49 protein-coding genes and 1 pseudogene (1 of these 50 cut by a window edge) are annotated in these 56,700 nt (G+C 68.1%); 27 read left to right on the top strand and 23 right to left on the bottom strand.

The window, feature by feature from the left end; all coding sequences use genetic code 11:
* Positions 1-1,115, bottom strand: the 5' portion of a protein-coding gene (locus G369_RS0113445; RefSeq protein WP_019654524.1) for an alkaline phosphatase. The gene continues 370 nt to the left of window position 1, outside the view; the window shows 1,115 of its 1,485 coding nt (coding positions 1-1,115); the start codon lies at positions 1,113-1,115; its stop codon lies beyond the left edge, outside the window.
* A 259-nt stretch (positions 1,116-1,374) separates the two neighbouring features.
* Here G369_RS0113445 and queC point away from each other — a divergent pair, with 259 nt between their 5' ends.
* Positions 1,375-2,079 carry a 7-cyano-7-deazaguanine synthase QueC gene (gene queC, locus G369_RS0113440; RefSeq protein ID WP_019654523.1) on the top strand — a complete coding sequence of 235 codons (705 nt, stop codon included), beginning with the start codon at positions 1,375-1,377 and terminating at the stop codon, positions 2,077-2,079.
* Here the strand turns inward: queC and G369_RS0113435 are convergent.
* Together G369_RS0113435 and G369_RS0113430 are read right to left on the bottom strand one after the other, a co-directional pair.
* Positions 2,061-3,851, bottom strand: a complete 1,791-nt coding sequence (locus G369_RS0113435) for an ABC transporter ATP-binding protein/permease (RefSeq protein WP_019654522.1) — start codon at positions 3,849-3,851, stop codon at positions 2,061-2,063. The two genes, queC and G369_RS0113435, sit on opposite strands and share 19 nt — an antisense overlap.
* 144 nt (positions 3,852-3,995) lie before the next feature.
* Positions 3,996-4,556 carry a phosphonate degradation HD-domain oxygenase gene (locus G369_RS0113430; RefSeq protein WP_019654521.1) on the bottom strand — a complete coding sequence of 187 codons (561 nt, stop codon included), beginning with the start codon at positions 4,554-4,556 and terminating at the stop codon, positions 3,996-3,998.
* 309 nt (positions 4,557-4,865) lie between these two features.
* Between G369_RS0113430 and G369_RS0113425 the strand changes: the two genes are divergently transcribed.
* The 6 genes from G369_RS0113425 (at position 4,866) to G369_RS0113395 (ending at position 12,759) form a co-directional block, all read left to right on the top strand.
* Entirely contained in the window at positions 4,866-5,900 is a 1,035-nt protein-coding gene (locus G369_RS0113425) for a putative 2-aminoethylphosphonate ABC transporter substrate-binding protein (RefSeq protein WP_019654520.1), read from the top strand.
* A 165-nt stretch (positions 5,901-6,065) separates the two neighbouring features.
* Positions 6,066-7,139 (top strand): ABC transporter ATP-binding protein, encoded by a 1,074-nt coding sequence (locus G369_RS0113420; protein WP_019654519.1) that lies wholly within the window; start codon positions 6,066-6,068, stop codon positions 7,137-7,139.
* A 312-nt stretch (positions 7,140-7,451) separates the two neighbouring features.
* Positions 7,452-9,167, top strand: a complete 1,716-nt coding sequence (locus tag G369_RS0113415) for a putative 2-aminoethylphosphonate ABC transporter permease subunit (protein ID WP_019654518.1) — start codon at positions 7,452-7,454, stop codon at positions 9,165-9,167.
* Positions 9,168-9,178: 11 nt separating this feature from the next.
* The gene (locus tag G369_RS0113410) at positions 9,179-10,309 is read left to right on the top strand and encodes a TIGR03364 family FAD-dependent oxidoreductase (RefSeq protein ID WP_019654517.1); all 1,131 of its coding nucleotides are present in this window, start codon (positions 9,179-9,181) and stop codon (positions 10,307-10,309) included.
* A gap of 50 nt (positions 10,310-10,359) precedes the next feature.
* Positions 10,360-11,193, top strand: a complete 834-nt coding sequence (gene phnX / locus G369_RS0113405; protein ID WP_019654516.1) for a phosphonoacetaldehyde hydrolase — start codon at positions 10,360-10,362, stop codon at positions 11,191-11,193.
* Between the two features lie 297 nt (positions 11,194-11,490).
* Positions 11,491-12,759 carry an MFS transporter gene (locus G369_RS0113395; RefSeq protein ID WP_019654514.1) on the top strand — a complete coding sequence of 423 codons (1,269 nt, stop codon included), beginning with the start codon at positions 11,491-11,493 and terminating at the stop codon, positions 12,757-12,759.
* Here the strand turns inward: G369_RS0113395 and G369_RS35775 are convergent.
* Positions 12,707-13,535 (bottom strand): annotated as a pseudogene (locus tag G369_RS35775) (aminotransferase-like domain-containing protein). The gene G369_RS0113395 and the pseudogene G369_RS35775 sit on opposite strands and share 53 nt — an antisense overlap.
* On the opposite strand from G369_RS35775, the gene G369_RS39410 reads away from it, so the two are divergent.
* The 3 genes from G369_RS39410 to G369_RS0113365 are packed head-to-tail and all read left to right on the top strand — an operon-like array spanning position 13,498 to position 15,861.
* The gene (locus tag G369_RS39410; protein WP_244164314.1) at positions 13,498-13,848 is read left to right on the top strand and encodes a DUF2970 domain-containing protein; all 351 of its coding nucleotides are present in this window, start codon (positions 13,498-13,500) and stop codon (positions 13,846-13,848) included. The pseudogene G369_RS35775 and the gene G369_RS39410 overlap by 38 nt on opposite strands.
* Positions 13,845-14,564, top strand: a complete 720-nt coding sequence (locus G369_RS0113370; protein WP_019654512.1) for a c-type cytochrome — start codon at positions 13,845-13,847, stop codon at positions 14,562-14,564. The genes G369_RS39410 and G369_RS0113370 overlap by 4 nt, the downstream gene beginning before the upstream one ends.
* A gap of 13 nt (positions 14,565-14,577) precedes the next feature.
* Complete coding sequence (locus G369_RS0113365) at positions 14,578-15,861, top strand: c-type cytochrome (protein ID WP_019654511.1); 1,284 nt, start codon at positions 14,578-14,580, stop codon at positions 15,859-15,861.
* Between the two features lie 28 nt (positions 15,862-15,889).
* Here G369_RS0113365 and G369_RS0113360 read toward each other — a convergent pair whose 3' ends face one another.
* The 14 genes from G369_RS0113360 to gspG form a co-directional block, all read right to left on the bottom strand.
* Positions 15,890-17,899 carry a lipoxygenase family protein gene (locus tag G369_RS0113360; protein ID WP_019654510.1) on the bottom strand — a complete coding sequence of 670 codons (2,010 nt, stop codon included), beginning with the start codon at positions 17,897-17,899 and terminating at the stop codon, positions 15,890-15,892.
* 171 nt (positions 17,900-18,070) lie between these two features.
* Entirely contained in the window at positions 18,071-19,462 is a 1,392-nt protein-coding gene (locus tag G369_RS0113355; protein ID WP_019654509.1) for an 8-oxoguanine deaminase, read from the bottom strand.
* A gap of 55 nt (positions 19,463-19,517) precedes the next feature.
* The gene (locus G369_RS0113350) at positions 19,518-20,417 is read right to left on the bottom strand and encodes a 5'-nucleotidase (protein ID WP_019654508.1); all 900 of its coding nucleotides are present in this window, start codon (positions 20,415-20,417) and stop codon (positions 19,518-19,520) included.
* A gap of 106 nt (positions 20,418-20,523) precedes the next feature.
* Positions 20,524-21,762 carry a type II secretion system inner membrane protein GspF gene (gene gspF, locus G369_RS0113345; RefSeq protein WP_019654507.1) on the bottom strand — a complete coding sequence of 413 codons (1,239 nt, stop codon included), beginning with the start codon at positions 21,760-21,762 and terminating at the stop codon, positions 20,524-20,526.
* A gap of 18 nt (positions 21,763-21,780) precedes the next feature.
* Positions 21,781-23,178: a GspE/PulE family protein gene (locus G369_RS0113340; protein WP_019654506.1), complete on the bottom strand. Its 1,398-nt coding sequence runs from the start codon at positions 23,176-23,178 to the stop codon at positions 21,781-21,783.
* A gap of 10 nt (positions 23,179-23,188) precedes the next feature.
* Positions 23,189-25,519 carry a type II secretion system secretin GspD gene (gspD, locus tag G369_RS0113335; protein ID WP_019654505.1) on the bottom strand — a complete coding sequence of 777 codons (2,331 nt, stop codon included), beginning with the start codon at positions 25,517-25,519 and terminating at the stop codon, positions 23,189-23,191.
* A gap of 5 nt (positions 25,520-25,524) precedes the next feature.
* Complete coding sequence (gspN, locus tag G369_RS0113330; protein WP_019654504.1) at positions 25,525-26,325, bottom strand: type II secretion system protein N; 801 nt, start codon at positions 26,323-26,325, stop codon at positions 25,525-25,527.
* A gap of 16 nt (positions 26,326-26,341) precedes the next feature.
* Positions 26,342-26,890, bottom strand: a complete 549-nt coding sequence (locus G369_RS0113325) for a type II secretion system protein M (protein WP_019654503.1) — start codon at positions 26,888-26,890, stop codon at positions 26,342-26,344.
* Positions 26,887-28,098, bottom strand: coding sequence for a type II secretion system protein GspL (gene gspL / locus G369_RS0113320; RefSeq protein ID WP_019654502.1), 1,212 nt, complete (start codon positions 28,096-28,098; stop codon positions 26,887-26,889). The genes G369_RS0113325 and gspL overlap by 4 nt, the downstream gene beginning before the upstream one ends.
* 126 nt (positions 28,099-28,224) lie before the next feature.
* Positions 28,225-29,250 (bottom strand): type II secretion system minor pseudopilin GspK, encoded by a 1,026-nt coding sequence (gene gspK / locus G369_RS0113315; protein WP_019654501.1) that lies wholly within the window; start codon positions 29,248-29,250, stop codon positions 28,225-28,227.
* Positions 29,247-29,942, bottom strand: a complete 696-nt coding sequence (locus G369_RS0113310; protein ID WP_019654500.1) for a PulJ/GspJ family protein — start codon at positions 29,940-29,942, stop codon at positions 29,247-29,249. Before G369_RS0113310 ends, gspK begins: the two co-directional genes overlap by 4 nt.
* Positions 29,943-29,945: 3 nt before the next feature.
* Positions 29,946-30,338 (bottom strand): type II secretion system minor pseudopilin GspI, encoded by a 393-nt coding sequence (gene gspI / locus G369_RS0113305; protein WP_038114559.1) that lies wholly within the window; start codon positions 30,336-30,338, stop codon positions 29,946-29,948.
* Complete coding sequence (locus tag G369_RS0113300) at positions 30,335-30,853, bottom strand: prepilin-type N-terminal cleavage/methylation domain-containing protein (protein ID WP_019654498.1); 519 nt, start codon at positions 30,851-30,853, stop codon at positions 30,335-30,337. Before G369_RS0113300 ends, gspI begins: the two co-directional genes overlap by 4 nt.
* Positions 30,828-31,268: a type II secretion system major pseudopilin GspG gene (gspG, locus tag G369_RS0113295; RefSeq protein ID WP_019654497.1), complete on the bottom strand. Its 441-nt coding sequence runs from the start codon at positions 31,266-31,268 to the stop codon at positions 30,828-30,830. The genes G369_RS0113300 and gspG overlap by 26 nt, the downstream gene beginning before the upstream one ends.
* A gap of 50 nt (positions 31,269-31,318) precedes the next feature.
* Here gspG and G369_RS0113290 point away from each other — a divergent pair, with 50 nt between their 5' ends.
* Entirely contained in the window at positions 31,319-31,966 is a 648-nt protein-coding gene (locus G369_RS0113290; protein WP_019654496.1) for a type II secretion system protein N, read from the top strand.
* A gap of 60 nt (positions 31,967-32,026) precedes the next feature.
* On the opposite strand, the gene ilvA is transcribed toward G369_RS0113290, so the two are convergent.
* A complete protein-coding gene (gene ilvA / locus G369_RS0113285; protein ID WP_019654495.1) occupies positions 32,027-33,643 on the bottom strand; it encodes a threonine ammonia-lyase, biosynthetic in 1,617 nt (538 codons plus the stop codon).
* Between the two features lie 50 nt (positions 33,644-33,693).
* On the opposite strand from ilvA, the gene G369_RS0113280 reads away from it, so the two are divergent.
* Entirely contained in the window at positions 33,694-34,824 is a 1,131-nt protein-coding gene (locus G369_RS0113280) for a site-specific integrase (RefSeq protein WP_019654494.1), read from the top strand.
* Between the two features lie 124 nt (positions 34,825-34,948).
* On the opposite strand, the gene G369_RS0113275 is transcribed toward G369_RS0113280, so the two are convergent.
* Entirely contained in the window at positions 34,949-36,187 is a 1,239-nt protein-coding gene (locus G369_RS0113275) for a porin (RefSeq protein ID WP_051127573.1), read from the bottom strand.
* Positions 36,188-36,479: 292 nt separating this feature from the next.
* Between G369_RS0113275 and G369_RS0113270 the strand changes: the two genes are divergently transcribed.
* Positions 36,480-36,929: an OsmC family protein gene (locus G369_RS0113270; RefSeq protein ID WP_007834112.1), complete on the top strand. Its 450-nt coding sequence runs from the start codon at positions 36,480-36,482 to the stop codon at positions 36,927-36,929.
* A gap of 17 nt (positions 36,930-36,946) precedes the next feature.
* Here the strand turns inward: G369_RS0113270 and coq7 are convergent, their stop codons facing one another.
* A complete protein-coding gene (coq7, locus tag G369_RS0113265) occupies positions 36,947-37,576 on the bottom strand; it encodes a 2-polyprenyl-3-methyl-6-methoxy-1,4-benzoquinone monooxygenase (RefSeq protein WP_019654492.1) in 630 nt (209 codons plus the stop codon).
* A gap of 280 nt (positions 37,577-37,856) precedes the next feature.
* Between coq7 and G369_RS0113260 the strand changes: the two genes are divergently transcribed.
* The 10 genes from G369_RS0113260 (at position 37,857) to ygiD (ending at position 49,192) form a co-directional block, all read left to right on the top strand.
* Entirely contained in the window at positions 37,857-39,119 is a 1,263-nt protein-coding gene (locus G369_RS0113260) for a porin (RefSeq protein WP_026346353.1), read from the top strand.
* 184 nt (positions 39,120-39,303) lie between these two features.
* On the top strand, positions 39,304-40,284 hold the full coding sequence (locus G369_RS0113255; RefSeq protein WP_019654490.1) for an ABC transporter permease: 981 nt from the start codon (positions 39,304-39,306) through the stop codon (positions 40,282-40,284).
* A 1-nt stretch (position 40,285) separates the two neighbouring features.
* A complete protein-coding gene (locus G369_RS0113250; protein WP_019654489.1) occupies positions 40,286-41,560 on the top strand; it encodes a M20 aminoacylase family protein in 1,275 nt (424 codons plus the stop codon).
* A 31-nt stretch (positions 41,561-41,591) separates the two neighbouring features.
* Entirely contained in the window at positions 41,592-43,178 is a 1,587-nt protein-coding gene (locus tag G369_RS0113245; RefSeq protein WP_019654488.1) for an ABC transporter substrate-binding protein, read from the top strand.
* 158 nt (positions 43,179-43,336) lie between these two features.
* A complete protein-coding gene (locus tag G369_RS0113240) occupies positions 43,337-44,248 on the top strand; it encodes an ABC transporter permease (RefSeq protein ID WP_019654487.1) in 912 nt (303 codons plus the stop codon).
* Between the two features lie 13 nt (positions 44,249-44,261).
* Positions 44,262-45,332, top strand: a complete 1,071-nt coding sequence (locus tag G369_RS0113235; RefSeq protein ID WP_019654486.1) for an ABC transporter ATP-binding protein — start codon at positions 44,262-44,264, stop codon at positions 45,330-45,332.
* Complete coding sequence (locus G369_RS0113230) at positions 45,329-46,363, top strand: ABC transporter ATP-binding protein (RefSeq protein WP_019654485.1); 1,035 nt, start codon at positions 45,329-45,331, stop codon at positions 46,361-46,363. Before G369_RS0113235 ends, G369_RS0113230 begins: the two co-directional genes overlap by 4 nt.
* Before the next feature lie 161 nt (positions 46,364-46,524).
* Positions 46,525-46,704, top strand: coding sequence for a DUF3311 domain-containing protein (locus G369_RS0113225; protein WP_019654484.1), 180 nt, complete (start codon positions 46,525-46,527; stop codon positions 46,702-46,704).
* On the top strand, positions 46,704-48,209 hold the full coding sequence (gene mctP, locus G369_RS0113220) for a monocarboxylate uptake permease MctP (protein ID WP_020723063.1): 1,506 nt from the start codon (positions 46,704-46,706) through the stop codon (positions 48,207-48,209). The genes G369_RS0113225 and mctP overlap by 1 nt, the downstream gene beginning before the upstream one ends.
* Before the next feature lie 77 nt (positions 48,210-48,286).
* The gene (ygiD, locus tag G369_RS0113215) at positions 48,287-49,192 is read left to right on the top strand and encodes a 4,5-DOPA-extradiol-dioxygenase (RefSeq protein WP_019654482.1); all 906 of its coding nucleotides are present in this window, start codon (positions 48,287-48,289) and stop codon (positions 49,190-49,192) included.
* 34 nt (positions 49,193-49,226) lie between these two features.
* On the opposite strand, the gene zwf is transcribed toward ygiD, so the two are convergent.
* Positions 49,227-50,699: a glucose-6-phosphate dehydrogenase gene (zwf, locus tag G369_RS0113210; RefSeq protein ID WP_019654481.1), complete on the bottom strand. Its 1,473-nt coding sequence runs from the start codon at positions 50,697-50,699 to the stop codon at positions 49,227-49,229.
* A gap of 167 nt (positions 50,700-50,866) precedes the next feature.
* Between zwf and G369_RS0113205 the strand changes: the two genes are divergently transcribed.
* Genes G369_RS0113205 through G369_RS0113190 form a run of 4 tightly spaced genes read left to right on the top strand, consistent with a single transcriptional unit; the run spans position 50,867 to position 55,904 of the window.
* A complete protein-coding gene (locus G369_RS0113205) occupies positions 50,867-51,883 on the top strand; it encodes an ABC transporter substrate-binding protein (protein WP_019654480.1) in 1,017 nt (338 codons plus the stop codon).
* The gene (locus tag G369_RS0113200) at positions 51,884-54,136 is read left to right on the top strand and encodes an ABC transporter permease (RefSeq protein ID WP_019654479.1); all 2,253 of its coding nucleotides are present in this window, start codon (positions 51,884-51,886) and stop codon (positions 54,134-54,136) included. It begins immediately after the preceding gene.
* Between the two features lie 40 nt (positions 54,137-54,176).
* Entirely contained in the window at positions 54,177-55,229 is a 1,053-nt protein-coding gene (locus G369_RS0113195; RefSeq protein ID WP_019654478.1) for an ABC transporter ATP-binding protein, read from the top strand.
* Positions 55,230-55,241: 12 nt separating this feature from the next.
* On the top strand, positions 55,242-55,904 hold the full coding sequence (locus G369_RS0113190) for an HAD family hydrolase (RefSeq protein WP_019654477.1): 663 nt from the start codon (positions 55,242-55,244) through the stop codon (positions 55,902-55,904).
* Here G369_RS0113190 and G369_RS0113185 read toward each other — a convergent pair.
* Positions 55,850-56,512, bottom strand: a complete 663-nt coding sequence (locus G369_RS0113185) for a lipocalin family protein (RefSeq protein ID WP_019654476.1) — start codon at positions 56,510-56,512, stop codon at positions 55,850-55,852. The two genes, G369_RS0113190 and G369_RS0113185, sit on opposite strands and share 55 nt — an antisense overlap.
* Between the last annotated feature and the right edge of the window lie 188 nt (positions 56,513-56,700).

The raw sequence follows: 56,700 nt of genomic DNA, 5'->3' as shown, positions 1-56,700 counted from the left end.
AGCGTGTGGTCGTGGTCGGCAGTGACCACCACCAGCGTGTTCTTCAGGCCAGGGTCGATGGCCTGCATCCTGTCGAGCGCGAGCTTGATGGCGTCGTCGAAGGCGCCCGTGTCCTGCAGCGCGCGGCGTGCGTTGGTGGCGTGCAGCGCGTGGTCGATGCGCCCGCCTTCCACCATCAGGAAGAAGCCCTTCTTGCGCGCGGCCAGCGCGTCGATGGCCTTGCCGGTCATCTCGGCCAGGCTCGGCTCCTTGGTGGCGTCGCGGTCGAGGTCGTACGCCATGTGGCTCTTGGTGAAGAGGCCGGCGATCTTGGTGGCGCCGTCGGCCGGCAGCTTGTCGAACTCGCTCTTGTTCGCGGCGAAGCTGTACTTCGCGGCCTTCAGCTCGGCGATGAGATTGCGCTTGTCGTTGCGCTTGCCGCCGTCTTCCTTGGCGGTGAAGTAGTCGGTGCCGCCGCCGAAGAACACGTCGACCCCGTCGCCCAGCTTGCCGTTGTAGCCGGCGCCGCCCGGCACGAGCGCGGCGGCGATGGTGTTCTCGGCGTCGCGGTGGCACACGTGCGAGTACGTGGCCGCGGGCGTGGCGTGCGTGATGCGGGTGGTGGTGACCACGCCGGTGGCGTAGCCCCTGGCCTTGCTCTGCTCGAGCAGCGTTTCCACCGCCTGGCCGTTGCCCGAGGGGCAGGTGCTGTCGAAGTTGACGTGGTAGGCCTTGCCCGAGCCGTCGGTCGCCTTGGTCTCCGCGCTCATCGAGATGACCTCGTTGTTCATCTTCACGCCGGTCATGTAGGCCGACATCGAAGGAGCGCTGTCGGTGACCTGGGCGTCGTTCGAATAGGTGTGGACGAAGGCCGTCTCGGGCAGCGTGTCCATCGTGAGGTCGCCGTCCTCGCCGACCTTGTAGATGCGCGCGGCGGTCATGGTGGTGATGCCCATGCCGTCGCCCAGGAAGAACAGGACGCTTTTCGGCGCCTGCGCTGCGGGCGGCGGCGTTGTGGTGTTGGTGGGCGGCGGGATGAACGGCAGCACGATGCCGTTGTTGTTGCTGCTGCCGCCACAGGCGGACAGCAGGAGAGAGACGCCCAGCAGTGCTGGGGCGATGAGGCGTTGGGTCATGATTCCCTCGGTTGGTTGTTGGACCGGCGCACCGGGCGTGCGCCATTTCTGGCGATGAAATCTAAAGACGTCAGATGACCCGGCCGTGACGAGTTGAAAGCCGAATGAAAGTTCGCCGATCGCTCGGAAATAAATGCCCGGAATGTCTTCGGCGTTTCATGCGCATCGGCTAGCGGATGCGGTGAATTCCGGCAGCTGCGCCAAGCTGACGGAAAATCGCGTCTTTGGATTGCGGCGGCACGCACCGCCGCCCACGGACATGCCTCTGCACACCACCGCCCTCGTCCTGTTCTCCGGCGGCCAGGACTCGACCACCTGCCTCGCCGATGCGCTCTCGAAGTACCAGCGCGTCGAAACCCTGGGCTTCGACTACGGGCAGCGCCACCGCGTCGAGCTCGACGTGCGCGGCAGCATCCTCGCGAAGATGCGCGAGCGCTTTCCCGACTGGGCGCCTCGCCTGGGTGAAGACCACGTGCTCACGCTCGCCGCGCTGGCGCAGCTGGGTGGTTCGTCGCTCACGGAAGAGGTCGCCTTCGCCATGCAGGCCGACGGACTGCCCAACACCTTCGTGCCGGGGCGCAACCTGCTGTTTCTCACGCTCGCGGGGGCGCTGGCCTACCGGCGCGGGCTGCAGGTGATCGTCACCGGCGTCTGCGAAACCGACTTCTCGGGCTACCCCGACTGCCGCGACGACACCATGAAGGCGATGCAGCTCGCGCTCTCGCTCGGGCTGGAGCGCCGCCTCGTCATCGAGACGCCGCTCATGTGGATCGACAAGGCCGAGACCTGGAGCCTGGCGCACCGCCTGGGCGGCAAGCCGCTGGTCGACCTCATCGTGGAAGAAACCCACACCTGCTACCTCGGCGACCGCGAGCATCGCCACGCCTGGGGCTACGGCTGCGGCGAATGCCCCGCCTGCGATCTGCGCAGGAAGGGCTGGGAGCGCTACGCCGCGGCGGGCTGACCCCCGGAGGTGCTCAGGCGGTAGCGCGCGCCGCCGTCCTTTCCTTCTTCCTGCGGCACGAGCGTCCAGCGCTGGTTGTGGAAGTCGCCCACCGCCGCGCGGTGCGCGATCGACACCATCGCGCCGCCTGCCGCCTTCACCGTGTCGGCAAGGCGCTTGTAGAGCACGCTCTCGGCCTGCGCGTCGAGCGCGCTGGTGACCTCGTCGGCGAAGAGCCACGCCGGTTTCTTCAGCAGCACGCGCGCGATGGCCAGCCGCTGCTGCTCGCCGCCCGAGAGCTTCTGGCTCCAGGCGTCGCTGTCGTCGAGGCGATCCACCAGGTCGGGCAGCAGGGCGTCGTCCAGCGCCTGGCGCAGCTGGTCGTCGCTGAAGTTCGCGGCAGGATTGGGGTAGGTCAGCGCGTCGCGCAGCCTGCCATCGGGCACGTACGGGCGCTGCGGCATGAACGCGACGTTCTCGGGCACCTGCAGCTTGCCCTTCGAGAAGGGCCAGATGCCGGCGAAGGAGCGGAAGAGGGTCGACTTGCCGCTGCCCGACGGGCCCTGGAGCAGCACGCTGTCGCCTGGCTTCACGGAAAGCGCGGCGCCTGCGAGGAGCGGGGTGCCGTTGGGCAGGGCGACGGCGAGGTCGTCGGTGTGCAGGCTCTGCGATGGCGCGCGCTCCAGGGCGTCGCTGCGCGCGGCATGAGCCGCCATGCCGTCGTCGAAGCTGGTCAGGCGGTCGGTGGTGGCGCGCCACTCGGCCACGCTGTTGTAGTTGTCGACGAACCAGCTGAGCGACTCCTGCACCTTGCCGAAGGCGGAACCGATCTGCATCAGGTGACCAAGCTGGAATGCGCCGCCGAAGTACTGCTGAGCCGCCACGATGAACGGAAAGATCACCGCCGCCTGCCCGAAGAACGAGGTGAAGGTGACGAGGTTCTTCTGCTGCTTGATCAGCAGCAGGTAGTTGCGCAGCACGTCACCGAAGCGCAGGTCGAGCTGGCCGCGCTCGACCTTCTCGCCATGGTCCAGCGCGATGGCCTCGCTGTACTCGCGCACCCGCACGAGGTGGTGCCGGAAATCGGCCTCGTAGCGCTGCTGCCTGAAGTTCAGCCCGATCAGCGGACGGCCGATGAAATGCGTGATGACGGTGCCAAAGATGGAATACCCCAGCGCCACCCAGACCATCGCGCCGACGATCTGGTAGGTCGTGCCGCCCGCGGTGAACGAGAAGTTGCCCGACAGCGTCCAGAGCAGCCCGATGAAGCTCAGCAGCGTGACCACTGCGTTCAGCAGGCCCATCGACAGCGTCATCGTGGCGCTGGTGAAGAGCTGCATGTCTTCCTGGATGCGCTGGTCGGGGTTGTCGGGCGCCGCGCCGTTCTTGTTCGTGTAGCGCGCGAGTTCGAGGTGGTAGAAGGTGCGGTCCGCCATCCAGCGCGACATGTAGCTGCGCGTCATCCATGTGCGCCAGCGCAGCTGCAGCAGCTGCGTGATGTAGAACTTGAGCACCTGCACCGCGATGTTGAAGAAGGCGATCCAGCCGAACACCCGAACCTCGCGCCAGAAGGCCACCACGTCCTTGTTCTGCAGCGCGTCGTAGAAGCGCCCGTACCACTGGTTGCCGAGCACGGCCACGTACACATAGAAGAGATTGAGCGCGACGATCGCGACCAGCATGGCCCGCGCCCGCCACTTCTCCTCCGACTTGAAATAAGGCGCCGCAAGCCTGAAAACACGGCGCAGCACCTGGATGAACGAGCCAGCGCGAGCTGTGACTGATGGGGACATTCGGTTTTCCTCGCAGGCGCTCGCGCGCCGGTCATAGTGAGGAGACCATCGTAGACAAATGTTTCTTAAACCGGGCTGAACCCGTCCCGAGCCCGTCCCGAACCCGGATCGAGGCCGGCGCGTGGCCTCGAAAAAATGAGGCGGTCAGCCCAGAAGCACCCGTGCGGCCGTCGCCAGGAAGTGGGCCAGCGGCGGGGTCTGCAGCCCCTCGACCTTCGCTTCCTCGTCCCATTGCCGCAGCCGTACCGCGTCGCCGGACCACGGGTGCGCGGCGAAGCGCTGGGCCGCTTCGGCGTCCATGACGCCGCCCTGGAGCGCGAGGCTGCGCACGGAATCGGGAGACAGCCTGGAGAAATAGTCGGGCCGGACGGCGCAGAGGTAGCGCTTGGCATCCACGTGCAGCCGGATCGGCTCGCGCACCTCGGCGTCGAAGGCGCCGCGCAGCAGGGGCAGGGCGATGTACTGGTGGCGGTCGTCGATGCCCAGCTGGGTGGGAGAGTGCGAAAGCGTCTGGTGCTCGGCGATCAGCAGGTGGCCCAGGTCGTGGAGCAGCGCCGCGGTGACCAGCGAATCGCTCGCGCCGGCCTGCTCTGCGAGCCAGGCGCATTGCAGCGCATGTTCCAGCTGCGACACGGGCTCGCCCGCATACGCGGTTCCGCCGCGTTCGGCGAACAGGCGGGCGATCTCGGCGAGGTCGAGGGTCATGGAAGTGGGGTGCGGCGCGCGACGCGAAAGCAAAGGGCAATAAGTCCGTGAGTCTGTCGCGCCGCGGTGACAGGCCGATGACGAAGCCGCCGCACGGCGGCTCCGGCTCGTCGATCTCCAGCGCAATTTTGGGGATTTGGGGTTTTTTGGGGCATCTGACAAATCACTGTCACATGCCGCTGCCAGCATCGCCCCCATTCGTCGCCCAGTGGAACCTGCGTACTTTCGCTTTCCCGTTCGTGGTTCCGCGCGGCGTCCCTTCTTCCCTTCACCGCCTCGATCCTTTTTCCCTCCCAAGGAACCACCCCAATGCTGCATCGTTCCATCCGCTGGGCCGCCGTGCCGGCCGCTGTGCTCTCGCTGGCCTTCGCCGCCTCGGCCCAGGGCCGTACCGAACTGCTGGTCTACACCGCGCTCGAGGCCGACCAGGTCCAGGCCTACAAGGCCGCCTTCGAAAAAGAGAACCCGGGCATCGAACTGAAGTTCGTGCGCGACTCCACCGGCATCGTCACCGCCAAGCTGCTGGCCGAGAAGGCCAACCCGCAGGCCGACGTGGTCTGGGGCCTGGCCGCCACCTCGCTGATGCTGCTCGACAAGGAAGGCATGCTCCAGCCCTACGCGCCCAAGGGCCTGGACGCCGTCAAGTCCAACATGCGCGATCCGGCCAACCCGCCCAAGTGGGTCGGCATGGACGTTTGGTCCTCGGCCATCTGCTTCAACACCGCCGAAGCCCAGAAGAAGAACCTGCCCAAGCCCGCCGGCTGGGCCGACCTGACCAACCCGGTCTACAAGGGCCAGATCACAATGCCCAACCCGGCTGCCTCGGGCACGGGCTACCTGATGGTGTCGGGCTGGATCCAGATGATGGGTGAAGAAAAGGCGTGGAAGTACATGGACGCGCTGCACCAGAACATCGGCATCTACAGCCAGTCGGGCAGCAAGCCCTGCCGCCAGGCCGGCGCCGGCGAATTCGCACTGGGCATGTCCTTCGAATACCGCGCCAACAAGACCAAGCGCGACGGCGCCCCCATCGACATCGTGCTGCCCAAGGAAGGCCTGGGCTGGGACATGGAAGCCACCGGCATCATGAAGACCAGCAAGAAGCAGGAAGCCGCCAAGGCGCTGGCCGACTGGGCCGTGACCAGGCAGGCCAACGAGCTCTACGCCAAGAACTTCGCCGTGCTCGCGTTGCCGGGCGTCCAGGAGAAGCTCGAATTCGTGCCGGGCGACGTCGAGAAGCTGCTGGCCAAGAACGACTTCAACTGGGCCGCCGCCAACCGCGAGCGCATCCTGACGGAGTGGTCCAAGCGCTACGAATCGAAGTCGGAAAAGAAGCCGATGTAAGAGAAATGCGGGCCGCCGGACGCCGACTCGCGAAGGTTGCGTGAAGGACGCGAGAACGATGCGAACGACATCCGTCATGGATTTCTTTCGCGACCTTTGCGGAGTCTTTGCGCCCCTCGCGTACGGCAGTCCGGCCCCGCATCCGACCCAGCCCTGAGCCTTGAAATGACCAGCTTCCTGTCCCTGCGCGGCATCCAGAAATCCTTCGGCACCACCCGCGTGCTCGAAGGCATCGACCTCGACATCGAACCCGGCGAGTTCGTGTGCCTGCTCGGCCCCTCGGGCTGCGGCAAGACGACGCTGCTGCGCATCGTCTGCGGCATCGAGCGTGCCGACAGCGGCCAGATACTGCTCGGCGGCCAGGACATCGCGGGCCTGCCGCCCGCGGCGCGCGGCTTCGGCGTGGTGTTCCAGTCGTACGCGCTGTTTCCCAATCTCACTGCCGCGCAGAACATCGCCTACGGCCTGCACCCCACGGGCGCGCTGGCCCGCGAGATGGCCAAACGCTCGCGCGAGATGCTCGACCTCGTCGGGCTCGCCGCGCATGCCGACAAGTACCCGGTGCAGCTCTCGGGCGGCCAGCAGCAGCGCGTGGCACTGGCGCGCGCGCTCGCGCCCAACCCGCGCCTGCTGCTGCTCGACGAGCCGCTCTCCGCGCTCGACGCGCAGGTGCGCGCCAGCTTGCGCAGCGAGATCCGCGCGCTGCAGAAGCGCCTGGGCATCGTCACCATCATGGTCACGCACGACCAGGAGGAAGCCCTCTCGATGGCAGACCGCGTGGTGCTCATGCACGACGGCCGCATCGAGCAGGCCGGCACGCCCGACGAGCTCTATCGGCAGCCGCGCACCCGCTTCGTGGCCGGCTTCGTCGGCCGCATGAACATGCTGCCCGCTACCGTGCTGGCCGATGGCAAGGTGCGTGTGCGCGACAGCGAGCTGTTCTGCGCACCTGGCAACCTGAGCGTCGGCGCGCAGGCCACCGTGGGCATCCGGCCCGAGCATGTGGTGGTGAAGCGCTACGGCACCGAGCTCGGCGCCAACAGCTTCGCGGCGCGGCTGCTCGACACCGAGTTCTTCGGCAACCGCACCTCCGCCCGCCTGGCCTGCGAGCCGCTGGGCATCGAGATCGAAGCCGAGCTGCCCGCCGACGCGCGCGGCGGTGGCGACGAGCCGCTGGTGCCCAGCAGCATGGTGCATATCCAGCTGCCGTTGAATGCGCTGTCTGTGCTGGCGCGTTGAGATGAGCGCCTGTCGTTTGGACTCTTGTGTTGTGTTCGACATTCGCCGTTCAGAGCGCGCTCACGCCGACGGGGTACCTTGCTCCGCGAGTGTCCCCCGGCTTTCGGCCTCATCCTTCATTTCGCTGCGCAAGGCACCCCATCGGCGTGATCACTCAGAGCACCGGTTCATCAGCCCGCTCAGGCGCTGCGTCCACGTGCAAAGGGTGTCGGGTGCTCCCCGCAGCGAAATAAAGGAGGAGGGCCGCAGGCCCGGGGGACATTCGCGGAGGGGAGTACCCGGCGGCCTGGGCACGCGCCCCGGACACCAAGCATGAGCAGTTCCCCAGACGCCATCGCCATGGTGCCTCCGATAACGACGCACAAAAGCGCGTTCGACCGCGAACGCTGGATCACCGGCGCCGCCGTCCTGCTGGTCGTGCTGCTGCTGGTCGTGATCGTCGCGCTGCCCGTAGGCGCGCTGGTCGGCCAGAGTTTCTTCGACCGCGAAGGAGCCTTCGTCGGCCTTGCCAATTTCGCGCGCTACTTCGAGAACCCGGCGCTGGTGCAGTCGGCATTCAACAGCGTGGGGCTCGCGGCGATCAGCGCGGTGATCTGCACCGCCATCGCTTATGTCTATGCCTACGGACTCACGCTGTCGTGCATGCCGGCCAAGGGCGTGCTGCGCGCGGTGGCGCTGATGCCGCTGCTCGCGCCTTCGCTGCTGCCCGCGATCAGCCTGGTCTACCTGTTCGGCAACCAGGGCCTGTTCAAGGGGCTGCTGGGCGACGTGTCGATCTACGGCCCGCTGGGGATCGTGCTCGGCTCGGTGTTCTGGACGCTGCCGCATGCGCTGCTGATCCTCACCACCGCCATGGCCACCTCCGACGGCCGGCTCTACGAGGCCGCGCAGACGCTGGGCGCCTCCCGCTGGCGCATCTTCCGCACGGTGACGGTGCCTTCGTCGCGCTACGGCCTCATCGTGGCCGCGATGGTGGTGTTCGTGCTGGTGGTCACCGACTTCGGCGTGCCGAAGGTGGTTGGCGGGCAGACCGGCGTGCTCGCCACCGACATCTACAAGCAGGTGGTCGGCCAGCAGAACTTCCAGATGGGCGCGGTGGTCGGCCTGGTGCTGCTGATCCCGGCCGTGCTGTCCTTCCTCGTCGAGCGCCATGTGCGCAGCAGGCAGGCGGCGGCGCTGTCGGCGCGCGCCACGCCGTATCGGCCCGAGCCCGTGAAGTCGCGCGACCGCGCATTGCTGGCGTTCTGCGTGCTCACGGCCGGCGCCATCCTCGTGATGATCGGCATGGCGGTGTTCGCATCGCTCGCCACCTACTGGCCCTACAACCTCGTGCCGTCGTTCAGGAACTACGACTTCAGCAACATGGACGGCGGCGGCTGGGGCAGCTACTTCAACTCGCTGCGCATGGCCGTGTGCGCGGCGGTGGCGGGCGCGCTCGCCACCTTCGTCTCTGCCTACTTCGTCGAGAAGCCCCGTCACTTCGGCCTGCTGCGTGAGCTGCTCAACCTGCTGGCCAACCTGCCGCTGGCGGTGCCGGGGCTGGTGCTGGGCGTGGGCTACATCTTCTTCTTCATCTCGCCTTCGAACCCGCTGCGCGGCATCTACGGCAGCATGGCCATCCTCGTGGTTTGCACGGTGGTGCACTTCTTCTCGGTGGCACACCTCACCTCGCTCACCGCGCTGCGCCAGCTCGACCGGGAGTACGAGCTGGTGTCGGAATCGATGGGCGTGCCGTTCTGGCGCACGCTGTGGCGCGTGCACCTGCCGGTGGCGCTGCCCACCGTGATCAACGTGGGCGGCTATTTCTTCGTGAACGCGATGACCACCGTGTCGGCCGTCGTGTTCCTCTATTCGCCGCAGACCACGCTCGCGGCCATCGCCGTGCTCAACATGGACGATGCCGGCGATGTGGCGCCCGCCGCCGCCATGGCCTCGCTGATCATGCTCACCGCCGCCGTCGGCCGGGGCCTGTTCGCGCTGGCGGGGCATTGGGCACTCAAGCGCACCCAGACCTGGAGACATCGTTGACAAGCGCCCCCTTGCAAGCAAGCAATCCGAACAGTTTCGACCTCATCGTGGTCGGCGCCGGCATCGTCGGCCTGGCCCATGCCTACACCGCCGTGCAGCGCGGCCTCAAGGTCTGCGTGATCGAGCGCGATACGGCCGCCATCGGCGCGTCGATCCGCAATTTCGGCTTCATCACCATCACCGGTCAGGCGCCGGGCGACATGTGGCGTCGTGCGATGCATGCGCGCGGCGTGTGGAACGAGATCGCGCCGCAGGCCGGCATCGAGGTCGTGCACCGCAACCTCTGGCTTGCGGCCTATCGCCCGGAAGCGCACGACGTGCTCGAGGCCTTCATGCGCACGCCGATGGGCAAGGGCTGCGAATTGCTCGACGCCGCCGACGCACAGGCCAGGGCGCCTGCGCTGAGCCTGGCCGACGCGCGGTCGGTGCTCTTCAGCCCGCACGAGCTGCGCGTCGAATCGCGCACCGCCATCGGCCTGCTCACGAAATGGCTGGCCGAGGCGCACGGTGTGAGCTTCCGCTTCGGCGAGACCGTGCACGAGGTGGAAACGCCGCGCGTGCGCACCTCGCGCGGCACGCTGCACGCCGAGCGCGTGGTGGTCTGCACCAACACCGACCTGCACGGCCTTTTTGCCGATCGCATCGCCGCGCACGAGCTCACGCTGTGCCGCCTGCAGATGCTGCGCGTGAAGCCCGAGGCGGGCTTCCGCCTGCCGGGCTCGGTGATGATGGACCTGAGCCTCGTGCGCTACGAGGGCTACAGCACGCTGCCCGAAGCCGCTGCGCTGCGCGCGCGCCTGCAGCAGGAAGAGGCCGCCTCGCTCGCACACGGCATCCACCTGATCGTGGTGCAGAGCGCCGACGGCTCGCTGGTCGTGGGCGATTCGCACCACTACGCCGACGCGCCCGAACCCTTCGCGATGGAGGAGGTCGACCAGCTCATCCTGCGCCACCTGCGCAGCACGCTGAACCTCGAATCCGCGCAGATCGCCGAGCGCTGGACCGGCGTGTACCCTTCGTCGAAGACAACGCCCTGCGTGATCGACGCGCCCGACGACGCGACGCGGCTGGTGCTGGTCACCAGCGGCAGCGGCGCGAGCACCGGTTTCGGCATCGCGCGCGACGTCTTCAATGCATGGTGACCTCCAGGCCGCCGCAACCTTTTCAGCCCGTCACTCACACCTCCGCCGCCATGAACGCCCACAACCATTCGCAACTCAAGGCCGTCGTCTTCGACTGGGCCGGCACCATCCTCGACTTCGGCTCCTGCGCACCCATGGGCGCCTTCGTGAAGCTGTTCGAGCAGTTCGGCATCGACATCACCATCGCCGAGGCGCGCGGTCCGATGGGCATGGCCAAGTGGGACCACATCAAGGCGCTGGGCACGCTGCCGCGCATCGCCGCGCAGTGGGAAGCGAAGCACGGCCACGCCTTCAGCGACGCCGACGTCGACCGGCTCTACGAGGTGTTCACGCCGATGAACGCGGCCAGCGCGCGCGACCATGCCGACTTCATTCCCGGTGCGCTCGAAGCGGTGAAGGCGGCGCGCGAGCGGGGCCTGAAGATCGGCTCTACCACAGGCTACAACCGGCCGATCATGGAAGTGGTCGTGCCCATCGCTGCGGCCGGCGGCTATTCGCCCGACAACCTCGTGTGCGCCGGCGACCTCGCCGAAGGCCGTCCGTCGCCGCTCATGATGTACCGCTGCTTCTCCGATCTCGGCGTGTGGCCGCCGCACACCGTGGTGAAGGTCGACGACACGGGCGTCGGCCTGCAGGAAGGCCTCAACGCCGGCACCTGGGCCGTGGGCCTCGCGGTCAGCGGCAATGCCAACGGCCTCACGCTGGCCGAGTGGCAGGCGCTCGACGAGGCGCAGCAGCAGGAGCGCCGCGCACGCGCCACCGTCGAGCTCGAGGCCGCAGGCGCGCACTACGTGATCGACAGCGTGGCCGACCTGCCGCGGGTGCTCGAAGACATCGAGCGCCGCCTGCAGGCCGGCGAACGGCCCGCTCCCACAGCCGCCTGAGTCGCGAGGAAAGCGGCAGCGTCCGACTTGACGCAACGCCGCGCAGGCCTAGCATGGCCTGCATGCGAAGCACAGCCTTTGTCCTTCTCTTCTGCCTCGGCCTGCTGGCGGCCGCGTGCGACGACAAGCCGACGAAGCCGGGCATGCCGGTGCCCAAGGCTTCGGCGAATCTGGTCGCACCAGTGTCGTCCTCGCACTGAACCGATGCGCTGCTGGAGGTGGCCGGCAGGGCCGCCGGGTTCTCCGCGCGTCTCGCGTTCTCGCACCGCGGGGTATCCTCGCCGCGGAGATAAAAAAATGAAAACGAGCGAGACAACCATCCACCAGCCCGACTCACGCTATGCCATGGTCCGCCTGGGCCTCACGCTGCTGATCATGACGGTGGGCAGCAGCGGCATGTACGTGGTGTCGGTGATGCTGCCGGCAGTGGAAACCGAGTTCGGCATCGCGCGCGCCGACGCATCGCTGCCCTACACGCTGCTGATGCTGGGCTTCGGCTTCGGCGGCGTGCTGATGGGCAAGCTGGCCGACCGCATCGGCGTGATGAAGCCGCTGCTGATGGGTGCGGTCTTCCTGGGTGCGGGCTACATCGCCACGGGCTTGTCGGGCGGCATCGTCGGCTTCACCGTCGCGCAGGCGCTGCTGGTCGGGCTGCTCGGAAGCTCGGTGGCCTTCGCGCCGCTGGTGGCCGACACCTCGCTGTGGTTCGTCAAGCGGCGCGGCATCGCGGTGGCGGTGTGCGCCAGCGGCAACTACCTGGCGGGCGCGGTGTGGCCGCCGATCGCGCAGCACTTCGTGGAGACCGTCGGCTGGCGCCAGACCTACATCGGCATGGGCATCTTCTGCGGCGTGACGATGGCACTGCTGGCGATGTTCTTCCGCGCACGGCCGCCGGCACTGGCCGTTGCGCCGCCGGCCGGCACGGCAGCGGGTGCGGCGGCGGCGCGCGACATGACACGCCCCTTCGGCCTGAGCATCGGCACCGCGCAGGGCCTGCTGTGCGTGGCCGGCGTTGCCTGCTGCGTGGCCATGGCGATGCCGCAGGTGCACATCGTGGCCTACTGCGGTGACCTGGGCTACGGCCCGGCGCAGGGCGCGATCATGCTGTCGCTGATGCTGGGCTTCGGCATCGTGAGCCGGCTGGTGTCGGGCGCCATCTGCGACCGCATCGGCGGGCTGCGCACGCTGCTGCTGGGCGGCGTGCTGCAGTGCGTGGCGCTGCTCCTGTTCCTGCCCTTCGACGGGCTGGTGCCGCTTTACGTGATCTCGGCGCTCTTCGGCCTCTTCCAGGGCGGCATCGTGCCTTCCTACGCGATCATCGTGCGCGAGCACTTTCCGCCGAAGGAGGCAGGCGCCCGCGTGGGAACGGTGCTGATGTTCACGCTCTTCGGCATGGCACTGGGCGGATGGATGTCGGGCAAGGTGTTCGACCTCACGGGCAGCTACCACGCGGCCTTCATCAACGGCATCGCCTGGAACCTGCTGAACGTGAGCATCGCAAGCTTCCTGCTGTTCAGGACGCTTCGGCGATCAGGCGGCCGAGTGTTCGCATTGCCTGCTCGCTGACCTCGTTCCACGGATGGCCGTAGTTGAGCAGCAGGCAGTTGCCGAAGGCGCGCGTGGCCGAGAAGATCGGGCCCGGCGCGACGCTGATGCCGAGTTCCAGGGCCTTGCGGTGGATCTCCAGCGCGTTCGCACCCGCCGGTAATTCGACCCAGAGGAAGTAGCCGCCCAGCGGCCGCGTCGCGCGCGTGCCCTGCGGAAAGTAGTGCCCCACGGCCTGCGCGAAGGTGGCCTGCTGCATCGCCAGTGTCTGCCGCGCGACCTTTCGTGCGAAGCGGCCGGCCGAGGTCCAGCCGTCTCGTCGGCCGGCACCTGCATGCCGTCTGCCAGGTATCGCAGCGCGATCTGCCGCCGCAGCGCCGCGCTGCCGGGCGTGAGGTCGTCCACCGTGCTCCACGGGTCGAGCGACCTGGCGCTGGCGGCCATGAACTGTCCCAGCCGCGCCAGCGGAAACAGCAGCGGGCTCGGAAAGGCCGAGCCGAAGGGCACCACCCTGCGCGACATGCTGGCTTCGAGGATGTCGAACACCTGGTCGCTCACGTCGAGCGACCTGGGCCGCCCGCGGGACGCGAGGTGAGGGTGGATTCGGGCGGCGCGTCTCGCAGGCCGCCGCCGGTCACGTAGTAGCCCGATCGGTCGCGCGCCCGCACCAGGCCGCGCGCCTCGAACACGGTCGATGCGCTGACGCCGCGGCTCTGGCCGGTGTGGCGCACCGAGGGCAGGCGGTCGCCGGTCTTCAGGGTGTCGTTGCGGATCGAGGCCTCGATGTCGGCGGCCAGGGCTTCGCACCTTTTCCATCAGCTTCTTTGCTGGATTCGTTCTTCGGGGCACTTCATCTGCACCGGTCAATTGGAGCGGATCTGCATCTGTTTTTTCTGGCCGGACTGGGCCACACTCGGCCTCATGTCGAATCTCTTGCGCGCGCTGCGCGCCGTTCTCTGGAGTTTCATCGGGCTGGGCGGCCGCCGCGCCGACGCCGAAAGGCGCACCTCGCAGGTCGGCATCCTGCCGCTCGTCGGCGTGGCGCTGGTCATGGTGCTGCTGCTGATCGCAGGTCTCGTCACGCTGGCGCATCTCGCCGCCGGCACATGAGGCACGCGCTCAGGCTCATCGCGCTCGGGCTGCTGCTCGTCTTGCAGGGCATGGCTGGCGCCGCCACGCCCGCCCCTCCAGCGACAGTGCCCGACACCATCGAGCAGCGCGTGGCTGCATGCATCGCCTGCCACGGCCGCGAGGGCGCGACCACCAACGCCGGCTACTTTCCGCGCCTGGCGGGCAAGCCGGCCGGCTACCTGTTCAACCAGCTGGTGAGCTTCCGCGATGGCCGGCGCTTCAACACCGACATGGCCTACATGGTGCAGCACCTGTCGGATGCCTACCTGCGCGAGATGGCCGAATACTTCGCCGGACTGCAGCTGCCTTATCCGCCCGCCTCTCCGGTCAGCGATGCGACGCCCGAGCAGCTGCAGCGCGGCAGCCAGCTCGTGCGCGAAGGCGATGCGGCGCGCGGCATTCCGGCCTGCGTGCAATGCCACGGGGCGGCGCTCACGGGCGTGCAGCCCGCCATCCCCGGGCTGCTGGGGCTGCCGCGGCTCTACGTGTCGTCGCAGCTCGGCGCGTGGCTCACCAACGAGCGCCATGCGATGGCGCCCGACTGCATGGCCGACATCGGCCGTCGCATGAGCACTGCCGACATCAACGCCGTCGCGAGCTGGCTCGCCGTGCAGCCGATGCCCGCCGACACCAGGCCCGCAGCCGCGCTGCCCGCTCCGCTGCCGGTGAAATGCGGCGGCATGCCCGCGAAGTGAGGGAGCAGAGCCCATGAAACTGCGACACCTCGGCTGGCTGCTGCTTGCGCTCATCGTGCTCTGCGCCGCGGCCGCCGGCGCCATCGTGGCGATGAACCTGCGCGGCGAAGACCCGCTGCCCGCGCAGGCGGAAGCCTTCCAGTCCACGCCGCAGCTCGTCGAGCGCGGGCGCTACCTCGCGCTGGCCGGCAACTGCGCGGGCTGCCACACCACGCGCGGCGGCGAGCCCTATGCGGGCGGGATGCCGATCGAGACACCCTTCGGCACCGTCTATTCGAGCAACCTCACGCCCGACGACAAGGCCGGCATCGGCAGCTGGAGCAGCGCGCACTTCTGGCGCGCGATGCACAACGGGCGCAGCAAGGACGGCCGCCTGCTGTACCCCGCGTTTCCGTACCCCAGCTTCACGCAGGTGACGCGCGAGGACTCGGACGCCATCTACGCCTACCTGCGCAGCGTGCCGCCCTCGGCGTTGCCCAACCGCGAGCACCGGCTGCGCTTTCCCTACGACACGCAGGCCGCGCTGGCCGTGTGGCGCGCGCTCTCGTTCAAGCCGGAACCCTTCGTGGCCGATGCGGGCAAGCCTGCCGAATGGAACCGCGGCGCCTACCTCGTCAACGGGCTGGGCCATTGCATCGCCTGCCACGGCAGCCGCAATTCGCTCGGCGCGACCGAGGCGAAGCTGGGGCTCTCGGGCGGCCTGATCGCCGTCGAGAACTGGTACGCGCCCTCGCTCACCGATCCGCACGAAGCGGGCGTGGCCGACTGGCCCGCGGCCGAGGTGGTGTCGCTGCTGAAGAACGGCGTGGCACCGCGGGGCTCGGTGATGGGGCCGATGGCCGACGTGGTGTTCCGCAGCACGCAGTACCTGAGCGACGCCGACCTCACGGCGATGGCGAGCTATCTCAAGGACCTGCCCGACGCGCCCAGGGCCGAAGCTCCGGCCGCGGCAAAGGCCCCGATCCGCCGCGACGCCGGCACCATGGCGCGCGGCGCGAAGATCTACGACCAGCGCTGCGCCTACTGCCACGGCGACCAGGGCCAGGGCGCGGCGGGCGCATACCCGCCGCTGGCGGGCAACCGCGCGGTGAACATGGCGCGGCCCACCAACCTGATCCAGGTGATCGCGCACGGGGGCTTCCTGCCGTCGACCTCGGGCAACCCGCGCCCCTACGGCATGCCGCCGTTCGGCCAGACGCTGGACGCGGCCGAGGTCGCGGCCGTGCTCACCTACGTGCGCGGCTCCTGGGGCAACGACAGCCCGCCGGTCACGCAGCTCGACACGATGCGCCGCTGAGCGATCGAAAGAACGAGCGAACGATCGCTCAGATGTTCGTGCTGGACGGAATGCGGCTCGGCAGCAGGTATTCGTAGGGCCGCGCGCGCGTGGCGTTGCGCTGGCGGATGGTCGCCTCGATGCCTGCGAGCGCACTGCGGAAGCGCTCCAGCGGCCCGCCCTGGCCCGCGATGGCCGGGTCCAGCAGCACAGGCAGGTGCGGGAACACGTTGTCCCTGTACTCGCCCAGCGGCCGGTAGTACACGCCGCCGAGGATGTGGAACAGCAGGATCTGCTCCTGTGCCGCAAGCCGCGAAGGCAGCATCTGCGACCAGCTCGCCTCGCTCTGGCCAGCGCTGCCCGCCGGCGCCGGGATGCCTTCGGCGCCTGCGCTGAAAGGCGCATAGGTCATCACCGCGTACTGCGGGAAGTTCACCGCCGCATGCTGCGCGCTGGCGTTGAAGATGATGGCGGTGAGCACGTCGACGAGCTGCGCGCGCGTGGTGATGGCCCGGAAGCCGTGCACCTTGCCGCTGGTGGCCAGCTCGGCGGCCCAGGCCTTGAGCTCGTAGTCGCCGGTCACGTCGGCGTCGCTCAGGTAGTAGGTGGCCACGTAGTCGCCCACCCATTGCGCGATCGCGTTCCACACCAGCAGGGCGTCGTCGCGGTAGGGGTAGTCGGGCAGCGCCGCTGTGTCGTCCACGCCGCGCGTGCGCAGGTCGTTGGGCAGCATCATGCGGTCGTAGAAGTCGTAGGCCAGCCGATCGCGTCCGCACTGCTGCTGCAGCGTCTCGATGGGCGCGGCGAGGATCACGTCGCCGGTGGTCAGCGGCGCCATGATGATCAGCGTGGCTGCCTCGTTGATGAACATCGCGCCTTCGAGATGCGGCGACAGCAGCCGGCTCAGCGGATGCGCGGTCGCCAACTGGCGCTGCGTGGCCATCGCGAAGGCTTCCGACATCAGGTGCGTGCGGCCCAGGTGCACGAACATCTCGTGGTAGTTGAAGTCGGCCACCTGCACCGCGGTCTTGGCCGACTGCCAGGCCCAGTAGGCCTCGGCGTTGGCCGTGTCGTCCACGCGCAGGAAGATCGGGTTCGCGGCCGGGTCCTGACCGCACTGGATGGCGACCGGCACCAGCGAGCGGCCGGCCTTCGGCCGCGCGAACAGCGCGATGGGCGCCTGGATGTAGCCCGTGCCCGTGAGCGGCTTGACTTGCGCCCCGGCCGGCGCCATGTCGCCCAGGCCTTCGTAGTCGAGGATGTAGAGCCGTCCCGACGAGGCCGCGTCGGCGAGGCTGTCGCCCGAGCCCATCACCTGCCGGTACTGCGCGTCGCCCAGCGGGAACTTGGCCGGCAGGGTGGTCGCGCGCTGGATCAGCATCGGGTTGGGCCCGGCCACGCGCATGGCAGCGAACAGGTCGTTGTCGTGCAGCAGCTGCGCGATGGCCGGCTTCTCGATGGTGACGAAGAGCGCGTCGTACTGCGCCACCGTCTTCGGTCCGTTCAACGCGCCCAGCGGGCCCTGCGAGAGCAGGTCGTGGTGGATCTGCTTGAGCTGCGTGGCGATGTCGCCCGCCGTGCCCGTGAGCGTTTCGAGCGTGCTCAAGACTGCGGCGGGCAGTGTCGCCAGTCCGCCGTTGGCGGCCAGCAGCTGGTCGAAGCTGGCCTGCAGGCTGGCGAGCCGCGTGCGCAGGTTGTCGAGCGACTGCAGGCTGCTGGACGCCAGCGCGCTGGTCGCGAACGAAGCCGCGAAGTTGGTGACGGCCTCCAGTGCCTTCGCGGTGGTCTTCAGCTGGTGCTCCAGCGCCGGCAGTTCCGTGGCGGGCACCACCGCGCCCATCGGCACGCCGGCCAGGTTGATGTGCGATTCGGTCCAGACATAGGTTGCCTGCCGCCCGACCAGTTCGAGCCGCCGCAGCGTGGCGCTGATCGGGTCGATCTTCTGCGGCAGCGTGGGCCTGGGCACCGGCAGTGCGGCCGAGGCGGTGGAAGCCTTGCCCGCCAGCAGGCCCAGGCCGCCCGCCGAGGCGGACCATTTGAGGATGTCTCTGCGCTTCATCGGGAGTTCCCTGTTGTTGTGTATCTCGGGAAGGCCGACGGAAGGCTCGGCCACCGAATCGAACGGTCGTTCGATTCGGTGGGCGGATTCTGCGGAGGGGCTCGGGCGTTGGCAATCAGGGTTGCTGCCTACTTCGAGGCGCGTCCCCTGCAACGCCTGGTCAGCGCGTCGTCAGGCGGTATGCGGGTGGCGTGCGGCGTCGTACAGCGTGCGCGCCAGTTCGCGATGCCTCGCCAGCAGCGGTGCCAGCTCGAGCCCGGTGAATGCGCCGCCGCGGATGCGCACCACGCCGCCGATCACGCTCAGCGACACCGAGGCCGGCGTGCAGAACACGAGCGCCGCCACCGGGTCGTGCCCCGCGCCGGCGTGCGCGACGCCGCGCATGTCGAATGCCACGATGTCGGCCGACATGCCGGGCGCGATCGCACCGATGTCGTCGCGGCCCAGCACCTGCGCGCCGCCGAGCGTGGCGATCTCGAGCGCCTCGCGCGCCGTCATCGCCGCCGGGCCATAGCCCACGCGCTGCAGCAGCAGCGCCTGCCGCGCCTCGCCCAGCATGTGCGCGCCATCGTTCGACGCGCTGCCGTCCACGCCCAGCCCCACCGGCACGCCTGCGCGGCGCATCGCACCGATGGGCGCGATGCCCGAGGCCAGCCGCATGTTGGAGCACGGGCAGTGCGCCACGCCCGTGCCGGTGCGGCCGAAGAGCGCGATGCCGGCCTCGTCGAGCTTCACGCAGTGCGCATGCCACACGTCGCGGCCGACCCAGCCCAGGTCTTCGGCGTACTCGGCCGGCGTCATGCCGAACTTCTCGCGCGAGTAGGCGACGTCGTTGTCGTTCTCGGCCAGGTGCGTGTGCAGCGAGACACCGCGCTCGCGCGCCAGTTCGGCCGACAGGCGCATCAGGTCGCGCGACACCGAGAAAGGCGAGCAGGGCGCGAGCACGATGCGGCGCATCGAATGCCGCGAGGCGTCGTGCCAGCGGCCGATGAGCCGCTCGCTGTCGCGCAGGATCGCTTCCTCGGTCTCGACCACTTCGTCGGGCGGCAGGCCGCCGGCGCTGCGGCCCACGCTCATGCTGCCGCGCGCCGCGTGGAAGCGCATGCCCATCGCGTCGGCCGCCTCGATCGAATCGTCGAGCCGCGAGCCGTTGGGAAAGAGGTAGAGATGGTCGCTGGTGGTGGTGCAGCCCGAGAGCATCAGCTCGGCCATCGCGGTCTGCGTCGACACGCGGATCATCTCGGGCGTGAGGCGGGCCCACAGCAGGTACAGGTTGGTGAGCCAGCCGAAGAGCTCGGCGTCCTGCGCCTCGGGCACCGCGCGCGTGAGGCTCTGGTACATGTGGTGGTGCGTGTTGACCAGGCCCGGCATCACCACGTGGCCGCGCATGTCGATGGCCTCGGCCTTGCCGTCGCGCAGGGCTTCGAGGCATGCGATCGGCAACTCGGCCGTGGGGCCGGCCCAGGCGATCGCGGGGCCGTCGAACACCACGGCGCCATCGGCGATCTCGCGCCGGGTGGCGTCCATGGTGACGAGGATGTCAGCGTGTCGGAGGATCAGCATGGCGGCATTCTTGCCGCGGCCCGGGTCGCGGGCAAGCGCAAGGCGATGCCGCCGTTCAGGACTCGTTGCTGATCCCGCTGCTCACATGCCCCGCCGGCACGTGCCGCGAGGCTGCATCCACGTGCCCCGTCTGGTCGTCGAAGAAGAAGTCGGGCTCGAACTCGCGCAGGAACTCGCCCTTGGGCAGGCCGCCGAGGAACATGGCCTCGTCGACGCGGATGTTCCACTTCATCAGCGTGCGGATCGCGCGCTCGTGCGCCGGGGCGCTGCGCGCGGTGACCAGCGCGGTGCGGATGCGCATCTGCGCGTTGCCGGCCATCTGCAGGCGGTGCAGGGCGGCCAGCAGCGGTTTGAACGGGCCTTCGGGCAGGGGGAGGTCGGCCTTGCTGAGTTCGTGGGCCTGGAAGGCGTCGAGGCCCTGGGCCTGGAACACGCGCTCGGCCTCGTCGGAGAACAGCACGGCGTCGCCGTCGAAGGCGATGCGCACTTCGTTCGGCCATGCGTCGCTGGCCTTCACCGACTCGACCAGCACGCGCGCCGCCGGAAAGCCGGCGTTGAGCGCCTCGCGCACGTCCTGCGCGTTGACCGAGAGGAACAGGTGTGCGCGCAGCGGGCGCAGGTAGCCGAAGGGCGGTCGGCCCTGGGTGAACACGCCGCGCTGCAGCTTGATGTCTGCCGCGGCGCTCGACCTGAAGATGCGCATGCCCGAGACCGGGTCGTTGCGCGAGAGGATCACCACCTCCACGCGCTGCACGCCGTCGTCGTTGAAGCGCAGCAGCTTGCGGATCAGCGAGTAGGCGATGCCGGGCGCGGCCGGCACGTCGATGCGGTCGAGCTGCAGCTTCATGTAGCCCTCGTTGTCGCCCGCCTCGAAGACCTTGTTCTCTTCCTCGAGGTTGAACAGGGCGCGCGAGGAGATCGCGACCACGAGCTTGTCTTCCAGCGTTATCGGCATGGCGCTTCCTTGCGGCTGTGTCTTCTTCGAGCAGGTGCGCCGAGCGCGGCAGCCCCCTGCAAGCGGGTTGGAGGCCGCACGAAGTGGGCAAGCCTGGGGGTCTGCCTCATTTCACGAACTGGTTGAGCTGGATGATGGGCAGCATCACCGCGAGCACGATCAGCATCACCACGCCGCCCATCGCCACGATCAGCAGCGGCTCCAGGATGGTGGCCAGGTGCATCGCGCGGCGCTGCACTTCGGCGCCGAGCTGGTTGGCGGCGCGCTGCAGCATCAGCGGCAGGGTGCCGGTCTGCTCGCCGAGGCGGGCGAACATCGACACCAGGCCCGGAAAGCGCTTCTTCTGCGCCAGCGCCGATGCCAGCGGCGCGCCTTCGCGCACCAGCACCAGCGCGTCGAGCGCATCGGCGCGCATCGCACGGTTGCCCAGCGTTTCGGAGGCGGCCTGCAGCGCGCGCAGGATCGGCACGCCGGCGGTGGCCAGCATGGCGAGCGTGCTCGCGAAGCGCGCCGCGTTGTAGCCGCGCGAGAGCTTGCCCACCAGCGGCAGCCTGAGCCAGGCCGCATCGAACTTCAGGCGCAGCGCCTCCTGCGCCAGCGCGAGCCGTGCGCCGATGGTCACGAGCACCACGCCGGCCAGCATCCACCAGCCGTAGTTGCGAACGCCGGCGCTCAGCGACAGCATCACCGTGGTGAGGAAAGGCAGCGAGCGCTTCGTGCCCGCGAACACCTGCGCCACCTGCGGCACCACGTAGCTCACGAGGAAGATCACGATCACGATCGCCACCAGCGTGACGATGGCCGGGTACAGCGCCGCACCGATCAGCTTCTGCTGCAGCGCCTGGCGCTCTTCGAGGTCGTCGGCGAGGCGGTCGAGCACGAGGCCCAGGTTGCCGCTCTGCTCGCCGGCGCCGATCACGGCCGTGTAGATGGGGGAGAACTCGCGCGGATGCGCCGACAGCGCACGGGCGAAGGGGGAGCCTGCATTGACCTCGGCGCGCAGCGAGGCGACGAGGTTGCGCTGCTGGTCCGATTCGGCTTCATCGGTCAGCGCAGTGAGCGCGCGTTCCAGCGGCAGGCCCGAGGAGACGAGACCCGCGAGCTGCCGCGTCCACACCGCGAGCCCGGTCGAATTGAACACGCGCTTGCCGCCGCCGAGCCAGCGGCCGATACCGCTGCGCTGGCTGGAACCACCGGCATGCTCGCTGCCCACCGGCTTGACCGACAGCGGTATGAGCGACTGCGCCCGCAGCAGGCTGCGCGCGCTGCGGGCGGTGTCGGCCTCCAGCACGCCTTCGCGCGACTGGCCGCTGGCGTCGATGGCTTCGAATGCGTAGGCGGGCATCTCTTCTCTTCTTGCTCGCTACTCGCGCGTGACGCGCAGCAGCTCGGCGCGCGACGTGATGCCGGCCTGCACCAGCCGTTCGCCGTCCTCGCGCATCGAGCGCAGGCCGCCGCGCTGGCCGGCCTCGAACAGCTGGCTCTCGGCGGCCTTGCCGTGGATGAGCGCCTGCACCTTGTCGTCGGCCACCAGCAGCTCGAAGATGCCGGTGCGGCCCTGGTAGCCGGTCTGGCCGCAGGCTTCGCAGCCCGCGCCGGCGCAGACCGTGCAGACCTTGCGCACGAGCCGCTGCGCGAGCACGCCCAGAAGCGACGAACTCAGCAGGAAGGGCTCCACGCCCATGTCGGTGAGACGCGTGACGGCGCTGACGGAATCGTTGGTGTGCAGCGTGGCCAGCACCAGGTGGCCGGTCAGCGAGGCCTGGATGGCGATCTGCGCGGTCTCGAAGTCGCGGATCTCGCCGATCATGATCACGTCCGGGTCCTGTCGCAGGATGGCGCGCAGGGCCTTGGCGAAGGTGAGTTCGATCTTGGCGTTGATCTGTGTCTGGCCCACGCCCGGCAGCTCGTACTCGATGGGGTCTTCCACCGTCATGATGTTGCTGCGGGTGGCGTCGAGCCGGGCCAGCGCGGCGTACAGCGTGGTGGTCTTGCCCGAGCCCGTGGGTCCGGTCACGAGGATGATGCCGTGCGGCTGCGCGATCAGCTTCTCGAAGCGCTCGAGCGTGTCGCCCTGCATGCCCACCGATTCGAGCGTGAGCTTCGATTCGCTCTTGTCCAGCAGGCGAAGCACTGCGCGTTCGCCGTGCGCGCTGGGCAGCGTCGACACCCGCACGTCGACCGCGCGCGTGCCGATGCGCAGCGAGATGCGCCCGTCCTGCGGCAGCCGCTTCTCGGAGATGTCGAGGTCGGCCATGATCTTCAGGCGCGAGATCAGCGCCGCGTGCAGTGCCCGGTTGGGCTGCACCACCTCGCGCAGCGTGCCGTCGATGCGGAAGCGCACGGACGAGGTGCGTTCGTAGGGTTCGATGTGGATGTCGCTCGCGCCGTCGCGCGCGGCCTGCGTGAGCAGCGCGTTCAGCATGCGGATGATGGGCGCGTCGCCCGCGCTCTCCAGCAGGTCTTCGACCGCCGGCAGCTCCTGCATCATGCGGGAGAGGTCGGCGTCGCTCTGCACCTCGCTCACCACCGCCGCGGCGCTCGACTCGCCCTGCGCGTAGGCCGCGCTGATGCGCTGCGCCAGCGGGCCGTCGGCGAGCACCTCGAAGGCCTGAACGCCGTACTTGCGCGACACCTCGCCGACTGCGCTGCGCGCCGGATGGCTCGACATCCAGAGGGTGTACCGGCCGTCGTCGGTCTCCTCCAGCAGCAATTGCTGGCTGCGTGCGAAGGCGTAGGGCAGGGGGTAGCGGTTGGACATCGGGGCGGTATCAGGGCAGTTCGCGCGAGCTCACCGGGTCGGCGGTGGGGGGCAGGGCGCCGCGCAGGGGGCTGGGCGCCAGCCTGCGGCTGTCCGCGGCGGGCTGCGGCGGCGGGATCAGCTGGGTGCCTTCGAAGCTCGTGCCGCTGCGCGCGGTGCTCGGTGCGGAAGGGGCCGCAGAGATGGGCGCCGCAGGGCGCGACGGCGGCACCAGCTCGGGCAGGACGTTCGAGCCGCTCACGCCGCGCAGCATCACGTTGGAGGTGTCGGGTTGCGTGCGAATCTGCAGGCCGCGGATCTCGTCGTAGCGGTCGTACGCGAAGGCCTCCGTGGCATTGGCGTCGCGCATCACCGCCGGACGCAGGAACATCATGAGGTTGACCTTGTCGCGCGTGCGGGCCTGGCTCTTGAACAGGTTTCCGAGCACGGGGATGTCACCCGCCAGCGGCACCTTCTCGACCGTGTTGTTGTAGGAGTCGGACAGCAGGCCGCCGAGCATCACGAGCCCGCCGTCTTCCACCAGCACGCTCGATTCGATCGAGCGCTTGCTCGTGGTCGGGCCGTTCTGGTTGTTGACCGTGTTCTGGTCGACCGTGGAGGTCTCCTGGAAGATCGTCAGCTTCACCGTGCCGTTCTCGTTGATGGTCGGGCGCACGCGCAGCGTGAGGCCGACGTCCTTGCGCTCGACGGTCGTGAACGGATTGACGCCGACCGAGCCCGAGGTGCTGGCGTACTGGCCCGTCACGAAGGGCACGTTCTGGCCGATGACGATCTTGGCTTCCTCGTTGTCCAGCGTCAGCAGGTTCGGCTTGGACAGCACGTTGGCGTCCTTGTCGCTGTCGAAGAAGCTGGCGATCGCGCCCAGGATGTACTGGCCGCCGATCTTGCCGGCGATGCCGAGGTTCGCGCCCGGCGTGATCGCTCCCGCCACGCCGGCGGCATTGCGCGTGGCCAGCGCCTGGGTCAGCGTCAGCAGGTTGGCGCCGGCCACCGAGGAGTTGGTGCCGAGCACCGCGTTGCTGCCCAGCGCGCTTTGCCACTGCACGCCGAACTTCGCGGCCGCGGTGTCATTCACCTCGACGATCAGCGCCTCGATCATGACCTGCGCGCGCCGGCCGTCGAGCCTGTCGATGACCGCCCGGATCTGCCGGTACTGCGGTTCGGGCGCCGTGATGATCAGCGAGTTGGTCGACGGGTCGGCCTGGATCTGGCCGCCGGTGGAAGGCTGGTTTGCGTTGTTCAGCGGCGCGGTGGCGGCCGCCGAAACGCCCGACTGGCCGCTGTTGTTCAGGTTCACCTGCATCGCCTGCGGCGCGCTCTGCTGCGGCACGGACCCGGCCGCGGCGCTTGGCGTGCCCGGCGTCGTGTTCAGCTGGTTGGCGGCCATGGCGGCGCGCAGCGTGGCCGCGAGGCGCACCGCGTCGGCGTTCTTCAGGTAGACCACGTAGATGTTGCCGGCCGCGCCGTTGCTGCTCTCGGCGGCAGGGCGGTCGAGCTTGTCGACCAGGGTGCGGATCAGCGCCACGCGCGCGGGGTTGGCCGCGCGGATGATCAGCGAGTTGCTGCGCGGATCGGCCAGGAGCGTGGTCCGGAACGACGCATCGGCAGCGCCAGGGGCAGCCGCCGCACCCGGAGCGCCCGAGCCGCCACCGTCAACCAGCCGCTGCACCAGCGGCACCATGTCGGTCGCCACCGAGTGCCTGAGCTGGATGATCTCGATGTCCGAGGCGTTCGGCACGTCGAGCGACGCGATGATGCGCGCGAGCCGTCGCATGTTGTCCGCGTAGTCGGTGATCACGAGCGAGTTGTTGCCCGGGTTCACGTTGATGGTGTTGTTCGGCGGGATCAGCGGGCGCAGCACCGGCAGCAGGTTGTTCGGCGACTCGTAGTTGAGGCGGAAGATCTGCGTGACGATCTGGTTGCTGCCGCTGGAAGCCGTGGCGCTGATGGAGGTGTTGACGGTGCTGCTCTGCAGCTTGGCGTCGGCCTCGGGCACCACCTTGTAGAGGCCGTCGGCCTCCACCACCGCGAAGCCCTGCAGGCGCAGCGCCGAGGCGAACTGGTTGAACGCGGCCGACGGCTGGATCGCGCGGTCGGTGACGAGGTTCATCGTGCCCTTCACGCGCGGGTCGACCACCACGTCGCGGCCGGTGACCACCGCCATGGTGCGGGCCACCGCCTCGATGTCGGCATTGGAGAAGTTCAGCGTGATCGGCTCGCCGCGGCGCGGCGCGTCGCCGGTCTGCGCGAACGCGGCGGGCGCGCCCTGCAGGAACGTGGCGGCGATCAGCACGCGCACGGCGAGCGCGACGGTGCCGGTCGAAAACAGTGGCTTCATCATGAGGATCAACCCAGGGTGATGATCGAACGCGCGTTGTCGCGCCGTCCGATGATGTTCAACAAATTGGAAAGTGCGTCTTCGCGGCCGGGTGCAGCGCTGGCTTCGCCGTTGAAGCGGAAGGAGGTGCCGGTCCAGCTGCCGCTGCCGTTGAGTTCGAGGCTGCCCTCGCGCGTGCTCAAAAGCAGCGTGGGGCGGCTGCCGCCTTCGAGCGTGAGCCGGTAGCTGCCCATAGGCCGCAGCGTCGAGAGGCTGGATGAAACGTCGGTCGCGTCGAGCGTCGCCTGTCCGGCGATGCGCAGCGCGGGGCCGTCCCACTGCATCGCGAAGGCCTTGGTGTTCAGGTCGAGTGCGCCTTCGAGCTTGAGCGTGTTCCACGGCGCGCCCAGGCCCATGAGCAGGGTGGCGGGCCAGCGCGAGCGGCTGTCCTGCCATTCGACCAGCATGCCGCCGGCGCGCGGGCTGGCCTTGAGTTCGAGCGGCTGCGTGGCGCAGCACGGCAGGTCGAGGCTGGCGGAGATGCCACTCCAGCTCGGGCGCATGCGCCAATGCAGCAGGCCCGGCAGCGACACCGCCTGCATGCCGCCTGCGCCGCTCGCGAGCACGACCGCGGCAGTGCCGTTCCACACGGTGCCGCGCGGGTTGGTCAGCACGAGGCGGCCCTGGCTCCAGCTCGACAGCGCGCCCGACAGCCAGCGCGCGGGCGCAAAGAGCACCACGGCCAGCAGCACGCCGACGACCGCGCCGAGCAGGGCCCAGCGCCAGCCGAGGCGTGGTCGCGATTCGGGGATCGGAGGGCGGCTCAGCATGCGGGTCTGCTGTTCCTCATCGCGCCGCGGGCAGCGCCATGACGATGGTGCCGTCCCAGCGGACCTGCGGCGTCTTCGGCGCGTCCTTGGCGCCGGAGGAGGAGGGCGGCGGGGCCGAGGCCGGCGCACGCGTCAGGTGGACTTCGCGCGGCACCGCATGCGCATTGCCACGGGCCTGCCCGAGCCATTGGGCGACGGTGGACGCGGGCGCGGCACGCAGCGAGACGCTGGCCGCACCGTCGCCGCCGGATGCCATGAGCTGCGCGTTGCTCGTGCCGAGGCCTTCGCGCACCGAGGTTTCGAGCGCGCGCATCGCGTCGTCGCGGTTGAGCCGCGGCTGCGACTGCAGAGCCTTCGCGCGGGCCTGCAGCGTGGCCATCTGCTGCAGCTGCGCATCGAGCTGCGCGTGTTCGGCCGGTGCGGCCGACAGGGTGCGCAGTGCGGGAGCGAGCGCGATCCACCAGAGCAGGGCCAGCGCCACGAGTGCGGCCGTGGCTTGGACCATGCGGCGCTCGCGCACTTCCAGGGTGGCCCAGCGGGCCTTGAGCTGTTCGCTGAAATTCATCGGTTGGCCTCGGCCTGCACCAGCAGGAGGTCGCCCTCGGTGCGCACGTTGTAGCCGCGCGGCGCCATGGCGCCGGTGATCTGCGAGACCTCCGAAGGCTGCAGTCCCAGGCCGCGCAGCCGCAGCTGGCCGGCGCTGTAGTCGACGGCGCTCGGCACCTTGCCGGGCGGCAGCAGGGCCGCGAGCGCGCCGACCATGGGTTCGAAGTCGCTGTTGGACACGTCGCCCACGGCCTGCTGCAGCGATGCGACCTCGCGCTGCATCTGCACCGGCGCATCGACCACGATCTTCACCGAGGGAAAGGTCTGGGTCAGCATCGCCTTGGCGGCCTGGCGCTTCGATTCGAGGGCGTTGCGCTCCTTCCATGCCCAGGCGTTCAGGCCGATGAGCTGGGTCAGCAGCAGGGCGACCACGCCCCAGCGCGCGGCGCGCCACTCGGGCGCATAGCGCAGCGTCTGCACCACCGAGGCGAACTTCTTGCCGGCGCGCGCGCGGCCGGTGACGGCGAGGTCGAACTGCGCGAGTTCCCAGGGCGTGCGGGTGGCCTGCAGCCAGCGCTGCGGCGACTTCACGATCGGCACGGGGCGCTGCAGCAGGTGCTCGGCGGCCTCGGCGACGGCGGGTTCGGTGGTGATGACCGCGGTGTCCAGCGGCAGGCCGTCCGACAGCGCCTGCCCCGCGCCGGCCAGCGGCAGCGAGACCACGCCGTCGGCGTCGCACACCGTGAGCCGCGCAGCCTCGGGCTCGCCGGTGACCAGCAGCAGCGGCGGGCCGTCGATCGGCTGGGGCGTGAATTCGGGAACGATGCGCACCACGCGCCGGCCGGCCGCCTCGAGCCCGTGCACGACGCTGCGCAGCCAGATGCGGTTGCAGGCCGCGACCCATACCGGCGCGCCAGCCTTGGCATCGGGCTCGAGCGCGAAGTGCAGGGCTTCGGGTTCGTCGAGCAGGTGCTCTTCTAGCAGGCCGTCGAGCACGGCGCGCAGCTTAGAGGCGCTGCCCATGCTGCCCTTGGGCAGCGTGACGCGGTGCCAGGAGAGAGCCGCGGACGGAATGCCCAGCATGACCTCCGTGCTCGAAGGCAGCAGGGCCAGCAACGCACGGCCCTGGTCGCGCAACGCAATGCCGTCGTCGCCTGCCTGGGCCCAGTCGTACTCGCCCGCGGCATCGGCCGGGGGGAGGGGGGCAATGAGCAGCAGGGGAGTCATGTGGATCTTGGAAAAGCCGGTGATTGTAGGTGCGCGTCCGACAAGGCGGCGCTCTGTTTTTCATAGCGTATCACGCAGATGTGACGCGCGCTGGAAGGCTTTTTGGCTACAAATGGTGCATCAAAATCAGGGTTTGACCGGAGTGACCGTTGCGCCGGCGCCGCGCGTGCGCCAGATCGTCGTCACAGTGACACCGCTTCGCTGTAGCAACGAGCGTTCCTCCACGTAGGTGCGATCGAGCCGCAGCTTGCCGTAGACCTCGAAGAACTGGGTGCCCACGCCGTGCTGGGCGGCGTTGAAGGGCGCGGTGCCGCTGGGCAGGGCGGCGTTGGCGGCGGCGATGTCCTTGAAGAAGGCGCGCGAGCGGCGCTCCACCAGCTGGCGCGCGCTGGCGATGTTGAGCGACTCCATGCTGGCGCTGATCGCCTCCGCGCTGGCCGTGTTGAGGTTGAGCGTGGTCTTCACCGGCAGGATCGTCACGTAGGGCTCGAGCGCCGCGGCCGTCGATGCGGAGAGGCCGAGCCACACGAGTTGCGAGACCTGTTGCGGCATCAGTGGCGCGGCACCGGAATCTGCACCGCTGGTGTTGTTGGTGCTGCCGTCGGTCGAGGTGCCGGTCGCAAGCGCTGCAGCGAGGCCCGTGGTCATCAGGCTGAGCTCCGACGCGGGCAGGCCGAGCATGTTGAACAGGCGCGTGAAGGTGGCGACGCCCGCGGGGGACGGCTTGCCGTTGTCGACCAGCGAGAGCACGTTGAGCTTGGACTGCGCATCGACGATGCGGCCCGAGAGAAAGGCGTCGGGCAGCCCTTCGAGGTTGTCGCTCGCCACATTCTTCTCGGCCGAAAGGAAGCTGGTGAGCCGCGCCTCCTCCAGCGGAACGGCCCAGGGCTCACCCAGGTGGTCGGGGCCGCCGGCACGGCCGTCTTCCCCGAGGATGAGGCGGGACCAGTCGAGCGCCCCGATCAGCACCCAGGCCGCCTGCACGCGCGCGCGCTCGGCGCCTTCGACCTCGGCCGAACGCCACTGCTGCCAGAGCGCGGCGGCAGCGAAGGTGGCCACGAGCATCACCGTCAGCATCGCGGCGAGCAGTGCGGCGCCGCGCTGGCTGCGTCGTGCGCTCTGGGCTGCGCTTGTTTCGGGCGTCGGCGTCATGAGGTTCTCGGCGCTCCGACGGTCGGCTTGACCCAGTCGCGCGTCAGCGTGCCCGAGAGGCCCTCGCCCGGCGGCAGCGTGATGACGAGGCGCACACCGTCGGGCATGGCGACGACCGGGCCCGAGGGGTTGTTGGGGTTGGGCTGGGTAACCGGCAGCTGGCTGGCCGGCACCCAGCTGTTGTCGCGGAAGAAGAAGATCTGCCAGCTGTTGGCCGGCACCAGCGCGACGTCGCTGAAGCCGCCGTTCGAGCCGGCGCCGCCGTCCTGCGCCCAGGCGGCCGCGAGGTTCCAGGCCTGCTGCCATTCGCCGCGCGTGGTGAAGGGCAGCGATTGCCAGCGCCGCCAGCGCACGCCATCGGGGCCCGACTTGAGTGTCCAGGCCACCACCTGCACCGCGGGCGCGGTGTCATCGCTGCCGCGGCGCGTGAGCCGCAGCACCCGGCCGTCCCAGTCGATGGGTCGGGTCTGCGCGAGCGTGGTCACGGCGTCGAGGTCGGCGCCCCATTGCGCCAGCGTGGCCTGCAGCGTGAGCACGGCATCGGCGCGCTGCTGGTTCTGCGAGGTGGCGCGCGACATGCTGTCGAGGCCGCGCCAGCTCACGAGCGAGAGCAGCGCCATCACCGCGATCGCCACGAGCAGCTCGATCAGCGTGAAGCCGTGCAGGACGCGGGCACCGTGGCGTTGCCGCATCGTTCAGTACCTCCCCACCACGGTGGAGATGCGCAGGATGGGCGAATCGGCCTGGTCGCGCACCTGCACGTCGACACGCCGGAAATTCGGGTTCAGCGTCGGGATGGTCGAGGTGGTCACGTTGAAGGAGACGCCGGCCTGAAGGCAGATCGAGCCCGAATCTCCCACCGCCGGCATCTGGCGCGACAGTCGGGCCTTGGCGAGTTCGTTCTCGGCGCACAGGTCGGCCAGCACCAGGTCGGACTGGCGCTGCGCATTGCGCGTGAGCGACATGGTCGCCTGAGAGCCCGCGGCCAGTGCGATCGCGACGATGCCGAGTGCGATCAGCACCTCGATCAGCGTGAAGCCGCCGATGCGGGAGTCGGCGTGCAAAGTTGGAGCGCGTCGCGCTTTCATTGAACCGCCGACACGGTGAAGGGGCGCACCCCGTCGGTCGAGATGCGCAACGCGCGCGCGGGCGGACCGGCGGAATAAAGCATGACCTGCTGGGCTGCGATGATCGGGTCGGGCCCGAGCTGCAGCGCGGGAAGTTGTGTGCCGTTGGCGAGCGAGATCTGGGCGGTGATGCCCTCGGCGGCCCAGCCGTCGGGCAGCGAGCCAGGCAGGAGCCCGTCGAACCTGAAGCTGCCCTCGACCGGCCGCCACCGCACCACGATGCCGCTGGCGCGCGACTGGGCGCGGGCCGATTCGAGCAGGGCGGCCAGGCGATCGGCCTCGCGGTCGAGGTTGGCGGCGTTGGTGTCGCGGATGGCGAAGCTCACGGCGGCAGTGGCGATCGCGATGATGGCGATCACCACGATCAGCTCCAGCAGCGTGAAGCCGCGGGATCGGTGGATGCTGGTGCGTCGGTGCGGGTTGCGGGGCAGTGCGCCCGTGCCGCCGCTGCTACTGCCAGCTGCCGATGTCGGCATTCTTGCCCTCGCCGCCGCTCTGGCCGTCGGCGCCGAACGAGAGCACGTCGATCTCGCCCTTGATGCCAGGGTTCAGGTACTGGTAGGGATGGCCCCAGGGATCATTGGGCAGCTTCTCGACGTAGGGCTTCCAGTTGGGAGCGGCCGGGCCGGTGGTCGGGCGGGTGAGCAGCGCCTGCAGGCCCTGCTCGGCAGTCGGGTAGCGCTGGTTGTCCAGGCGGTAGAGCTTGAGCGCCTGCATCAGGTTGTTGATGTCGGTCCGGGCAGCCGTCACGCGGGCGTCGTCGGCGCGCTCGATCACGTTCGGGACGATGAGTGCCGCCAGCACGCCGATGATGACCAGCACGACCATCAGCTCGATCAGCGTGAAGCCGCGTTGGACGGTACGGGTAGCGGCACGAAGGAATTTGTTCATAGCTTGGGCAGACATGATTCGGAAGGCGCGCTGCATGATAATCCGCGGCCATGACAAGTCCTTACTCCGCCGCCCGCTGGCATGCCCCACTTGCCACGACGGGGCTTTGGGCGTTGGCGGCCGGCGCTGCGGTGTTCTGGGCGCTCCGGCTGGCGGCCCCGGCAGATGCCGTCGCGGCCGCCGCGACCATGCCGCGGCCTTCCGTGGCGGCCGATTCCGATTCGGTGGCACGCCTGCTGGGCGTGCTGCCCGAGTCGCGCACGGCGCCTGTGGCGCCGGAAGCCGCCAGCCGGTTCGCGCTGGCCGGCGTGGTGGCCGATCCTTCCAAGCGCGGCGCGGCGCTGATCTCTATCGACGGCAAGCCGCCGCGCCCTTTCCGCGTCGGCTCGACGGTCGGTGAGAGCTATGTGCTGCAGTCGGTGGGCCTGCGCTCGGCCACGATCGGCATGCAGGCCGATGGACCCGCGGCCTTCACGTTGCAGCTGCCGGTGCGGGCGCCGATCAGCGTTTCCAGCCCTGCGCTGGCAACTGCGCCCGTGGTGGCCGTGCCGCCCGCGACGATGCCGGCAGTGACCGTTCCGCCACAGACGCCGCAACAGCAGATCCAGCCTCCGCCGCTTCAGCCCGGTGGCGCGTTGCTGCAACAGCCGGCTTCGATGGGGGCGCCGCCCCTGCAACAGCAGGCGGTTGCGCAGTAGTCGCCCAGCCAGTATCCAGGAGCAAGAAGCGAAGCCGGCCGCGCGCCGGCTTCTGCTTTTTCAGGCCTGGAGGAAAAGCCGGTATGCCGGGTTGGCGGTCTCCTCGACGTAGGGATAGCCCAGCGTCTTGAGGAACGCGTCGAATTCTGCGGACTCGCCGGCCGGCACCTGCAGGCCGACGAGGATGCGGCCGTAGTCCGCGCCCTGATTGCGGTAGTGGAACAGGCTGATGTTCCAGCTCGGCTGCATCAGGCTCAGGAACTTGAGCAGCGCCCCCGGCCGTTCGGGGAACACGAAGCGCAGCAGGCGCTCGTCGTGCGCGAGCCCGGTACGCCCGCCAACCAGGTGCCGCAGATGCTCCTTGGCAAGTTCGTCGTGCGTGAGGTCGAGCGCATCGAAGCCGTGCGCCGCAAAGGTCCGCGCGATGAGCGCCGACTCGCCGCGCGTCGAGGTCGTGAGGCCGACGAACACATGCGCCTTGGCCGCATCGCTGATGCGGTAATTGAATTCGGTCACGTTGCGCAGCGCACCGCCGCCGGTGCCCGGCGCTTCCGACTCGCTGGCCGGCATCTCGCCGATCAGTTCGCAGAAGCGGCGGAAGCTGCCGCGCTCCTCGGGCATGGTGACGGCGAACAGGGCCTCGCGCTCCTCGCCGACCTCCGCGCGTTCGGCGACGAACCGCAGCCGATCGAAATTCATGTTCGCACCGCACAGGATCGCGGCGTAGGTCTCGCCGTGTCTGCCATGCTGTGCGACGTATTCCTTGATGGCCGCGACCGCCAGCGCACCCGCCGGCTCGACGATGCTGCGCGTGTCCACGAAGATGTCCTTGATGGCGGCGCAGACGGCGTCGGTGTCGACGGCGATGTATTCGTCCACCAGTTCGCTGGCGATGCGGAAGGTTTCTTCCCCGACGAGCTTGACGGCCGTGCCGTCCGAGAACAGGCCGACATCGGGAAGGTTCACGCGCTGATGCGCAGCGACCGATTGCATCATCGCGTCGGAGTCGTTCATTTGCACGCCGATCACCTTGATCTCGGGGCGCACCGCCTTGATGTAGTTGGCCACGCCGGAGATCAGGCCGCCGCCGCCGATCGCGACGAACACCGCATCGAGCGGGCCTTGATGCTGGCGAAGGATCTCCATGGCGATGGTGCCCTGGCCGGCAATGACGTCGGGATCATCGAAGGGATGGACGAAGGTCAGGTTCTGCTTTGTCTGCAATTCGAGTGCGTGCAGATAAGCATCGGAATAGCTGTCGCCATGCAGAACGATTTCCCCGCCGAAACCGCGCACTGCATCGATTTTGAGTTTGGGTGTGGTCACCGGCATCACGATCACCGCGCGAGTGCCGAGCTTGCGGGCGCCCAATGCGACGCCTTGCGCATGATTGCCGGCCGAGGCGCAAATCACGCCGCTCGCCAATTGCTCGGCACTCAGATGCGCCATCTTGTTATAGGCGCCGCGAAGCTTGAAGCTGAAAACAGGCTGCTGGTCTTCGCGCTTCAATAGAACGGTGTTGCCGAGTCGTTCGCTGAGCGCGCGCGCCTTCTCGAGCGCGGACTCGACAGCAACGTCGTAGACCCGGGCGTTGAGAATTTTTCTGAGATAGTCGGCGGGCGTCAGCTTTGTTTTAAGAGGTGCGTCTTGCACGATTTTTTCCAAGGGAGTTTTCATTTGCTAACTGCCGATGATAAGAGGCATCGAGATTGCATGCGAGATATGGCATGGACACAAATGTCATAAACCTCTTCCACAAGGCGCCAGCTGCAAATGATTCGGGATTTTTTGGACGCACCTATCCCGCGATCCATACGGCCGCCGATCAAATTACAAATGAGCAAAATCTGTTATCAATTTCTGTCAGTGATCTTTCGAAGAGGCTGATGCAGGCGGAGGCCGCGCGCGTTCAGCGAAAAGAAATCGGACGTGCTACGTGGCAGGTGATGGGCAACAGATTGCGTGCGCACATCGTTCCGTTGCTGGGCGATGTGCCCGTGCAATCGTTCGCGACGGCTGATGCGCAACGCCTGATCGATCACCTCGGAGAGCAGGGCTTCACCAGTACGACCATTGCCCAGTACCTGGTGCTGCTGCGCAAAGTGGTGATGCACGGCGTGCACATCGGCGTGCTTCGCGACGCGCCTGCATTCCCGAAGGTCAAGGTGCGCAGCCAGCCGCGTGGCAGCTTCAGCGTTGCGGAGTACCGCGCGATCATCAAGACGGCGCGTAGCCTGCGCGGGCATTCGCATCCGGTGCTCGATCAGCTTGCCGCGGGCGAGCGCTTCTGGATCGCGCGCGAGCTGCTTGCGATGCCGCATGAACTGCCATGGCTGGTTCGCTGGATGGTGAACACCTTCGTGCGCCCGAGCGACATCAAGTTCATGAAGCACAGGCACATCGAGGTGGTGCGTGGCAAGCACGTCTATCTGCGGATGAACCTTCCGGAGACCAAGCGGCACAGCCAGCCGATCGTGAGCCTGTGTCCTGCCGTGCGGGTCTATGAATGCCTGCTCGCCTACCGGGATGAGCATGGGTACGGCGGCGCGGAAGACTATGTGTTCATGCCGCAGCTCAAGAATCGGGAGCACGCCCTGGCGGTGCTCAACTTCTTCTTTCACTGGGTTCTCGAAAAAGCTGGGCTCGAGAAGGGGCCGCTGGGCCAGTCGAGGACCTTGTACTGCCTGCGCCATACTGCCATCACGTTGCGGCTTCTGTACGGGCAAGGAATCGACATGCTGACCTTGGCGCGCAACGCGCGCACGAGCGTCAACATGGTCGAGCGTTTCTACGCCTCGGTATTGAGCGGAGAAATGAATGTGGGGTTGCTGCAGAGCCGGCGTAGCCGGACAAGCTGAAAGAGAACGGGGAAAACGAGAAAAAGCCGCCCGGCGTGAGCCGGGCGACTTGAGGCATGTTTGCCGCTTCGAACTGGCGGGAGCCAGCATCGGGGTCAGGCAAAGAACTTGAAAAGTTCGACGATCAGAATGCGTGGCGAATGCCGAAGTCGTAGCCCGTCGAAGTCTTCGGCTTGAACACGTTCTCGGAGGCCTTGTAGAAACCGGGGCCGCCGACCGTCAGTGCTGCGCCGTTCTTGTCGCTGACACGAGCGATCGTTGCATACAGCGCCGTTCGCTTGGACAGGTTGTGCACATAGCCCAGCGCGAGCTTGTTCGCCTTTGGATCGGGGGTGTTCAAGCCGTAGGGATTGAACGGCTTGTTGTAGTCGTACTTGACGCTCGAGTAGGCTGCACGGATGAGTCCCGGGCCGACCGGCACGGTCACGCCGAGCAGGTAGCCGTTCAGATCCACGTCTGGACGGGCTCCGATGATGGGCGTGATTTCGTAGTCGCGCGAATTCTTGGCGCGCGACACTTCGCCGAACAGCTTCACGCGACCGAAGTCGTACGAGGCGCCCAGGTTGAACGTCTTCACGTAGTCGGTGGTGCCTGCGTAGTACTGGTCGGCGACCGTGCTGTTGCCGTACGAAACCGCCACGTCGAGCGGGCCGTTGGCGTAGCCGAAGCGGCCCCCGATGTAGCGGCCGGCCCGGCTCTTGGAGGTGCTGCTGTCCTTAGGCGTGAAGCCGCCATTGCTGTACTTGTCGTTCTCATGGAACGCGTACATGACCTGGCCGTAGAAACCGCCCAGGTTCGGGGGCAGGAAGTAGCCGATCGAGTTGCTGGCGCGGGCGTAGTTCTGGTTGCCCCCGAAACCGCCGGTGTCCTTGGCGCCATAGGTCTCGGCGTTGAAGCCGTTGGCGGTGTTGATGAGGTTGCTGCCGACACCGTTGGTGCCGAAGGGATCGAAGACGGTGTCGTTCCAGAAGGTCGGGGTGTAGTCGCGGCCCAGGCGCAGTTCGCCGAAACCGCCCGACAGGCTCACGGTCGAACGACGCGCGAAACTGGCAACTCCGGTTGCACCGTCGTCGTTGGCTACGGGGGCTTCGAGCCAAAAGCTGGCTGCGAGGCCGCCACCCAGGTCTTCGGTCCCGCGAAAGCCGAGGCGACTCGAGTTGTAGCCCGAGTTGGCCATAGCCCTGCGGCTGACCTTGACGCTGCCCAGGTTCGTGTAGGTGGGAGCGCCGAAGCTGTTGGGCAGAACGGTGGGCTTCAGGTCACGCGAACTGGACGAGTAGCCGCTGATCGACGCGTCGACCACACCAAACAGCGTGACGGACGACTGAGCCGAGGCAACACCGGCAACAGCCAGGGCAGCCAGAGCAACTGCCCTTTCAAGGCGAGAAACTGCCCTTTGGGCCCAGTGAAACTAGAGTCGCCGCCGCGTAGGCAGCGGTCTCCGGAAAGAAAAAAGCCCCGAGCTTTGCAGCTCGGGGCTAAATCCACCAATTGGAAGGGTGGAGGAGACAACTTGCCGCGCATACGTTTGCGCAATGAAATAAAGTATATCGGCTGTTTGTTGCGATGCAACAAGCGAGTGACGCTTTTCCCACACATTCATGGGTGCTGTTGTGCATTTTGCCCGGCATCCTCGACCTGGAACCCCGAAAACCATGGAATGCACAGTAAGTTGGACCGGCGACGCGGGCACGCGATCGGCCATGGGCTTCGTTGCCGAGACGGGCAGCGGCCACGTCCTGATGATGGACGGCGCCCCCGACGCCGCCAAGCCGGAAAACGGCGGACAGAACCTCGCCGCGCGGCCCATGGAGACCGTGCTGGCCGGAACCGGGGGCTGCACCGCCTACGACGTGGTGCTGATCCTCAAGCGGGGGAGGCACCGCGTCGAACGCTGCAGCGTCAAGCTGACCAGCGAGCGGGCCGAGAAGGATCCCAAGGTCTTCACCAAGATCCACATGCATTTCACCGTGGCCGGAAAGGGAATTCCGGCTTCTGCGGTGGAGCGCGCGATCGCGCTGAGCCACGAAACCTACTGCTCCGCAAGCATCATGCTTGCCAAGACGGCCGAGATCACGACCAGTTTCGACCTGATCGAAACCTGAGCAGGGGCCCGGCTGGATCAGATTCGGTGCGCCAGCGTGGTCATCACGCGGGAAGCCACACTCATCAAGGCCTTGGCGGGCGTCGGGAGCTCCGCCGCACCGGCATCAACCGCCTGGGACGCATGGCGGGCCTCGTCCAGCTTCATCTGCTCGACCACCGCCCGGGAGGCGCTGTCCTGGGCCGGGAGACGGTCCAGATGGCTGTCGAGGTGTGCCTCCACCTGGCGTTCCGTCTCCGCGACGAACCCGAGGCTCAAAGGGTCTCCCAGTCGGCCCGCGACGAGGCCGAGGCCGAATGCGCCGGCATACCAGAGCGGGTTGAGGATGGAAGGGCGCGCCCCCAGCTCGTCCAGCCGCTGGCGAGTCCACGCCAGATGATCGGTTTCTTCGTGAGCTGCCTCGAGGAAATGGGCCCGCAGGGCGGGATCGCTCGCCACGGCTGCCTGCGCCGTGTAAAGCGCCTGGGCGCAGACTTCGCCAACATGGTTCACCCGCATCAGGGCTCCGGCTTCCCGCCGCTCGGCGTCGGTCAGTTCGCCTGGGGTTTGTGACGGGGCAGGCAGGGCGCGCGTGGCATGGGGACGGGCGAAAAGCGTGCGCAGCGCCGAGTCCGCCGCGGTCAGGACGGGGTCGATCATGAACGTCATGCATCTATTTGAACGCACATGGGAGGGGCCGCGCCGCTGCAGGCGATTTTCATAATGTGATGTATCAGGGGGTCTAAGTCCTTTGTTGCAAGCGTGCAACGAAACGCGCGGGCCATCCAAGATTTCGGGAGATTTGTTTTGCCCTGCCGCAGCGGCTCTGGTGCAATAGCATCAACTTCCCAAAAGGAGGTTGGCCCGGGGTCCGGTGGGAGCACAAAAGTGCCAGTCACGGTGAGCCCTTCGCACCGGAGCCCTATGTTTAACCTTGGAGAAACTTGCAATGAAAAAATCTCTAGTTGCTCTGGCTGCCCTGGCTGTTGCCGGTGTTGCCTCGGCTCAGTCGTCCGTCACTCTGTTTGGTGTGGTCGACGCGTCGGTCAGCGGCTACTCGAACACCGCGCGTGACAACCGCGCGACCGTTTTCCCCAACGCTTTCGGCATCCCCGTCTACCTGAACCAAGGTTCGGTCAAGACCAGCCGTCGTGAACTGGCTAACTCGGCTTACAACTCCAGCCGTCTGGGCTTCCGTGGTACGGAAGACCTGGGTGGTGGCCTGGCCGCCAGCTTCTGGCTCGAAGCCCCGATCAGCAACGACGACGGCAGCCAAGGTGTTGCAACGTTCGCTCGTCGTTCGACCGTGAGCCTGTCGGGTGGTTTCGGTGAAATCCGTCTGGGTCGTGACTACACCCCGACGTTCTGGAACGACACCGTGTTCGACCCGTTCGGCACCAACGGCGTTGGTACCAACCTGATCTCGACGGCCAACACCGCCTTCGGTGGCTTCGGTACCCCCGCTGCCAGCGTCGGTTCGTTCGCCAACGTCGGTTCGAGCAACTACGTTCGCGCCAGCAACACGATCGGCTACTTCCTGCCGCCGAACCTGGGCGGCTTCTATGGCCAGTTCCAGTACGGCATGGCCGAGAAGACCAAGTACAGCTCGGGCATCTACACGCCTGACGTGGCCAACAGCCAGCGTCAAGGTCGTTACATCGGCGGCCGCTTCGGCTACGCAAACGGTCCTCTGGACGTTGCGCTGGCTTACGGCAGCAGCACGGTTGGCGACAACTACTACGCCGGCACGACCACCAAGGTCAACACCCTGAACCTGGGCGCTTCGTATGACTTCGGTCCCGTGAAGCTGTTCGGTGAACTGTCGAAGGCCAAGAACAAGATCGACTACGAAGTGACCCCGTTCCTGGGCGGCCGTCCTGACATCGATCTGACCGGCTACCTGCTCGGCGTGACCGTGCCGGTCGGCGCTGGCCTGATCCGCGCTTCGTGGTCGCACGTCAAGTACGACACGAACCAGCCTTACAACCCGTTCGTCGTGAACAACGCCGATCCGAAGGCTAACAAGATCGCTCTGGGCTACGTGCACAACCTGTCGAAGCGCACGGCTCTGTACGCCACGATCGCTCGCGTCAGCAACAAGAACGGTGCTGGCCTGACGGTTGGCGGCCCGGCCTTCTACAACAACGCAGCTGGCGCCTTCACCCCGAAGAGCTCCACCGGCTACGACTTCGGTATCCGTCACGCTTTCTAATCTGACGCTGGCGCAAGCCAGCTTCGGTTAAAAAGTCAAAAGCCACTCGGCGCAAGTCGAGTGGCTTTTTTTCGTCCGGACCTTCCTCGCATTTCCTTGGGGAATCACGATGCGCACCCCCGGGGAACCCCCGTGCGGGCACGCACCTTGCACTGCTAGCATGCCCGTTCACTTTGCTCGCTGAATGATCGCCTTTGTACTGCGCCGCCTGATCCAGGCCGTGATCGTGATGATCGCGGTCGCGTTCATCGCCTTCCTTCTTTTCCAATACGTCGGCGACCCCGTCGTGTTCCTGCTGGGGCAGGACGCCAAGCCCGAGCAGATCCGCGAACTGCGCGCCGCATTGGGGCTCGACCAACCCTTCTTCGTGCAGTTCTGGCACTTTCTCGTGAATGCGGCGCAGGGCGAGTTCGGCCTGAGCCTGCGCCAGGGCGCGAAGGTGTCGCGCCTGATCGGCGAGCGCTTCCCGGCCACGCTCGAGCTCGCACTGGTCGCCGCCGTGCTGGCGCTCTTCATCGGCGTCCCGATGGGCGTGTACACCGCGCTGCGCCGCGGCACCTTCATGAGCCAGGTGTTCATGACCGTGTCGCTGATCGGCGTCTCGCTGCCGACCTTTCTCATCGGCATCCTGCTGATCCTGGTCTTCGCGGTCACGCTGGGCTGGTTCCCCAGTTTCGGCCGGGGCGAGACGGTGAACTTCGGCTGGTGGACCAGCGGCCTCTTCAGCGTCGATGGCTGGCAGCACATCGTGCTCCCGGCGGTGACGCTGGCGATCTTCCAGCTCACGCTGATCATGCGGCTGGTGCGCGCCGAGATGCTGGAGGTGCTGCGCACCGACTACATCAAGTTCGCGCGCGCACGGGGCCTGTCGAACCGCGCCATCCATTTCGGCCATGCGCTCAAGAACACGCTGGTGCCGGTGATGACCATCACCGGCCTGCAGCTCGGCGGCCTCATCGCGTTCGCGATCATCACCGAGTCGGTGTTCCAGTGGCCCGGCATGGGCCTGCTCTTCATCCAGGCCGTGACCTTCGCCGACATCCCGGTGATGGCGGCCTACCTGTGCCTCATCGCCCTGATCTTCGTGGTGATCAACCTCGTGGTCGACCTGCTGTATTTCGTGGTCGACCCTCGACTGCGCGTGGGCAGGGCAGGAGGCCACTGAAATGACGACTGCGGGAACGACGGCAGCTCCGCGACTGACGGCCTCCGGCCGCGCGTTCGCCCACATCGCCAGCTTCTACCCCGAGATCGAGGCTTTCCGCCGCGACCTGCACGCCCATCCCGAGCTCGGCTTCGAGGAGGTGTACACGTCCGGGCGCGTGCGCGAGGCGCTGCGTGCCTGCGGCGTCGACGAGATCCACGACGGCATCGGCAAGACCGGTGTGGTCGGCGTGATCCGCGGCCGCTCGACGGCCAGCGGCCGGATGATCGGCCTGCGCGCCGACATGGACGCGCTGCCCATGCGCGAGGACAACGACTTCGCCTGGCGCTCTGCCTGCGACGGCCTGATGCACGGCTGCGGCCACGACGGCCACACCGCGATGCTCGTCGGCGCCGCGCGCTACCTGGCCGAGACGCGCAACTTCGATGGCACCGCGGTGCTCATCTTCCAGCCCGGCGAGGAAGGCTTCGCCGGCGCGCGCGTGATGATCGAGGACGGCCTGTTCGACCGCTTCCCGGTCGACGCCGTCTACGCGATGCACAACTGGCCCGCCATGCCGGCCGGCACGGTGGGCATCAACCGCGGCGCGATGATGGCCGCGGCCGACCGCATCACCATCGAGATCAAGGGCAAGGGCGGCCACGGCGCGCACGCCTACCAGACCATCGACCCGGTGATCGTCGCGGCGCACATCATCACCGCGGCCCAAACCATCGTGTCGCGCAATGTGCGCCCCATCGACGCGGCCGTCATCAGCATCTGCGCGATGCAGGCCGGCGACCTCGGCGCGATGAGCGTGGTGCCCGGCGAGGCGACGCTGGTCGGCACCGTGCGCACCTTCAGCTCGCGCGTGCAGGCGCAGGTCGAGCAGCGCCTGAACGAGCTGTGCGCGGCCATCGCCTCCGGCTTCGGCGCAACGGCCACCGTCAAGTACGAGCGCATCTACCCGGCCACCATCAACACCGCGCCCGAGGCCATGTTCGCGGCCGACGTGGCCGAGTCGCTGGTCGGCGCGCGCAACGTCGAGCGCAGCATGGAGCCCAGCATGGGCGCGGAAGACTTCTCCTTCATGCTGCAGAAGAAGGCCGGCGCCTATCTTCGCATCGGCCAGAACGTGCGCGACGGCGCGTATCTGCACAACAGCCGCTATGACTTCAACGACGAGATCCTGCCGCTGGGCGCCGCGCTGCATGCCGGCCTGATCGAGCAGGGCATGCCGCTTGCCGCTACCCGCGGCGCGCAGCCAGGGAAAGCAGCCGCCACCGCGGCGACGTGATTTGTTTGATTCCAACCCGAGGAGTGTTCCCATGAGTTTCAAGAAGAATGTGGCTGCGGCCGCCGTTTTGTGCGCCCTGAGCGCCTTCAGCATGGTCGCCGGTGCGCAGACCATCCGCATCGCGAACCAGGGGGACGCGCTATCGCTGGACCCGCACTCGCTCAACGAGTCGCTGCAGCTGAGCACCACCGCCAACGTCTATGAAACTCTGGTCGGACGCAACAAGGACCTGAGCGTCGCGCCGCTGCTGGCCACCAGCTGGAAGCAGACCTCGCCCACGGTGTGGCGCTTCGAGCTGCGCAAGAACGTGCAGTTCCACGATGGCACGCCGTTCACGGCAGACGACGTTCTCTTCAGCTTCGCGCGCGCCTCGGGCGACGGCTCGGACATGAAGTCGAACACCACCGACATCAAGGAAGTGCGCAAGGTCGACTCGCACACCATCGAGATCGAGACCAAGGGGCCGTTCCCCATCCTTCCCGACGTCATCACGCAGCTCATGATCATGAGCAAGAAGTGGTGTGAAGAAAACAAGGCCGTCACACCCGTGGACCGCCGCAAGGGCATCGAGAACACCGCCTCGTTCAAGGCCAACGGCACCGGTCCGTACCGCGTGCGCGAACGCCAGCCGAACGTGCGCACCGTGTTCACGCGCAACCCGACCTACTGGGGCAAGATCGAAGGCAACGCGCAGGAAATCATCTTCACGCCGATCGCCAACCCGGCCACCCGCGTCGCGGCGCTGCTCTCGGGCGAGGTCGACGTGATGGAGCCCGTGCCGGTGCAGGACATCGCACGCGTCAATGCCAGCCCGAACGCCCGCGTCATCGCCGGCCCCGAGCTGCGCACCATCTTCCTGGGAATGGACCAGAAGCGCGACGAACTGCTCTACTCCAGCGTGAAGGGCAAGAACCCGTTCAAGGACAAGCGCGTGCGCCAGGCCTTCTACCAGGCCATCGACATCGTGGGCATCCAGCGCACCGTGATGCGCGGCGCCTCGCGCCCGACCGGCCTGATGGTCGGCCCCGGCATCAACGGCTGGACCGAAGCCCAGGACAAGCGCCTGCCGCTGGACGTCGAAGGCGCCAAGAAGCTGCTGGCCGACGCCGGCTACCCGAATGGCTTCGAAGTCACCATGAACTGCCCGAACGACCGCTACGTCAACGACGGCCAGATCTGCCAGAGCGTGGCGTCGAACCTCGCGAAGATCGGCGTCAAGATCAACCTCGCGGCCGAGACCAAGGGCACCTACTTCCCGAAGGTGCTGCGCCGCGACACCAGCTTCTACATGCTGGGCTGGACCCCGACCACCTACGATTCGCACAACGCGCTGACCGCGCTGATGGCCTGCCCCGACGACAAGACCGGAGCCGGCCAGTTCAACCTGGGCGCGTACTGCAATCCGAAGGTCGACGAGCTGACCAAGAAGATCCAGTCGGAAACCGACAAGTCCAAGCGCGACGCGATGATCAAGGAAGCCTTCGACCTTCACACCGCCGACGTGGGCCACCTGCCGCTGCACCAGCAGACGCTGGCCTGGGGTGTGAGCAAGAAGGTGTCGCTCACCCAGATGGCCGACAACTACATGCCGTTCAAGTGGATGAGCATCAAGCCGTAAGACAGCGGGCCGCCCGCACGGCGGCCTGACCATGGGCCCGCTTCTTGCGGGCCCATTCCTTTTTGCTTCGCGATGAAAAATAACCCCCACGCTCCCCTTGCTGCGCAAGGTCCGCTGCCCCCCGAGGGGGCAGCTTTTCATCCTGGGGCGGCCCGGCGATGAAGAAAACACTTGCCCGTTGGCTCGACAGCGATGTCGGCTACAGCTTCCGCACATCGCCCGTGGCCATGGCCGCGGCGCTGATCGCGCTGGTCTGCGTGTTCTGCGCGGTGTTCGCCGGCTGGGTCTCGCCGCACAACCCCTTCGACCTGGCCACTCTGGAACTGGGTGACGCGCGGCTACCGCCCGCATGGAGCGCCGAAGGCTCCTCCAAGTATCTGTTGGGCACCGACGACCAGGGCCGCGACATCCTATCGGCCGTGATCTACGGCGCGCGCATCTCGCTGATCGTCGGCATGGTGTCGGTGGTGCTGTCGGTCGCGGTCGGCGTGGTGCTGGGCCTGCTGGCCGGCTTCTTCGGCGGCTGGCTCGACTCCTTCCTCATGCGCGTATGCGACGTGATGCTGTCGTTCCCGCCGATCCTGGTGGCGCTGTTGATCGCGGGCGTCGGACGCGCGCTCTTTCCGGGGGCGCACGAGTCGCTCGCCTTCGGCGTGCTGATCATCTCCATCTCGCTGACCGGCTGGGTGCAGTACGCGCGCACGGTGCGCGGCTCCACGCTGGTGGAGCGCAGCAAGGAGTACGTGCAGGCCGCGCGCGTCACCGGCGTGGCGCCGCTGCGTATCATGCTGCGCCACGTGCTGCCCAACGTGCTGGGGCCGGTGACGGTGCTCGCCACGATCCAGGTGGCGACGGCCATCATCACCGAGGCCACGCTGTCGTTCCTCGGCGTCGGCGTGCCGCCCACTTCGCCTTCGCTGGGCACGCTCATCAGCATCGGCAACCAGTACCTGTTCTCGGGCGAATGGTGGATCACCGTGTTCCCCGGCCTGATGCTGGTGCTGATCGCGCTCAGCGTGAACCTGCTGGGCGACTGGCTGCGCGACGCATTGAACCCCCGCCTGCGATGAGAGAGGTAGCGCCATGAGCCTGTTGCAAGTCAAAGACCTCGTCGTCGAATTTCCCCACCGCCGCGGCACGCTGCGCGCGCTGGACCGCATTTCCTTCGACATCGCGCCCGGGGAGATCCTGGGCGTGGTGGGCGAATCGGGCGCCGGCAAGTCGCTCACCGGCGCGGCCATCATCGGCCTGCTGGAGCCGCCTGGCCGCGTGGCCGGCGGCGAGATCCTGCTGGAGGGCCAGCGCATCGACAACCTCGGCTTCGAGGCGATGCGGCCCATCCGCGGGCGCAAGATCGGCGCGATCTTCCAGGACCCGCTGACCTCGCTGAACCCGCTCTACACCGTGGGCCGCCAGCTGGTGGAAACCATCCGCGCCCACCTGCCGGTGAGCGAGGCCGAGGCGCGCAAGCGGGCCATCAGCCTGCTGCAGGACACAGGTATTCCGGCGGCCGAGCAGCGCATCGACCACTTCCCGCACCAGTTCTCCGGCGGCATGCGCCAGCGCGTGGTGATCGCGCTCGCGCTCGCGGCCGAGCCCAAGCTCATCGTGGCCGACGAGCCGACCACCGCGCTCGACGTGTCGATCCAGGCGCAGATCATCCAGCTGCTCAAGCAGGTCTGCAAGGAACGCGGCGCGGCGGTGATGCTGATCACGCACGACATGGGCGTGATCGCCGAGACCTGCGACCGCGTGGCGGTGATGTACGCCGGGCGCATCGCCGAGATCGGCCCGGTGCACGAGGTGATCCACCAGCCCGCGCATCCCTACACCTCGGGCCTGATGGGCTCGATCCCCGACATGACCAGCGACCGCGAGCGCCTCAACCAGATCGACGGTGCGATGCCGCGGCTCAATGCCATCCCGGCCGGCTGTGCCTACAACCCGCGCTGCCCGCGCACCTTCGCGCGCTGCCTGGTCGAGCGCCCCGAGCTCATGCATGCCGGCGCCACGCGCGCCGCCTGCTGGCTGCACGACGCGGCCGACCCGCACGTGGGCCAGGCCGAGATCGCCGCGAGGCACCATGAAGCGATGGCGGCCGGCGAGCGCGCCACGCCCGAGGCTGCCGAGAGCATCGTGGAGGTGACGCGATGAACGCCGTTGCAAGCACCGTGGCAAGCACCCCGGCGAATGGCGAGCCGCTCGTCGTCGCCCACGACCTCGCGCGCACCTTCGACGTCTCGCCGCCCTGGCTCAACCGCGTGCTCGAGCGCAAGCCGCGCGTGCTGCTGCATGCGGTGGACGGCGTGAGCTTTTCCATCGAGCGCGGCAAGACGCTGGCGCTGGTGGGCGAATCGGGCTGCGGCAAGAGCACCGTGGCGCGGCTGCTGGTGGGGCTCTACGCACCCACGCGCGGCGGCCTGAAGTTCGACGGGCAGGATGCGCACGCCGCCTTCAAGACCGCCGAAGGCCGCAAGCTGCGCCGCCGCATCCAGATGATCTTCCAGGACCCCTACGCGAGCCTCAACCCGCGCTGGATCGTGGAGGACATCATCGGCGAGCCGCTGCGCGAGCACGACATCCTCAGCGACAAGGCCGCGCTGCGCGAGCGCGTGGGCGAGCTGCTGAAGTCGGTGGGCCTGTCGCCGCTGGACATGAGCAAGTACCCGCACCAGTTCTCCGGCGGCCAGCGCCAGCGCATCTCCATCGCGCGCGCCCTTGCCACGCAGCCCGAGTTCCTGGTCTGCGACGAGCCCACTTCCGCGCTCGACGTGAGCGTGCAGGCGCAGGTGCTCAACATCATGAAGGACCTGCAGCGCGAGCAGGGCCTGACCTATCTCTTCATCTCGCACAACCTCGCCGTGGTGCGGCACGTGGCCGACCAGGTCGGCGTGATGTACCTGGGCCGGCTGGTCGAGGTGGCGGACAAGCAGGACCTGTTCTCGGCGCCGCGCCATCCGTACACGCGCATGCTGCTGGACGCCATCCCGCAGATGAAGCAGACCGGCCGCTCGCGCACCCCGGTGCAGGGAGAGGTGCCGAATCCGCTGAACCCGCCGGCGGGCTGCGCCTTCCATCCGCGCTGCCCGCATGCGAATGCGCGCTGCTCGGCGGAGCGGCCGAAGCTGTCGAGCATCGGTGGCGTGCAGGTGGCCTGCCACGCGGTGGAAGAAGGGCGCATCTAGCGTCTGTAGCGAAGGGCAGGGATCGGCAGGGAGGCGGCACAGGGAAGGGAGAGGAGAGGGACTGGCGACGCGCGCAATTCCGGGGTCGGCGCCGCGTGTTCGGCTTTAGGTCTATAAGCCTTGGTGTGCTTTCGTAAAAATCACACCAAGGAGAACAGCACATGCAGGCCCTGCTCCTGTTGCCCTTCGTCGGGCTTCTCTGGCTGCCGTTCTACAACAGCCCCTTGCCGGCGCTGTTCGGCTTCCCCTTCTTCTACTGGTACCAGCTGCTGTGGGTTCCCGTCACGGCACTGCTGATCTGGATCGTGTACCGCAGCGGGTATGACGCAGGAGACGAATGATGGACGGCCAGATCAACTGGACCGCGCTCTCGGTCTTCGTCTTCTTTTTCGTGCTGGTCACGGTGATGGGCTTCGCGGCCTCGCGATGGCAGAGCGGCGGCGCGACCCACAAGGGCGCCCATCTGGATGAATGGGGCCTGGGCGGGCGCAACTTCGGCACCTGGATCACCTGGTTCCTGGTGGGCGGCGACTTCTACACCGCCTACACCGTCATCGCGGTGCCCGCGCTGGTGTACGCCGTGGGCGCCTATGGGTTCTTCGCGCTGCCGTACACCATCCTCGTCTACCCGATCGTCTTCATCATCATGCCGAAGCTCTGGCATGCCGCTCACAAGGCCGGGCACGTCACGGCCGCCGACGTGGTGTACGGGCGCTACGGCTCACGGGCCCTGGAGCTGGCCATCGCGGTGACCGGCGTGGTCGCGACCATGCCGTACATCGCGCTGCAGCTGGTGGGCATGGAGGTGGTCATCAAGGCGCTGGGCCTCACGGGCGAGCTTCCGCTGGCGGCCGCCTTCGTGATCCTCGCCCTCTACACCTACTCGGCGGGCCTGCGGGCGCCGGCGCTCATCGCCTTCGTCAAGGACCTGATGATCTACATCGTGGTGCTGGTGGCGGTTGTGCTGGTGCCCATGAAGCTCGGCGGCTACGGCCACGTGTTCCAGGTGGCCGGCGATGCCTTCGCGGCCAAGGGCGGCGCCACCGGGCTCACGCTCAAGCCGGCCCAGTACCTGCCGTATGCGAGCCTGGCGCTGGGCTCGGCGCTGGCGGCCTTCATGTACCCGCACACGCTGACCGGCATCTTCGCGGCGAAGAGCGCCAACACCATCCGCAAGAACGCCGTCTTCCTGCCGGCCTACACGGTGCTGCTGGGGCTGATCGCGCTGCTGGGCTACATGGCCTATGCGGCGCATCTCTCGGTGAAGAGCAACAACGACGTGGTGCCGGCGCTCTTCAACGCGCTGTTCCCGTCGTGGTTCGCGGGCTTCGCGTTCGCGGCCATCGCCATCGGCGCTCTGGTGCCGGCGGCCGTGATGTCGATCGGCGCGGCCAACCTGTTCACGCGCAATTTCTGGAAGGCCTACGTGCGGCCCGATGTCACCCCGGCGGGCGAGGCCAAGGTGGCGAAGATCGTGTCGCTGGTGGTCAAGCTGGGGGCGCTGGTGTTCATCCTGTTCCTGCCCACGCAGTTCGCGCTCGACCTGCAGCTGCTGGGCGGCCTGTGGATCCTGCAGACCTTCCCGGCGGTGGTGTTCGGGCTGTTCTTCGGCTGGTTCCGCGCGCCGGCGCTCCTGGCCGGCTGGGCCGTAGGGTTGGCCGGCGGCAGCTGGCTGGCGTTCTCGGACGGCATCAAGCCCGTGCACACCTTCGTGATCGGCGGGGACAGCTACACGCTCTACACCGGGCTGGCGGCGCTCGTGCTCAACATCGTCGTCGCGGTGGTGGTGCAGCTGGTGGTCAAGGGCGCACCGCTGCGCGAAGCGCCCGTGCTGGCCGGAAAGTAGCGGCAGCCGCCGGTCGCTTTCGAGAAAGTGTGCGCAAAGGCACTGCCTTGCGCCGAAAACTGTTGCAGAGTGCCGGCATGCCACTGACGACTCTTGCGACCCCCGAACCTGGCCGCCGCGGCTTCCTGATGGGCACCGCGCTCGGCGCGACCGCGGTGCTGGCCTCGCTGGCCTGCAGCGTGCAGGCCGCGGGATCGCCCACGCGGCGCATGCCGGTGATCTTCATCGGCCATGGCTCGCCGATGAACGCCATCACCGACAACGGCTTCACGCGCCGGCTGGCGGCGTGGGGCAGGGAGCTGCCGCGGCCGTCGGCGATTCTCAGCGTCTCGGCGCACTGGCTGAGCCGCGGCGCCACCGGTGTCGGAATCCAGGAGCGGCCGAAGACGATCCACGACTTCGGCGGCTTCCCGCAGGCGCTGTTCGATGTCGAATACCCGGCGCCGGGCCACCCGGCATTCGCCCGCGAGACCGTGGGTGCGGTGAAGCAGACGCCGGTGATCGCCACCGACCAGTGGGGCCTTGACCACGGCACATGGACGGTGCTGAAGCACCTCTACCCCAAGGCCGACATCCCGGTGTTCCAGCTCAGCATCGACTACGACAAGCCGGCCGCCTTCCATTACGCGGTGGGGCGAGACCTGGCCGCGCTGCGCGAAAAGGGCGTGCTGGTGATGGGCAGCGGCAACGTGGTCCACAACCTGCGCGCCACCGACCGTGGCGTGCCGGACGGCCCGAGCGCCAGCCGGCCGTGGGCGCAGTCCTTCGACGATGCGGTGAAGTCGGCGCTGGCGGGCCGCGACGACCGGGCGCTGGTCGACTACGCGAAGCTGGAAGGCGCGGCCACCGCGGTGGCGACGCCCGATCACTACTACCCCTTCCTCTACGCGCTGGGCGCCGCCGGCAGCAGCGAGCGCGCGAAGACGGTCTACGAAGGATTCCAGTCGGGCACGCTCAGCATGCGTTGCCTGCAGTTCGGCTGAGCGGCCTGGGAGCGTGTGAGGCAGGGCGGAGGGGTTACTGCTCCTCGCCCCAGGAGAAGCCGTCGCGCGCGATCATCGCGCTCGATGCGCTCGGGCCCCAGGTGCCGGCCGCATAGGGGCGCGGGCCGCCGTCCGATTCCCAGCTGTCGATCAGCGGCTCGACCCAGCGCCATGCCTCTTCCTGCTCGTCGCTGCGCACGAACAGGTTGAGGCGGCCGTCGATCACATCCAGCAGCAGCCGCTCGTAGGCGCCCACGCGCTCGGAGCCGAAGCGCTTGTCGAAGTCGAGGTCGAGCTGCACCGGCGCCAGCTGGGCGGCAGAGCTCTGGTTGCCGTTGCTGCGCTGGCGGTTGTCCTGCGCCTGCGCGAGCATGTGCAGCTCCAGCCCGTCCTTGGGCTGCAGGTTGATCACCAGCTTGTTGACGTTGCCGGCCGGCGCGCGGTAGATGGCGTGCGGCGTGGGCCGGAAGTTGACCTCGATGCGCGCGTCGCGCGAGGCCAGGCGCTTGCCGGTGCGGATGTAGAAGGGCACGCCGGCCCAGCGCCAGTTGGCGATCTCGGTGCGCAGCGCCACGAAGGTCTCGGTGCGGCTGTCGGGGTTCACGCCCGGCTCGTCGCGGTAGCCCTGCACCCGCTCGCCGTAGGCCGTGCCGGCGGTGTACTGGCCGCGCACCGCGTGCAGGCCCAGGCTCTCGGGCGTCCAGGGCTTCAGCGCACGCAGCACCTTGAGCTTCTCGTCGCGGATGGCGTCGGCGTGCGAGTTGATGGGCGGCTCCATGCCGATCGCGCACAGCAGCTGCAGCGCGTGGTTCTGCACCATGTCGCGCAGCGCCCCGGTCTGGTCGTAGAAGGCGCCGCGCTTTTCCACGCCCAGGTCTTCCGCGATGGTGATCTGGATGTTGGCGATGTGCTCGCGGCGCCAGATGGGCTCGAACAGCGCATTGCCGAAGCGCATGGCGAAGAGGTTCTGCACCGAGGGCTTGCCGAGGTAGTGGTCGATGCGGAAGACCTGCTTCTCCTCGAGCACCTTGCCCACGGCGGAATTGATGGCGCGGTTGGAGGCCAGGTCGTGGCCCAGGGGCTTCTCCAGCACGATGCGGGTGCGCGGGCCGTTCAGGCCGGCCGCGGCGATCTGCTCGACCACCTGGGTGAAGAGCGCCGGGGCGGTGGCCACGTACATCACGACCGTCTTGGCATCGCGCTGCTTGAGCAGGTCGGCCAGGCGGGCGTAGTCGTCGGGCTTGGAGAGGTCCATGCGCAGGTAGTGCAGCATGGAGGCGAACTTCTTGAACTCCTCGGGCGAGGGCCGCTTGGCGCCTTCGACGGCGCTGAAGCGCGACTGGATCAGCTCCCGGTACTGGTCGTCCGACAGGTCGTCCCGCGCCACGCCGACGATGCGCCCGTCGGGAGGCAGGCTGCCGTGCCGGAAGGCCTGGAACAGCGCGGGCATCAGCTTGCGCCACGCGAGATCGCCAGTACCGCCGAACAGAACGAGATCGAAGCTCATGAGAAAACTTTCCTTCCTTGTCTGAATGCCTGGCCAGGCTGCCCTGGTCGCGAAAGCGAATTCGCCAGCCACGATGGTACTTGTACGGATTCGCCAGGCCTGTACTAAAGCTACGCTGTCCGATGGCCGCGAGGCCTTTTTTTATTGCTCAGAGGAAGAGAGACCCGATGAAGAAGAACAAGCTTCTTGCAATGGCAGCGCTGCTGGGCCTGTCGGCTGCGGCTTCGGCGCAGACCGTCAACGTGATCTGCTCGGTGCAGGCCGAATGGTGCAGCGTGATCTCGACGGTATACGCCCGCACCACCGGCGTGCGCATCAACATGGCGCTCAAGGGCTCGGGCGAGGCCCTGGCCCAGCTGATCGCCGAAAAGGACAACCCCAAGACCGACGTCTGGTTCGGCGGCACCGGCGACCCGCACCTGCAGGCGGCCGAGCAGGGCCTCACGCTCGAATACAAGTCGCCCACGCTGCCTCAGCTGCACCCCTGGGCACAGCAGCAGGCCAAGCAGTCTGGCTACAAGACGGTGGGCATCTACTCGGGCCCGCTGGGCTTCGGCTACAACCCCGAGCTGCTGGCCAAGAAGAAGCTGCCCGTGCCCAAGACCTGGGCCGACCTGCTCAAGCCCGAATACAAGGGCGACATCCAGGTGGCCAATCCGGCCTCCAGCGGCACGGCCTACACCATGATCGCCACGCTGGTGCAGCTCATGGGCGAGGACAAGGCCTTCGAATACCTCAAGGCCCTGCACAAGAACGTCGGCCAGTACACCCGCTCGGGCACCGGCCCGATCAAGGCGGTGGCGCGCGGCGAGACGGCCGTGTCGATCAGCTTCGTGCACGACGGCCCGGGCGAGAAGATGCAGGGCTTCCCGGTCGAGACCATCACTCCGAGCGACGGCACCGGCGCCGAGATCGGCTCCATGAGCATCGTCAAGGGCGCGCGCAACCTCGACGCGGCCAAGAAGTTCTATGAGTGGGCCCTGACGCCCGCCGCGCAGGAGCTGGGCGCCGCCAACAAGCAGTTCCAGCTGCCGAGCAACGTGAACGCCAAGCTCGATCCGCGCATTCCCGACTTCAAGAAGATCAAGTTCATCAACTACGACTACGCCAAGTACGGCGCCAGCGCGGAGCGGCGCCGGCTGATCGCGCGCTGGGAGAAAGACGTCAACTCGCTGCCCCGGTAAGTGGAAGCGCGTGCTATCGAAGGCGCGCCGGTCAACCCGGCGTCGCTGGCGGCGGCCCGGCGCTCGCGGCGCTGGGTCTGGGCGTGGGTCGTGCTGGGCCTTGCGGGCTACCTGCTGCTGCCCTGGTATGCGATCCAGGATTCGACCTGGTACGAGGCCGTTCCGCAGGTTTTCGGCCAGGCGGAAGGTGCCAACGGCCTGATGCAGGCGGCCACGCAGGGCCGCAGCTGGCTCTTCGTGGGCCTGGCCGGCCTGCTGCTGTGCGCGGTGGGCGCATGGCTTCCGCCGGGCAGGGCGCAGGGGCGCTGGCTGCTGGCCGGAGGCCTGATCGGCGCGCTCGGGCTTGCGGCGACCGGCTTCACCATCGGCGCGCGCGGCTGGAGCGTGGCCGCGCTCAACGCGCAGTTCGGCGAGCTAGCGGTCAACCAGTTCGGCATCGGCGCGGGCGGCTTCGTGGCGCTCACTGCGCTGGTGCTGCTGGCGGCCTTCGGCATCGCGCGGCTGGGGCTTTTCAAGGGCGACCTGTTCGTGTCCGCCGCGGTGGTCGGCTGCGGCGTGCTGATGGCGCTGTTCATCGCCTACCCGGTGAGCAAGGCGCTGTCGGGCGCGTTCTTCAACGAAGACGGACAGTGGTCGATCGCCGCCTTCGTCGCCCGCGTGTTCACCGAGCGCATCTGGGGGCTGGGCTGTCTCGCGGGCGGCGTGCGCTGCGGCGTGGCCTGGAACACGCTGGTGCTGGCGCTGCTCACGGCGGCGGGCACCACCTTCCTCGGCACGCTGATGGCGCTGATGGCCGAGCGCGGCAGCAAGCGCGGGCAGGGCGCGCTGCGGGTGCTGGCGCTGCTGCCGATCATCACGCCGCCCTTCGTGGTGGGGCTGGGGCTGATCCTGCTCTTCGGCCGTGCGGGCATCGTCAACCAGGTGCTGGAGAGCGTGTTCGGCATCGAGCCCACGCGCTGGTTCTACGGCATGCCCGGCGTGCTGGTGGCGCAGCTCTTCGCCTTCACGCCCATCGCCTTCATGATCATGCGCGGCGTGGTGCAGGGCATCGCGCCCAGCCTGGAGGAGGCCGCGCAGATGCTGCGCGCCGACCGGCGCCGGGCCTTCTTCACCGTCACGCTGCCGCTCCTGAAGCCGGGGCTGGCCAACGCCTTCCTGGTGGGCTTCATCGAGAGCATCGCCGACTTCGGCAACCCGGTGGTGGTGGGCGGGCAGTTCTCGGTGCTGTCGACCGACATCTTCTTCGCCATCGTCGGCGCGCAGTACGACCAGGGCCGCGCGGCCTCGCTGGCCTGGGTGCTCACGCTGTTCGCCCTCGGCGTGTTCGCGCTGCAGCGCGGCCTGCTCGGCAAGCAGAACTACACCACCGTCAGCGGCAAGGGTGACGCCGGCATCCCGATGGCGCTGCCCGACGGCGTGCGCCGGACCATCCTCTGCATCGCCTTGCCCTGGATCGCCTTCACTGCGGTGGTCTACCTCTTCGCCTTCGCGGGCGGCTTCGTGCAGACCTGGGGCCGCGACTACACCTTCACGCTCAACCACTTCAAGACGGCGTTCTCGCTCGAATGGGGACAGTTCGGTCTGGTGTGGGCCGGCACGGCGTGGAACTCGCTGCTCACCACGCTCAAGCTGGCGGGCATCTCGGCGCCCATCACCGCGGCGCTGGGCCTGCTCATCGCGTGGCTGCTGGCGCGCAACGAGTTCAGGGGGCAGGGCCTCTTCGAGTTCGGCGCGCTGCTGGCGTTCGCCATACCGGGCACCGTGCTCGGCGTGAGCTACATCCTGGCCTTCAACGTGCCGCCCTTCGAGCTCACGGGCACGGGGCTCATCATCGTGCTGTGCTTCATGTTCCGGAACCTGCCGGTGGGCGTGCGCGCCGGCACGGCGGCCTTCAAGCAGCTCGACCGCTCGCTCGACGAGGCCTCGCTGATGCTGCGCGCCTCCACCTCGCAGACGCTCTTCAGGGTGGTGCTGCCGCTGCTGAAGCCCGCCCTGGTGGCCGCGCTGGTCTACAGCTTCGTGCGCGCGATGACGACGGTGAGCGCGGTGATCTTCCTGGTCACCGCGGAAAACGAGCTGGCCACCACCTACATCATCGGCCGCGTGGGCAACGGCGACTACGGCATCGCGCTGGCGTACTGCACGGTGCTGATGATCCTGATGTCGCTGGCCATCGCGCTGGTCCAGTGGGTGGTCGGCGAGCGCAGGCTGGGGCGGCGCGGGGCGGGCTCGGCCGTGGTGGTGGCGCAATGAAATTCGGACTTCCGCGTCCGGCAATCGGAAACTCTGACTCATGAGCAACGGCATCGAATTCCGCAACGTCACCAAGCGCTACGGCAGCGACAAGAACGCGCCGCTGGCCGTCAAGGGCATCAGCTTCGAAGTGCCCGAGGGCACGCTCACCACCATCCTCGGCCCCTCGGGCTGCGGCAAGACGACCACGCTGCGCATGATCGCGGGGCTCGAGTCGCCGACCTCGGGATCGATCCTGATGGGCGGGCGCGACGTCACCACGCTGGGGCCGGCCGAGCGCAACGTGAGCATGATGTTCCAGAGCTACGCCCTGTTCCCGCACATGAACGTGATCGAGAACGTGGCCTACGGGCTGCGCATGAGCGGCGTGAGGAAGGAGGAGGCCGCGGCGCGGGCGCGCGAGGCCCTGCGCGGCGTGGGCCTGGTCGGCTTCGACGAGCGGCTGCCCAGCGAGCTGTCCGGCGGCCAGCAGCAGCGGGTGGCGCTTGCGCGCGCGCTGGTGCTGGAGCCCGCGGTGCTGCTCTTCGACGAGCCGCTGTCGAACCTCGACGCCCGGCTGCGCCGCGAGATGCGCGAGGAGATCCGCGCGCTGCAGCAGCGGCTGAGGCTCACGGTGGCCTACGTCACGCACGACCAGAGCGAGGCGCTGGCGGTGAGCGACCAGATCATCGTGATGGACCATGGCGTGATCGCCCAGCGCGGCACGCCAGAGCAGCTCTACGGCCGTCCCGAGAGCGAATTCGTCGCCGGCTTCATGGGCGAGGCGATGGTGTTCCCGGCGGTGGCCGAGGCCGACGGCAGCGTGGCGCTGGGTCCTTTGCGCCTGCAGCCGCGCTACGCCGTGGCGCCCGGCACGGTGAAGGTGGCGGTACGGCCGGAGGCCTGGCGAATCGGCGGCGCCGAGGCCACGGGCGGCCTGCCCGCCACGCTGCGCAAGTCGGCCTACCTCGGCAGCTTCTACGAATACGGCTTCGACACCAGTCTTGGGCCGGTCTTCGTGGTGTCGACCGACCTGTCCAGCCCGCTGGCGGCCGGCGCCCAGGCCACCCTGTCCCTGGGAGCCCATGGCGTGAGCGTGGTGCCCGGCGCATGAAACAATGGGGCCATGAACGTGGTTTTCGACCTGGGCGCCGTGCTGTTCGCATGGGAGCCCACCCGGCTGGTACAGGCCCATCTCGCCCCACACGCGCCCACTGAAGCCGCCGCGGCGGCCATGGGCCGCGCGCTCTTCCATCACGACGACTGGACCAGCTTCGACTGCGGCACCCGCACGCTGGCCGATTCCATCGCCCGCATGTCGGCACGGCTGGGGCTCCCGGCCGAACCGTTGTTTGCGATGCTCGACGGTCTGGGCGAGCGGCTGGAGCCCATCGGCGTCACCGTCGAGATGCTCGAGCAGCTGATCGCCCACCGCGAGGCGGGGCAGCCGCTGCGGCTGTACTACCTGTCGAACATGCCCTCGCCCTATGCCCGCGCCATCGAGCGCCGGCATGCCTTCATGGGACGTTTCGACGGAGGCGTGTTCTCGGGCGACGTGAAGTTCCTCAAGCCCGAGCGCGAGATCTACGAACTGCTGGCGATGCGCTACGCGCTCGATCCCGAGCAGACCGTCTTCATCGACGATTCGGCTGCCAACGTGGAAGCAGCGCGCGCCTTCGGCTGGCACGCCATCCACTGCACCTCGCCGGCCATGCTGCCCTCGCAGCTGCAGCGTTACCTGCCGGTCAGCGTCACCTTGCCGGTGTCGAACCCCAGGCTGCGGGCGTAGTCCAGCTCGGCCTGCAGAACCGCGTCGTCCAGGCGCGGTGCGCGCGAGAGCACCCACAGGTACTCGCGGTCGGGCGTGCCGACCAGCGAGACTTGGTAGTCGCGGTCCAGCTTCAGGATCCAGTAGTCGCCCCAGACCATCGGCAGCCAGCTCAGCCAGGCGGGGGCGAAGCGCACCTCGAGGCGGCCGGCGCCGGGCTGGCCCGCCACCGGAACCACGCGGGCGGTGCCCGCGGCCTCGTCGAAGTTGCCGTCTTCCCTTACGCAGCGGTTGACCACGCGCACCGTGCCGTCGGGCTGGGGCGTGTACTCGGCGCTCACCGGGCCCGCGCATTGCTTCTGGAAGCGGTTCGGCAGCCGGGCCTGCTCGTGCCAGACACCCGCATAACGCTCCAGGTCGACCGGCGCCACCACCTGCAGCGGCGCGCGCATCAGCGGTGCGCCGTCTGCGGGGCCTGCGAGCTGGGCACGCGCCGTGCGTGCGGCGCCCAGAGCGAACCACGTGGCCACCCCGCCCACGACGAAGGCCGTGGCCATCGCGCCGATCGCGTTGCTGGTGCGGCGGTCGTCGAAGGGCCTGACGTTGGCGGGAGGTCGGCGAGTGGTCATGAGGGCTCCTGAAGGGGAAAGACTTTGCGTCTGCTGAAACTGCTGAAGACATTCGCAGTACGGCAAAGCCTAGCCGCAGGCCGGGTGCCGGGCCGTCAGCCGCGGACCACAGGCGCTGTAGGGCGCCAAGGGGAGAAGAAACCGACAACCCCACTCGGCTCAGGCCGATGGAGCCATGCGGAAACCCG

Origin of the sequence: Variovorax atrisoli 110B, assembly GCF_000382045.1 — a bacterium.
In the GTDB taxonomy this organism is placed as follows: domain Bacteria; phylum Pseudomonadota; class Gammaproteobacteria; order Burkholderiales; family Burkholderiaceae_C; genus Variovorax; species Variovorax atrisoli.
This window is presented reverse-complemented; position numbering and strand designations above follow the sequence as displayed.

Excerpts from the sequence above, each read along its gene's own strand:
- queC (WP_019654523.1), top strand. The coding sequence starts at position 1,375 with ATGCCTCTGCACACCACCGCCCTCGTCCTGTTCTCCGGCGGCCAGGAC.
- G369_RS0113435 (WP_019654522.1), bottom strand. The coding sequence starts at position 3,851 with ATGTCCCCATCAGTCACAGCTCGCGCTGGCTCGTTCATCCAGGTGCTG.
- G369_RS0113430 (WP_019654521.1), bottom strand. The coding sequence starts at position 4,556 with ATGACCCTCGACCTCGCCGAGATCGCCCGCCTGTTCGCCGAACGCGGC.
- G369_RS0113425 (WP_019654520.1), top strand. The coding sequence starts at position 4,866 with ATGCTGCATCGTTCCATCCGCTGGGCCGCCGTGCCGGCCGCTGTGCTC.
- G369_RS0113420 (WP_019654519.1), top strand. The coding sequence starts at position 6,066 with ATGACCAGCTTCCTGTCCCTGCGCGGCATCCAGAAATCCTTCGGCACC.
- G369_RS0113415 (WP_019654518.1), top strand. The coding sequence starts at position 7,452 with ATGAGCAGTTCCCCAGACGCCATCGCCATGGTGCCTCCGATAACGACG.
- phnX (WP_019654516.1), top strand. The coding sequence starts at position 10,360 with ATGAACGCCCACAACCATTCGCAACTCAAGGCCGTCGTCTTCGACTGG.
- G369_RS0113395 (WP_019654514.1), top strand. The coding sequence starts at position 11,491 with ATGAAAACGAGCGAGACAACCATCCACCAGCCCGACTCACGCTATGCC.
- G369_RS0113370 (WP_019654512.1), top strand. The coding sequence starts at position 13,845 with ATGAGGCACGCGCTCAGGCTCATCGCGCTCGGGCTGCTGCTCGTCTTG.
- G369_RS0113365 (WP_019654511.1), top strand. The coding sequence starts at position 14,578 with ATGAAACTGCGACACCTCGGCTGGCTGCTGCTTGCGCTCATCGTGCTC.
- G369_RS0113360 (WP_019654510.1), bottom strand. The coding sequence starts at position 17,899 with ATGAAGCGCAGAGACATCCTCAAATGGTCCGCCTCGGCGGGCGGCCTG.
- G369_RS0113355 (WP_019654509.1), bottom strand. The coding sequence starts at position 19,462 with ATGCTGATCCTCCGACACGCTGACATCCTCGTCACCATGGACGCCACC.
- G369_RS0113350 (WP_019654508.1), bottom strand. The coding sequence starts at position 20,417 with ATGCCGATAACGCTGGAAGACAAGCTCGTGGTCGCGATCTCCTCGCGC.
- gspF (WP_019654507.1), bottom strand. The coding sequence starts at position 21,762 with ATGCCCGCCTACGCATTCGAAGCCATCGACGCCAGCGGCCAGTCGCGC.
- G369_RS0113340 (WP_019654506.1), bottom strand. The coding sequence starts at position 23,178 with ATGTCCAACCGCTACCCCCTGCCCTACGCCTTCGCACGCAGCCAGCAA.
- gspD (WP_019654505.1), bottom strand. The coding sequence starts at position 25,519 with ATGATGAAGCCACTGTTTTCGACCGGCACCGTCGCGCTCGCCGTGCGC.
- gspN (WP_019654504.1), bottom strand. The coding sequence starts at position 26,325 with ATGCTGAGCCGCCCTCCGATCCCCGAATCGCGACCACGCCTCGGCTGG.
- G369_RS0113325 (WP_019654503.1), bottom strand. The coding sequence starts at position 26,890 with ATGAATTTCAGCGAACAGCTCAAGGCCCGCTGGGCCACCCTGGAAGTG.
- gspL (WP_019654502.1), bottom strand. The coding sequence starts at position 28,098 with ATGACTCCCCTGCTGCTCATTGCCCCCCTCCCCCCGGCCGATGCCGCG.
- gspK (WP_019654501.1), bottom strand. The coding sequence starts at position 29,250 with ATGACGCCGACGCCCGAAACAAGCGCAGCCCAGAGCGCACGACGCAGC.
- G369_RS0113310 (WP_019654500.1), bottom strand. The coding sequence starts at position 29,942 with ATGCGGCAACGCCACGGTGCCCGCGTCCTGCACGGCTTCACGCTGATC.
- gspI (WP_038114559.1), bottom strand. The coding sequence starts at position 30,338 with ATGAAAGCGCGACGCGCTCCAACTTTGCACGCCGACTCCCGCATCGGC.
- G369_RS0113300 (WP_019654498.1), bottom strand. The coding sequence starts at position 30,853 with ATGCCGACATCGGCAGCTGGCAGTAGCAGCGGCGGCACGGGCGCACTG.
- gspG (WP_019654497.1), bottom strand. The coding sequence starts at position 31,268 with ATGAACAAATTCCTTCGTGCCGCTACCCGTACCGTCCAACGCGGCTTC.
- G369_RS0113290 (WP_019654496.1), top strand. The coding sequence starts at position 31,319 with ATGACAAGTCCTTACTCCGCCGCCCGCTGGCATGCCCCACTTGCCACG.
- ilvA (WP_019654495.1), bottom strand. The coding sequence starts at position 33,643 with ATGAAAACTCCCTTGGAAAAAATCGTGCAAGACGCACCTCTTAAAACA.
- G369_RS0113280 (WP_019654494.1), top strand. The coding sequence starts at position 33,694 with ATGGACACAAATGTCATAAACCTCTTCCACAAGGCGCCAGCTGCAAAT.
- G369_RS0113270 (WP_007834112.1), top strand. The coding sequence starts at position 36,480 with ATGGAATGCACAGTAAGTTGGACCGGCGACGCGGGCACGCGATCGGCC.
- coq7 (WP_019654492.1), bottom strand. The coding sequence starts at position 37,576 with ATGACGTTCATGATCGACCCCGTCCTGACCGCGGCGGACTCGGCGCTG.
- G369_RS0113260 (WP_026346353.1), top strand. The coding sequence starts at position 37,857 with ATGAAAAAATCTCTAGTTGCTCTGGCTGCCCTGGCTGTTGCCGGTGTT.
- G369_RS0113255 (WP_019654490.1), top strand. The coding sequence starts at position 39,304 with ATGATCGCCTTTGTACTGCGCCGCCTGATCCAGGCCGTGATCGTGATG.
- G369_RS0113250 (WP_019654489.1), top strand. The coding sequence starts at position 40,286 with ATGACGACTGCGGGAACGACGGCAGCTCCGCGACTGACGGCCTCCGGC.
- G369_RS0113245 (WP_019654488.1), top strand. The coding sequence starts at position 41,592 with ATGAGTTTCAAGAAGAATGTGGCTGCGGCCGCCGTTTTGTGCGCCCTG.
- G369_RS0113240 (WP_019654487.1), top strand. The coding sequence starts at position 43,337 with ATGAAGAAAACACTTGCCCGTTGGCTCGACAGCGATGTCGGCTACAGC.
- G369_RS0113235 (WP_019654486.1), top strand. The coding sequence starts at position 44,262 with ATGAGCCTGTTGCAAGTCAAAGACCTCGTCGTCGAATTTCCCCACCGC.
- G369_RS0113230 (WP_019654485.1), top strand. The coding sequence starts at position 45,329 with ATGAACGCCGTTGCAAGCACCGTGGCAAGCACCCCGGCGAATGGCGAG.
- G369_RS0113225 (WP_019654484.1), top strand. The coding sequence starts at position 46,525 with ATGCAGGCCCTGCTCCTGTTGCCCTTCGTCGGGCTTCTCTGGCTGCCG.
- mctP (WP_020723063.1), top strand. The coding sequence starts at position 46,704 with ATGGACGGCCAGATCAACTGGACCGCGCTCTCGGTCTTCGTCTTCTTT.
- ygiD (WP_019654482.1), top strand. The coding sequence starts at position 48,287 with ATGCCACTGACGACTCTTGCGACCCCCGAACCTGGCCGCCGCGGCTTC.
- zwf (WP_019654481.1), bottom strand. The coding sequence starts at position 50,699 with ATGAGCTTCGATCTCGTTCTGTTCGGCGGTACTGGCGATCTCGCGTGG.
- G369_RS0113205 (WP_019654480.1), top strand. The coding sequence starts at position 50,867 with ATGAAGAAGAACAAGCTTCTTGCAATGGCAGCGCTGCTGGGCCTGTCG.
- G369_RS0113195 (WP_019654478.1), top strand. The coding sequence starts at position 54,177 with ATGAGCAACGGCATCGAATTCCGCAACGTCACCAAGCGCTACGGCAGC.
- G369_RS0113190 (WP_019654477.1), top strand. The coding sequence starts at position 55,242 with ATGAACGTGGTTTTCGACCTGGGCGCCGTGCTGTTCGCATGGGAGCCC.
- G369_RS0113185 (WP_019654476.1), bottom strand. The coding sequence starts at position 56,512 with ATGACCACTCGCCGACCTCCCGCCAACGTCAGGCCCTTCGACGACCGC.